This window comes from Rhodococcus sp. OK302 (assembly GCF_002245895.1).
Taxonomy (GTDB): domain Bacteria; phylum Actinomycetota; class Actinomycetes; order Mycobacteriales; family Mycobacteriaceae; genus Rhodococcus_F.
In genome coordinates this window covers 448,921-506,591 of sequence record NZ_NPJZ01000002.1, presented here as the reverse complement: position 1 = coordinate 506,591, position 57,671 = coordinate 448,921, and the positions used below count along the sequence as shown (strand labels likewise).

The window sequence follows — 57,671 nt, the reverse complement described above, 5'->3', positions numbered from 1 at the left end:
GTCCCCTGATCGACGCCGACTTGTCGGCGCTTCTGCTCGCCGCCGACGGGAAGGTGCGTGGGGACTTTGATTTCGTGTTCTACAACCAAGCTGAGTCCCGAGACGATTCCACCCACCACGGCGGCAAACGCCTTGCCGGAACATCCATCGAGGACCGCATCACCGTCGACCTGCACCGCCTCGATCAGGAGATCGAGCGCATTGCGATCGTTCTCAGTCTCGATGCCCCAGCCCCGGCAACTCTCGCCGACCTCAGAGCAGCAGACATCACCGTCCACGACCCAGCCGGCAACACGCTTGCCATGTTCACCATCGACGACTGGAGCAGCGAAACCGCCGCTGTCACCGTCGAAATCTATCGCCGCGACCACCACTGGAAGATCCGCGCCGTCGGTCAGGGTTACCACGACGGACTCTCCGGTTTGGCCCGCGATTTCGGTGTCACCGTCGATGACGACACCGATGCCCAGACCTCCGAAACCGTTGCCGCACCATTAGTTCACGGTCCACCGCCCATCGACTGGTCCAACCCACCGGTCCCCGCCGGATACGAACTGTAGGAGCCGATCATGGGTTTCAGATTCCGCAAAAGCATCCAGATCGTCCCCGGGGTCCGTGTCAACGTCAGCCGCAGTGGCATCGGATACTCCGCAGGCGTCAAGGGCGCCCGAATCACCAAGCACGCCAACGGCCGTGTCAGCCGCACCCTGTCCGTGCCAGGTACCGGGCTCTCACATCAATCGACGATCGGCGGCAACCGATCCCGATCGACAAGCACCCCGACCGCACCCCGCCGACAGGCAGCCAACACCCCGGCAGCGCCCATCCCCCAGCTTCCGCCCCCACCGCCGCTACCGGTGATGCCACCTCCCTCTGCACCCGCAGGGGAACGCGAACTGTTCCAGATCCTGCACTCGCGGACACCAACCGACTTCGTCGGCGCCGCCCAACGCCACGGGCACACCGCCCCCAACGTGCGGATCCTCGCCGCGGCACTGGAAGGATTGCTGCACTTCGAATTCGCCGACACCAACCCCGCTGCCGCCCAACGAGCGCGTTCCCTCCTCGGATGGGTCGTCGCCCAACACGTGAACCTGTCCGCAGATCCCTTCGTCCAGCGATACCTCACCGAACGCAGGTGGCCGGTGGAAATCGTCCACGGCGTCACCGCCGACCTGCGCATCAGCGACGACGTCCACATCCTCGCCACCGCCGAACTCCACCAAAGTGCCGGCGACCTCCCCGCCGCAATCTGGACAGTCGAACACGCAAACCCCACAGCCCACGCAGCACTCTCGTTGGCAGACCTCTACAGCTCCGCCGACCGACACCAAGACGTCATCGACCTGACCAACGGCGTCACCAACGAAGACGACGCCACCGCATTACTGTTCGCACTGCGCGGGCGAGCCTTCGCGCAACTCGGATACAACGAAGCCGCACGCGAAAGCTTCAAAGAAGCACTGCGGATCCGATCCCGCGCTTCCGAAGTACGACATCGCGCATTGCTCGAACGGGCGCAGGTCGATCTCTCCCAGAACCGGAAAGCCGCCGCGCGCAAAAACATCGAGAAAGTTTTGGCCGAAGACCCCACTTACCCAGGCCTGCAGGAAGCGCTCGCGACTCTGCTCTGACCACACCACCACGCCGTCGTCTACCAGCGATACTTCCTCGGACACAAGCGCCACAGTCAACAGACTGTCCCACCACGACCAATCCGCGCCCGCAGAAACACCGCAGCGAGGACCAGTTGCCCAACAGCACGCCCACACAAACGCATCACGAAGCCCCTTCGAGATTGGGGCTTCGAGATGCGCAGCACGTCAACATCCCGCAGGCGTCAACAGCTGACCGTCGCGGCTTGGCAGTTGGAGGCTGCCGCCGTCGAGCGCCGGGGGGCGACCACCGTTACGGCCCTGCCGTCGCGCCGCTTCCAACCCTGAAAATGTCTTCTCCCACAGCAGATTTCGTTCAAATTCTGCGAGGGCGTCAAAGATGGTGAAGATCAGTCGGCCGCCGGGTGTTGTGGTGTTGATTTCTTCGGTGAGTGACGTGAACCCGATGCCGTCCGCTTCGAGGCGGGCAACGGTTTCCAGTAGGTGCGGCAGTGATCGTCCGAGTCGGTCCAAGCGCCACACCGCCAGGGTGTCACCCGGGCGCAGGTGTTCGATGACGGCGGCGAGTTGTGGCCGGTCGTCTTTCGAGCCGGATACGACGTCGGTCCAGATCTTGTAGCAGCCGGCGGACGTCAGTGCGTCCGTCTGCAGTGTTGGGTCCTGATCGGCGGTCGAGACCCTCGCGTACCCCAGAAGTGTGCTCACAAGGGCACAGTGTTGCAGAACTGAACGACAGGAAGTATTGAGCGACAATAAGTTTTCGGACAGGTTTTGCGACACTCAACGATTCGGTAACGAAAGGTCGCTCGCCTGTGACTCTCGGAATTATTTGGCATGTTTTTCAATGAATTATTTGGCACGGAGTACTCGATAATCACGGTCGGCCGTAGACGTGACGGATCGACAGCCGGGGCGAACTCAGAGTGCCGGGAGTCTTTCAGCGTCCCGCCCGGTGCGGGCCAACTCGATATTCGCATACAGCGCCGAACGATTCAAACCTGTATTCCTACACAGTGTTTCGATCTTGAACTTCCCGTCTCGTACGTTCACAACAGGTACGCACGCTCTTCCGGCGTGAGCTTGTGCTGACGACCCTTTATCTTGCCGGCCGCCGCGGCCGCCGCCACGGCGTCCCTGGTCCGACTTCTGATCAGATCCGACTCGAATTCGGCCGTCAACCCGAGAACGCCGATGAATATTTTGCCCATCGGATCGGTCGGGTCGTAAATCTTCCCGTCGATCGACAACGCAACGCCCTTGTCGGCCAGTCGCCCCACCGTCTCGTGGAGGTCCTTCGCGGACCGGGAGAGTCGGTCGAGTTTCGTCACACAGAACACGTCAGCTTCGCGGGCAGCGTTGATCGCATTGTCGAGTCCGGGCCGCCGAGTCTGTCGGCCACTGTCGGGCGGTATCGGCGTTTTCGCGGGCTGCGGCGATTACGGCGTCGATCATCACGGGCGGTCCGAGGTGCGTCGGAGTTCGAAAGTGCAGCGCACTTCTGAACCCAAAATGTCAGAAGTCGACTGCACTTGACCCTAAAACCCCTGCACACCTACAACCGTCTTCTGAAACTGACACAGAAGCCCGTCTCACCTCCACACGGTATCGGTGCGTAGCGTCGATCGCGTCGCCTGGTCAGATACTGCGGAAAACGTACATCTCGGCGTTGCCGTGATCGGCGGCGCCGATCAGCAGTCCCTGATCAAACTGTGCCCACCGGCTCCAGGCAAACCGTGCCACCCACAGCCGAAGGTCGCAAATGTGGGCCACGTCTCTGAGTTTCTTTCACAATTCCAGGGTTCAGTCGGCCAGGGCATTAATTGCATTAATTGCATTAAATTCACCCCCGAATTCACCCTTTTTATATATTGGACACGGATTTGCATATTCGCGACAAATGTGAATTTGGACAATCTGTTCCATGCCTGCCGGCTGCGCTTCGGCAAATAAATGGCAACTAGCTGCGTGAACGCTTATGCATTCCCGGAAAACAGAGTTGCGTCAAACGCCCATAAACCGTCGTCCAGGCCCACAAATGGCGTGCGGCGAGCGGTTGGTTTCAAGGGTGTGACGAGCTAGTCACCTGGTCCGTCCGAGAACCCCAAAGAAGGTTCTTAAGGCCAGTTCAAAGTGATTTTTCTCGGCGTGGAGCCAATCGCCCGGAGCAATCTCAAGGAAAACCTGAACACGAATGGATCATGTTAGTTTCTCAACTGCACACCGTCTGGTTTGCTCAGTTCTGCCCTTGTCTCGACTGCATATTCGCGCACTCTGTTGCGAGCCGTCCCGGGCAGATTCTTCACGTCTTGACAGAGAAAGTAATTACATGGCAATCGGTACGGCCGCGTCGTACGCGGCACGAAGACTTCTCGCTGGAGTTCTTGCTCTCACGCTATTGCTGTCCGGGCTGGTGCTCCTGCCAGGATTCCACGGGATTGCACAGGCAGACCCCGCGTCGGATTGCGAGGCCGGCGGATGGAGCAACATCCACTGGAAGCCAGGCGCCTCGAACATCAAGGACGGTGTATTCACCTCCGACGCCGGCGGTACCACCGATATCGAGTGGGATTGGTCGATCAAGAACGGCATGGGGCAAGGCGAGACGTTCGACCTGGTCCTACCGACCGAACTGAAAGTATCCAACCGCACACTGCCGATGAAGGCCTTTGCGCCGGACAATGTCACCGTTGTCGCCACCGGCGCCTGGAGCGCCGACGGCAAGACGTTGACCATGACTCTGACCCAGTATGCCGACGAGCATGCCAACATTGCCGGCAGTGCCTGGGTGCAGGTGGGCTGGGATCGGTCGCTCGTCAACGACATTGTCGACGTGCCGCAGGACTTCCCGGGCATGACCTTCGGCGGTTGCGGCACGGGCACTCTCGACGGCCATGTCAACGCCGGCAGTGGGGTCGACCCGAATCCGGGTCCCGGATCGAACTACTTCGATTCTTCGAAGTGGGGTTCCTGGAAAGATGAGACCCAGGGCAGTTCCTCGTTGAAGGAGCAGATCAACTGGAACTTTCAGGTCGGCACCCAGCGCGAAGCCGACTACGCCGGCACCGAGTTCGTCATTACTGACACGCCGCAGCCCGGCTGGACCCCTATCTGCGACTCGTTCAGGCTCTGGAGCCGTACTTTGGTACTGGTCGCCGGCAAGTACGAGGTCAAGGACACCCCGCTCGGCGATCGCGCCGCCATCGAGTGCAGCGCCTCGCAGATCAAGATCACGGTGCGCGGCGCAACCCCAGGCGCTCCTGCTCTCGTCAAGGGTGAGGGCCTGATCGTCGGTTTCAAAGCTGACCTGACGGAGGACTTCGCGGATTTCCTGCCGATCCAGAACACCGTGGGTGGTTGGGACGGCGACAAGACCTGGTCGGCCTCGCTGCGCCAGAACAGCGGCGCCGTGGGCGTCGGAACCCTCTCCGCGACTGTGGGCAACTACGTCTGGTTCGACGAGAACAAAGACGGTCGCCAAGACGGCAACGAGCCGCCGATCGCCGGCGTCAAGCTGGCGGTGTTCAACGAGGACGGAACCCCCGTCACCGTGAACTTCCGCGATCACCCGTACAACAACACGACCACCACGAACGCGAACGGCCTCTACTACTTCACCGCCCTGACGCCCGGGCATAAATACACAGTGAAGATCGTCCAGGATGATCCGGGCACGATCACCGCGCTCAAGGGCCTGACACCGACCCAGGAAAACGTCGGCGACCGCGCGGGTGACTCGTCCACCTGGACTTCCACCTCGGTGAATCTGCCGAAGCAGGGCGACAAGGACCTGACGCTGGACTTCGGATTCGTCAAGTCACTGGGCGCCGTCTCTGTCGGCGACTACGTGTGGCTCGACACCAACCGCGACGGCATCCAAGACTCGGATGAAACCGGCATCGGCGGCGTCGTGCTGCGCGTCCTCGACGAGAACGGCAAGCCCGTAACCGTCGACTACAAGGGTGACCCCTACACGAACACCACCACGACGGACGCCGAAGGCAAGTACAGCTTCGAGGGCCTGGCCTCCGGACACAAGTACACCGTCGAAATCGTCAAGGACGATCCGTCCACCGTCGCGTCGCTCAAGGGCCTCGAGCCGACCCTGACTGGCAAGGGCGATCCGGCAACGGACTCCTCGTCGTGGACCGCCGAATCGGCCCTGCTGCCGAACTCCGGCGACAAGGACCTGACGCTGGACTTCGGATTCGTGAAGTCGAAGGGCGCCGTCTCTGTCGGCGACTACGTGTGGTTCGACGCGAACAAGGACGGACTTCAGAATGTCGAAGAGTCCGGTATCGAAGGCGTAGTGCTGGAGGTCCTCAACGAGGACGGCACACCCGTCACCAAGAACTACCTCGGTGAGGACTACGTCAACACCACCACAACGGACAAGAACGGCAGGTATTCCTTCCAGGGTCTGACGCCCGGGCAGAAGTACACCGTCGAAATCGCCCAGGATGATCCGTCAACCAAGGAAGCACTCAAGGATTACGTGCCGACCAAGGCGAACGCGGGTGCCCGCGACAAGGACTCGGATTCATGGTCCTCGACGTCGGAGAACCTGCCTGAGATCGGCGATCAGGACATGACGCTGGACTTCGGCTTCGTCTCTCGCGCGGGTGGCAGCGTCGGGTCCATCGGCGACCTCGGCTCCATCGGTCTCGGATCCATCGGTCTCGGACTGGGCAGCCTTGGGCTGGGAAGCCTCGGATCGGGCAGCCTGGACAATCCCGGCGGATCGCTCGGCTCGAGTGTTCCGGGGACCCCGGGTACTTCGGTCGCACCGACCACCACAGTCGCACCGACCACGACGGTCGCACCGACCACATCGGATCGGCCCACCGCGCCGAGCGTAACGGCGACGCCGGGAAGGCCTGGTCCGACGGGTGAGCGTCCGCACGCGATCGACGGTGGCGGTGCCGGTATCGGCTTCAACTCCGCGACCGGGTTCGGCCTCGCAGTGCTGCTCCTCGCTGTCGGTGGCGTCGGCGCTCTCGTGGCAGTTCGCCGCACGCGCTGAGAGTCTGACTGAACTGAAGTAGAAACACCCGGCCTCGGTGCTCAGCACTGAGGCCGGGTTTTCGCTGTAACCGTCGACGGATCTCGAGACAAGGAAGGGCCAACATGACCGAATCCGATGGGCCACGATCAGCAGGTCGCCATCGTCGAACTCGCCCGCGCATTCGCTCCGTCGTCGGCCTGTGTCTTGCACTGGCATTGTTGGTGACCGGAGCAGTGATGCTTGCTGTAGACGCTCGACGTCCGACTCCGGTCGACCCGCACCCGCCGGGAGTAGCTCACGGCGAGAGCACCGGGCAGGCGCCGGAAGCCATCGACCGGGACGCGTTAATAGAGCCGAACACCCTGGTATTGAACCGGATTGGTGTGAGAGCGCCGATCGTGGACGCGACGGTGCCCGGCGGCGTGTTGACCCCGCCGGACGACGTGTCGATGGTGGGTATCTGGGTGGACGGCGCGCCGCTGGTGGCCGATGAGGGCACAACGCTGTTGGCAGGACACGTAAATCTGGTGGGTCAGGGCAACGGAGCCCTGTTCAACCTGGCGTTGATGCAACCTGGGGACATTGTCCGTACCGCAGACAGTGAGGGGCGTCCCATGTCGTGGCGGGTGACCAGTGTGGTGGACCGCCCGAAGGTCGACGGTATCGAGGAGAGTGTCCTGGACGGGCCCACCGGGCCGCGGCGGCTGGCGGTGGTCACGTGCGGAGGCGATCTGTCCTACGCGAACGGGGTAGGCAATTACGAGGACAACGTGTATCTATATGCGGATCAGGTCAACTGACCTGAGGGCCGTCGGCGGATACGGATCAATCTTGTTAACTGCACTATTCGCAGTACGGGCCCAGCGCTCACGAGTGTCGGCGCGTACGAGCCGCAGGGAGGAGATCCGCCGTATTCCGGACATCGACCCGCCATGGACACAATCCACGACGCAGAAATCCAGGCCGGTTGTGCCGCTGCCGCAGCGACTGAAGATATCGATCGATTGATAGACGCGACAGCTTCGATAGGAGCACCCGATAAATCGGCGAATTCGATGGCACTGTCGTCGGATCGGGAATGACTCGGTGATGATGTTTTCGCTGTGAGTGCAATCGTCTTCTGAAAAATGCAGGCCTCTTCTGAAACTCACAGAGTTCGTCGATCACCGCGGCCGCAAAGCCGGCTGCGCCTTCACCGATTGCGGTCGGGTCGTCGACACCAGCACCGCGACCGACCCCTTCGATACGGCGTAGCCCTCACCCGCGTCCCCTCCGAACCGTCCCCCTGCCCAGCCCGACGGCTCGGTGGCCGGAGCGGTATTCGACACCGGTGCGGCCAGGTTCACCAGTTCCACAGCCACGGTTACTTCGATGAGGTGTTCTTTCCGCTCATGCCAACAAGATTCGCCATGAATTAGCCGGTGCCGGTCTGGGGCCGGTAGGTGATGTGTTAGTTTGAGAACTGGACGGTCGGTAATATCCGGATCGTGTGTTCGCGGAACGTATTTCAGGGTGGGAGAATCCTTTATGTCTGCTATGTGGCAGAAGTCTGTCGTGTCCATGGTCGCTGCAGGCGCGGTAGTGCTGGGGACCTGCGGGGTCGCATCGGCGGAGCCGACGAAGCTGGAGTCGAAGTCGGATTCCAAGACCACCGACGACGGTTGGGTGTTGGCGGTCTCGGCGACGGAGTTGTCGGCGAACCCGGTACCGAACCTGGCCGCGTCGCGGTTCACCCGCGAGGGCTTCCTGTCGTCGAAGACGACCGGCACGATCACCGGCGCGGGGACGGCTCCGGTGCGGACCGGCTACATCGAACAGGGTCTGCAGGTCGGTTGCGCGGTCGACGTATCGTCCGGTGTGACAGCAGGTTTGGCGATGACGATCGGTCCGAGTGTCGGCATCTCGCTGACGGGCCCGAACGCGGGGTTGAACGCGAACATCGGTCCGTCGATCTCGGCGCAGGTCAAGCTCGGCACGATCACCACGATCCCGCTCGGCAAGAAGGACCTCGAGGGCGCGAGGGCGTCGGTGAGTACCTCGAACCTACACGTGAAGGTCGATGGTTGCTTCGGTGCGGTGTCGATCCGTTCGTACTCGATGCTCGCGGCCTCGACCGCCACCTCCGATGACAGCGTGTACGTGTACTCCGAGCCGACCTGGCTCTGACCACAGACTTTTTCGGGGACGCCACCACAGGGGAGATCTGTCGATGACGCACGCCACGACACGCACGCACGACACCAGCAGAGAACGCGACGACGATCCAGGCGACGGCGACGCCCTCCTGGCGCCAGCACCGAGCACGACAGCCCAGGGCGAAGGCGCCCGCCTCGCGCGTGCGGCACTGTCGCTGGCGGCCGGGCTCGCGGTGCTGATACTGGTGTTCGCGAACCTCGACCGGGTCGCCGGCTGGGCGGCCGAGCACGGCACCATGTGGGTGTATCTGGGGTTGTTCCTGGTGATGTCGATCGCGGGACGGCTGTTCTGGTGGGGCACCGACACCCTCACCGCGCACGCGGTCACCGCGGAGGCGGACCGGTGAGCCGGGGTGCTGCCGCGGTCGCGGTCGGCCTGGTCGTGCTGATGTCGGGATGCTCGAGCGGCGATGGGACCGCGGATGCGGTACAGCCCGAGGATCTGCAGCCACTGATGTTGGCCGAATCCGATTTTCCGGCCGGCTCGCAGTACTACCCGGTTCCCGATCCGGCAGCGTACGGGCGGCAGCTCGCCGACGCGATCTCGAACACCACCTTCGAGCCTGCCGACTGCGCACAGCCCCGCGAGGAACAGGCACGGATCGAAACCGTGGCACCCCAGGCGGCCGCGAACGCTCAGACCACGACCGGCGACATCTACGTCACCGCCGTGTCCACCGGGGAGAGTCAAACACCCGCGCTCGTCGAGCGAATGTTCTTCGGTCCGTGTTCCACGGCCGTGACCACGCGGACGGTCGACGGGACACCCGTGGACTCGACGGCGATGGACACCACCCGCCTGGATCCGCCGTCCGACCTGGCGGCGGACGAGGTGATCGTGTATCGGCAGCGGGCCGAGGTCCGCTCACTGATTCCCGGTGACACGTCTTCTCCCGCTACGACATTGAGGATCGTGGGTCACGCCTGGGTCGGGCCCTATCGGGTGATGCTCGAGCAGACCCCATCGGATACGAACACCTCGCCGCGGGCAGAGCGGGACGAGTTCGACGCGCTCCTGCGGGCGGCGGTCGCGAAACTCGATTGATCCCGCCCCCGGGGCGGCACACCTACACGGTCCACTGCCCCGGGGATCGGTGCCGTTCGAGAGCGGCCGAGCGATCGGCACCGACGGTGCCGATCGCTCGGCGCCGGCAGGGATCGAGCATGCCCGCCGGCGCCTGCGGGGACCGCCTGAGAGCACCAACAACCGCCTGAGAGCACCAACGAACCATCACGGGGGAAGAAAGACGATGACGCAGACCACGACACGCACACACGACACCACCGGAGAACACGACGACGACACCCTCCTGGCCCCAGCACCGAGCACGACAGCCCAGGGCGAAGGCGCCCGCCTCGCGCGTGCGGCACTGTCACTGGCGGCCGGGCTCGCAGTGCTGATACTGGTGTTCGCGAACCTCGACCGGGTCGCCGGCTGGGCGGCCGAGCACGGCACCATGTGGGTGTATCTGGGATTGTTCCTGGTGATGTCGATCGCGGGCCGCCTGTTCTGGTGGGGCACCGACACCCTCGTCGCGAACGTGGTCTCGACAAGCCGGAAGACGAACCGGTGAGCCGGCGGGTACGTGTCGCCGGAATCCTCGCCGCGGGTGCACTCACCACCGCCGCCGCCGGCGCGTTCAGCGGCGCGCTCGCACTCGCTGCCCCGCCGGCCCACGCCACCCCCGCAGAGGACTGCGAAGCCGTACGGGCACGTGATCATCAGATCTACCTGAACATGATCGCTGCCCTACCGCCGGGTTCTCCGATCCCACCCGAATACATCAACCCGTGTCTGACCGCACCGTCCACCACGACCGCGCCGCCGGCGCTACCCGGGCAGGCAGGCCAGAGAGGACAGGCCGGGCCCGGTCTGCAGGTCGGGGCGAACGCACCGACACTGATGCCCCGCTACAACGGCACCGACATCGTGCCGGTCCCCGGCGCGGCCGTGCCCGCAGCACCAGGCGCACCAGCAGGTGCCGAGAACACACCGGGACGAGATGTCCCCGGCAGCAGTGCCGGGCCGGACACGGCGGCGCCACAGCCGTCACTACCTGGAACATCCACTCCAACAGCGACTTCCGATCGCGGTCCCGGACCTGTTCCCGCCGCCAATGACGTTCCGGTGCACCCGGAATCGGCACCGGTCGCCGTCTCCCCCACCGACCCGGGCGAGGGCCGAAACCGGTTGCTCGAACTCGCTCTCCTCGGCGCGGCAGCCTTCGCCGCCGCCGGTGCCGGTGCCGGAGTCCGGGGCCGCCGTACACCGTTCGGTGCGCGGGCACCGGAATCCGTTCTCTCCCAAGCCGTCGGCACTCTTGCGGCACCGTTGATGCAGTACGCGCCCGGTGGCCAGTCCCAGCTCAGAGTCGCCGATCCGTTCAATGAGGGAAGTCGGTTCTTCTACCTCATCCACGACCGGACCTCCTCGCACGAGGCGGAAATCCCCGTCACAGTCCCGCCCGGCGGGCACATGGCGGTGAATCCGGACAGCTCGGTTACCGTCTTCGATGCCGACGGCAGTCCCGTCTCTACGGTCGAGGCTCCGTGGGCGTACGACGCCAACGGCAAACCGATCCCGACCCACTACGAGGTTCGGGACGGGAAGCTCGTTCAGGTCGTCGACACCACCGGACTCAATCCTCTGTACCCGATCCTGGCTGATCCACTGACCCCGGAAGAACGCGCGACGCTGGAGGAACAAGCGGGTTTCATCGGTCCCATGACCCCGGCAGGTGAACAGGCCCGGAAGAATGCGCAGGCCATTCTGGCTGCCAATCCCGTCCAGGCAGCGGCCGATCCGGCGGACTCGGACTTAGCGCAGTTGATGCTCGCCGATCCCGACTCGCAGGTCTCCGAACCCCCGATCACCGACACCGGAACAGGAAACCCACTCGGCGACACCATCCTCGCCAATCAGACACAACAACCCGTCACCTCCACCAATGGCGGAACCGACTACACCACCGAACCTGCCGATCCGGCAGACTCGGACCTGGCGCAGTTGATGCTCGCCGATCCCGACTCGCAGGTCTCCGAACCCCCGATCGCCGAAACCGGAACCGGAAGCCCTCTGGGCGACGTCATCCTCGCGGAGCAGACGCAGCAACCGGTTACTTCCGGCTACGGCGGTCAATCGATCACCGCATATCCGAAACCCGAGTATTCGGACAACATCGAATCAGAACCCGCATTCACCCTCGACCAGGCGGAGACCGAATCACGTCCGGCCCAATCCACCAACTACAACTTCACCCGAGAACTGGTAATCAGTCCACAACAGCAAGCTGCGAATCAACTGGCCCGAGCGCACGGTGACGTCCCCGAAGACTTCACCGGTAATGTCCCGCTGACCGCGCAGGAACAACTCGCCGATCTTGAATGGCACATCAACAGGTTGCGTGATGCCGGCTTCTCCGATGCCGACATTGTCCGGGTTCTCGACGGCACCGAGTACTCGCCGGATATCCCCGGTTCCGTACTTGCCGGCGGATTGTCGACAGCCGAACTCGCCGCCAAAATGTCCTCGCGCGCAGTCGAGCCCGGGCGACACGCGATCCGCGCCGCCGAAGCACTCGAAGCGTCTCGGCTTCTCGGGCGGTTCGGGCGCAGCCTGCCTGTCGTCGGCGCTGCGGTGAGTGTCGCTGACGGCGCACTAACCCTTGCGGACGGAGGTCCGATCCCTGAAACTGTCGGGGCATCCGGTGGAGGAATCGCCGGAGGGATCGCAGGTGCCTGGGCCGGTGCAGAAATCGGCGCCGCAGGAGGTCCAGTCGGCATACTCATCGGAGCTGGTATTGGTGGGGCCCTCGGCGTTGTGGGGGGTGGTGCAGTAGGTCATCTGATTGGCCGCGGAGTCCGCGCACTATGGACAGGGACCAGATGATCAGGACTACAACCTCCACCGAAACACTGCCCGCGCAGTGGGCACCCGCGACGACCCGTAACTCAAGGGTTGTGCGCTGGGCGATGGCTGCGTTCGCCGGGTTGGGTTCTGTCGCAATGCTAGCCACCGGCGCACCTCATCCTGCACTGTATGTACTCATCCTCGTGATGGCCGCGGTGTCGTGGGCGATGATTCATCACCGATCGATCGCTCGCTGCCTTCCGATCGATCGAATCCCAGTCCGTATCCGAACGGGAGAGACCGTGATTCGGAGTTCGATGACATCACAGTCGATCATGCTTGTCGCCGCACTGATGTTCATCGCTACCGGAGTGTTCTTCGTGTGGGGGTATGTCAACGGCGTCGTTTTTACCAGCGGAACCCGAGAGATCCCGGCCGTCGTCCTTCTGCTGCTCGGTGGTGCCAGCGTTGCCACCTTCGCCGGAGCGATCCTGGTCCACACAGTCATGATCGCTATGAACCCCGAAAACCGTGCCGTATCGGTACGAGTCAATACCGACGGCATCACCCTGGATCGAGGGTTCCACCGACACATGAGATGGGACCAGGTCATCTCGATCGAACCGATCGAGGAACAGAAGACCTCCCTGATACCGAGTTACAGCATCCGCATCGCCTACCGCGAAGACCCGACTGGGAGCGGGCGCCGATCGGTGCGAGTTCGCCGCTACACCTGGCACGGTATCTGGATCTCGACCGACCCCGTCGCGACACTGCACGCACTACACACCTACTGGTCCCGCCCCGACCTACGCAGTGAACTCGGCACCCAGGCCAGCATCACTCGCTTCACCGAACCGACCCCACTCTCGGACGGAAACCGACCGTGATCTGGGTTCACTGTCCAGACTGCTGATCACCCGCAAACACTCGATCTGCGCACCTGCCGTGTTCGTCGGAGCCACTGCACTCGGCATCTCGGCGGTGCCGGCGATATTGCCTGATTCCGCTTCACCGGCTGTCTGGTCGACTGTTCCCGCGATCATCGCAGCAACGTGGGGGAGGAAAGTTGTCACCGGATTGTCCCGACTCGCCCATTCTCGGGGTACTTCCACTACGACAGGAGCGATCGTGAGGACAGGAGCGATCGTGCCTACGCCACCACCGTGCCGTGACGCTACATCTCGATTGACTGTGAAGGTCATGTCGCGGAAGGGACCACCGGAAGCCGAGTCGGTCACCGCGGCACTCAGCGCGCGCTGCAGCTACTTCGAAACATCGATCCGATCTCCGACATCGACTTATGAGCAACGAGCAACGAGCAACGACCTCGAAAGGGAGATTCTGGTGACCGACAAGAAACCCCGGATACCGACAATCGACGAAATGCGTGCACAGTTCGATGCGGATTCGATCATGAAAGCCGCAACACCACGCCGGGGACGCGGCGCGGCATGGGAACGAGTCCTCGAGTCCGTTGCGGCACGGCTCGGATCCGAATGGACCGTGATCGGACAAGGCCTGCACGCACAGCTCCTTCACGTCCCGATCGGATGGTGGTTCGACACCGTCGCTTTCGACCCGATTCCCAATCGCGAACAGTTGTACTTCAGCCACCAACCCCTGATGAAGCCCCTCTCGCCTGAAGTGATCACGATGCGCCAAGACCTGTACGAGCGCCTTCACCGCAATACGTCTCACGCCGGCCAGCGACTCGACATCTTCGACACCGATTCCGCGGTGGAATTGGTGTTCTGGTGGGCGTTGGGACCATCCTTGACGGCCTTCACGGATCGCTCGATCGAGCGAGTCTCAGCCGGTAAAGAGCTCGTCTACGCGGCACGGCAGGAACAGCCGCACTCCGATTGGACGGTCCTGGCAGGATTACGTGTCATCGCCAATACCGGGTCTCCACTCGACGTTATCGACAACGCGTTGGATTCCCTCGCCGGGCGGCGTATCAATGACGATCGACTGATTCCGTTCTGGCACGAATTCCGATCGGTCGCCGAATCCGACGACCGGGCGAAGAGCTTGCGGTGGCTCGATCACCACCGACGAGCAACGGTGCGAGAGCACTTCCCGTTGCCGGATTCCGCATTTACCGACGCTCTCGCCGGACTCGACGACCAGTAGCGGGACAACTCGATACCTCGCACAAGGTGCTGACGGCCTTACGCCGCCTGCACTTTTAATTCATCAACTACATGTCAGGCAGAAAAGGAATTCAATGGACCACTGGATCGTCATCCCTGAACAGCCAGGCATCGTCGGCGAACGTACCGTCGTCGACACATCGACGCACCCTCCGACCGTCGACCGTGCGCACTTCGTGTTCACCCGGCCTCCCGTCGACGGATTGATCGGTGCCGGCCCGCTACTACTGGTGGACCGCGAAGCCGCAGAAGCTCTCGAAGACAACGTATTCGGTGAAGTATCCCTACATTCGGCAGACCTCGACACCGACCCGGCGTCCGGACTGGTCCAGGTTCCGGACTACGTGTGGTGTCAGGTGCACGGTGAGGCCGGAATGCTCGACATCGGCCTCACCGACGACGGCCGACTCGTGACCTCGGGGCAAGCACTCCTGGTGCTCCACACCTTCGGTGGCGGCATCGAGAACGCCACCATCACCGAATGGAACGCATAGATTCGCCAGTCGCGACCCGCAACAAATTGCCCTAGATTTTCGACACGAGTACTCCACAAGACGTGACTGCGCACTGGCCGTGCCGCCCACGCCGATCAACCGGTACCCCTCCTGACAGACCTCACAGTGGCAAATAATTCCGCGGAGAAAGTGCTAAAAAGTTCCCAAAGGCACAAGGTAAGTGGCGTCGTCCCTGTGGCTGAAAGCGGCGAGGTGGAAACCGTCCGAATTGTAAGAGTGATCGTTGAGCGCGTCCCTCGCTGGACGAAGTGACCCACCGCAACAACGGAGACAAGGGAACGATCTCATGGCAATTCCCACCTACATGGTCACCCACAGCAGCGGAAACATGTCCTTCGGTTCCGATGGCGTTGCGGAAGGCATGGCTAAACGACTGCCCCGCAACCTCGACGGAATCAAACGGTCGTACATCATTCTCGAGAAACTGCCGCGCCCCGCGTGGCCGGACAATCTCACCACCGCCGAACGGGCCTCAATGGGACGCACCTACTGCCAATGCGCCGGCTCAGCCGAAGGACTCGCCGTCGAAGTCAGCATCGACGACGAATCAGGACGCACCAGCTACGCGATCGGCCACGGCGGACCACGCGACGGCGAACCCGACCACGGCATCCCGTACAACAACGGAACCAGCGTCATCCCCGTCTACGCCGACGAAGTACTCACCCCCGACGAAGCCACCGAAATCCTGCTGTCCTACATCAAAACCGGAGCCATCCCGCCGCGATTCATCACCCGCGCCCTCACGCTGCCACCCCCAACTCAGGAAAACACCGCCCCTTTCTGACGCTCTGGACAGCAGGGCAGATCGTCAACTCGGCGGCGTCGCTCGCAGCATACGGAAGGTTGGAACAGTAGTGGATCTGGAAAAAATTTCGAGATACGTCGCTTCGCCAGAGCTTGTCGAAGTTGAGGATCTAACTCCAATGGAACAGGTGGCGCTACCGGACTACTGGTTGAATGCACTAACTGGCGATACCGCGTTTCGAGTTTCGGAAACATTGAGTCAGTGGAATAATTTTGGCCGACCGATCTTGGGTGATACATACCGAAACATTAAAGAAACTCTGACCGATGTACGGTTACTGAAATCGCAGAACAGATTCTTCCTCTTGTATGATGTAAAAATGGTAGATGGGACTGATCTCCACTACCTTGGCGGGGCGCCCGTCTCCGAAGGTGACGAACTTCCAGCCTACTGGAATAAATTCCCTCCCAGCCTCAAGAATTTCTACGCCAATTTGCACAATGGTTGGTACTACGTTGCAGGTAAGACTGTCGGCCCGCTTCCTCTCGAGGACATGTTTCGCATCGACTCCTTTGAATGGTCAATTTTGGATGGACTGTCGCCTGATGAATATCCTGATCCATCTCGCTGCGTAGCAACATTCAGATCTGGGGGCGGCGGCTACCTCTGCTTGCACTTTGGCGAAGAAGCCACAAAAGGTGTTGTGTGGTCATCGACGGAACCGCCCGAATTGGTTGATTACTCCACCTACCTTGATATCTGGACGAATGTCGGACTCGGGGCCTAGTCCGAATTTTCAATAGTGCACCGAATATAGCAACAGCCCTGCTGGCAGATTCCCAGCCATCGCAGCCGATCTTGCGAGTGGAAAACTCTTCTCACACAGGAACTCTGACTTGAACGGTGTCGTCGACGGACTAGCCACCGCGGTAGCCAGGGACTCGCACTGACCGCCCGAGCACGCACGCAACGCGACACAGCTGCGTCCCGCTAGTCGGCGATCCCGAAAATGAAGGCAGCAATTGGGGAATGGTGCGACCGTCCGAAATCGCCATTACCTGGCCCTTCCAATACATCTTTCGTCGGATTTGTGAATCAAGGAGAACGATGCTCAATCTAAAGATTTATGATTCAGTCATAATTACGACCGATAGATATAGCGAGCAAGGCGCGCCCGAGGGGAGTGTTGGATACATAATAGATATATTCGCCGAGGATGCATATAATGTGGAGTTTTCAGATCCAGCCACGGGAGTAACGGTTGCGTGGATTATTGCACACCCGGACGAACTGGAGGGAGTGTCCCAGTGAAGTAGTTTCGGTCATGCGGCATGAAATAATTACCAATGCCGTCGATTATGAATACTCGGGTCCAAATAAAGATCGAAATAATAATGCTGCAACGGTGAATGCATTCTGAAGAACGTCATGAAACCGCACTTCCGGTACAGCCTCGATCAACCGTTGCCGCCGAATTGGGCGATGCTCACCGGTGAGATCGCGGAGGCGTTCGCGGCGGACGGCGGCGATACCCAATTCGTAGTCACCCGCATCGACCCCGTGACAGGGCTTCCGATCCTGTGGAAGGGCACCGATTACACGAACATCGACAACTTTTCCCTGCTGACCATCGAGGAGATGATCGATGACGTGCACATCATCAAGGAGATCTATCCGCCGTCCGCCCCATGACCGTTATCGCCGCCCACGACGGAGCGTCGGCAGCGGACAGTATGTTCAGACCACACCCATCCAGGAGCAGCCATGACCAGGAACCCTCTCCGCGAGGCGGAAGCGAACAACCCCCACGGCACAGGAGCATTGACTGATGCCGAGGTCGCCGAGTTCAGCGCAACCGTCGACTACCTGCGCGCAGTCATTCCTGCCGCGTTCGGGATGGAATGGAACGATCCGGTGTTTTCCGGTGACGGATACGTCGTGACCGAACTTCCGCGAAGAAGTAGTGGTTACTTCCGCGGCTATCGGGGTGTGTGTAAAACCGCGAACGGGTACGTCGCGATGACGGCGTGCGAACGCAACATCGAAAGCGGGTCGGTGACGTACGGTCGGTTCGAGGACGCAGTGAAAGGCTATGCGGCAGGGGTGATCGATTCGTTTCGGAATTATCTCAGTGCCAAATACCTTGGTTATGTGGCGTGGATGTGGAACGGCACGACCGGACCCGATGTCGTGACCGAATCCCTAAACCCACCGTACGACACGAATTTTCGTTTCTACCTCGAAGATAATCCGAACGCGTGGCTCGAAGGAGACAAGGTCGCGGCAACGCTTTCGCATGGATTGGGGATGTCGATTCCCGGATTCATTGCCGTCATCATCGCCCACCCCGCAGTGACATCGAAGGACGCAACTGCGTGGCCGAACCCGGCACAACCCTGATCTGCGCACCACTGTGCGAATGTGGTTGCTGGCGAGGGTCGCCACCGCGGAGTGAGCGCGGTTAACGAATTCGATACGCGCACTGAATCCTTCATGACCCGCGCATGACCCTCGTTCATCGGTATCGGTCACGACATCTCAGATATCTTCAGAGAACACGCGTCCAGGGAACGACTGAGGGATCCTCTTGCCGCGGCGAAGACGAATAGCCTTCTGGGCGAGGCGATGTTGATCGACTCCACGATCGACCAATTCATCGGAATCGTCGAACACCTCCGGCCGGTCCAGCCTGCTGCGTTGGAAACGCAGTGGACTCCCGCTACGACGCTTGAACCACTATGCCGTGTGGAAGGGCATCTACCCAGCTCGGTCGAACTGTGCGAGTTTCCACTCGACTGACCTGTACGGGGCTGGCACCGCGGCACTCAGCGCGCGCTCGCTGCAGCTGCTTCGAAACATCGATCCGATCGTCGACATCGACCTATGAGCAACGAGCAACGACCTCGAAATGGAGATTCTGGTGACCGACAAGAAACCCCGGATACCGACAATCGACGAAATGCGTGCACAGTTCGATGCGGATTCGATCATGAAAGCCGCAACACCACGCCGGGGACGCGGCGCGGCATGGGAACGAGTCCTCGAGTCCGTCGTGGCACGGCTCGGATCCGAATAGACCGTGATCGGACAAGGCCTGCACGCACCTCCCGTCGACGGATTGATCGGTGCCGGCCCGCTACTACTGGTGGACCGCGAAGCCGCAGAAGCTCTCGAAGACAACGTATTCGGTGAAGTATCCCTACATTCGGCAGACCTCGACACCGACCCGGCGTCCGGACTGATGCACGTTCCGGACTACGTGTGGTGTCAGGTACACGGTGAGGCCGGAATGCTCGACATCGGCCTCACCGACGACGGCCGACTCGTGACCTCGGGGCAAGCACTCCTGGTGCTCCACACCTTCGGTGGCGGCATCGAGAACGCCACCATCACCGAATGGAACGCATAGATTCCCCGGTCACGACCTGTAACAAATTGCCCTAGATTTTCGGCACGAGTACTCCACCAGACGTGACTGCGCAATTGCCGTGACGGCCACGCCCGATCGACCGTCTACCGGTACCTCGCCTGACAGCCCTCACACAGTGCCAAATAATTCCGTGAAAAACGTGCCAAATAATTCCGAGGGTCACAGGGCTACGCGAGGGTCTCGACTACCCGACCAGACCAATGATCCGCAGAGCGACGCTCTCAGTGCTGCCGGCTGTTTCAAGGTCTGGACCGAAACCGCGTCCGGTGGCAACCACCACCCGCCCGCAACTGAGCGACCTTCTCTCCCATCTTCGCGACGGAGACACCCTTGTCGTCTGGCGCCTGGACCGGTTGGATCGCTCACTCCCCCATCTACTGCAGACCGTGGAAAAGCTCGCCGACCGCGGTGTCGGCTTCAAATCGTTGACCGAAGCGATCGACACCACCACCTCCGGCGGCAAACTCATCTTTTCCATCTTCGGCGCTCTCGCAGAATTCGAACGAAATCTGAGCTGTCGAGCGTTCCGTAGCCAATAATTCCGTGGAAACCCTGCCAAATAATTCCGAGAGTCACACCCCAAAAGTATGCGCACCAGCACACAGTGTTGCAGAACTCGACGACACGACGAATTGCGCGACAAAAGGTTTTCGGACGAGTTTTGCGACACTCAACGATTCCGTAACGAAAGGTATTGTGCCCCTGCCCATATGGGTTCGAGAGTGTCCGAGAATGGAACGAATGAGAGACGAACCGAAGAAGTGCATAACTATGCAACGAGTGGCGACTGGCGGTAGCGAAACAGTCGGATGGAGGATCATCCACCGGGCCACTCAGTAAGCTTCGTACCGGTCCTCTGTCGAGCCGAATCAGATCAGGCCGAACTTATAGAGCAGGATGGCGAGCGGGAGGTATGGCCCCCAAAAAGCCCAGTCCATCTCATTCACCTCCTTAGCCTCAATCTTTCATGAGAGGCCGCTGCTGGTCTGATCGGTTCACCGATCAGACCAGCAGCACCCGAATGCGCATCCGGGCATGACCGGTCGACCCGTGTGCAGTCGGGATGCTGCCGGATTCCATTTCGCCGAAGTCGTGCTCTTTCCGCTCATGCCAACAAGATTCACCGTGATTTAGGTCGGTGCCGGCAACGCCTCCAGCCTGGCCAACGCTGCCGTGATCAGTCCGGACCACGGTGCCCGCTCCGATAGGCGCAGGCGTGTTTTCCGAGCATGGCGGGCGATGCGCCCGGCGATCGAAAACACGCGCAGGCGCAGTCGTTTCGGTTCCCACCGGCGTGCGTCACTGCTGGCCAATGCCAGCATTTGCATCCAAGTGGTCAGCTCGGAAGCGAGGGCGACGACCGCCAACCAGATCTCATTCTGCGAAAATCCGTGCAACGGCAGGTTCGTCAAACCCGTGTCCCTGGCGGATCGGATGCGGTCTTCGCAACGGGCCCGCGGCGATGTCGTAGCTCCAAGGTTTGCAGGCTCCCGACAGAAGTGTTGGTCACGAACGCGGTCAGCCGCAGACCATCGCGGTCGGTCAACCGCAGTTGAGCGCCGGGATGAGGTCGCTCTTTGCGGACGACTAGCCGCACCCCTGCAGGCCAGCCTGACAACTGGACGAGTCCGGTCAGTTCCGCAACCCATGCTCCGACTCGGATGCCGCCGCTCGAATCGAGTGCCGGCATCCACAAGTCTTCGGGAATGTCGTCCACCGCCTCTGCCATCGCGTCGGTCAAGGTGAACCCGACCGAATACGACAACTTTCGGGCGGTCAAATATTGGAGGAAGGCGTGGGTTCCGCCGGCACCGTCGGTACGGATCAGCACTTTCTTCCCGACCGCACCGCTGGCTCGAAACGGCAACTGTGCCAATGCTTGTCGGGTCACCAGAATGTGGTCGACGGCGGTATTGGATCCGGTGTTTCCGGGCCGCAGCAGGAAACTCAAGAGTTCTCCGGTGCCGTGTTCGCCGTGGTCTACGAACGCCAGCATTGGATGGAAACCGTAGCCCCGCTTGAAGTTCGGTGCAGTGCGTTCCTTCTCTGAATGGGAGGTGACGAGGGTGGCGTCGAGGTCGACATCAGTGGTCCCTGCGCATCGATGTGGTGGTCGGGTGCATGAATTCCGGCGTGCGACCACGCCGCTTTTCGGGCTGCGGCGCGGGCGGAGTTGATCGCGGACAATGCGGCCGGTCCGTCTGCTGCGAGACGTGTGATCAGCCGGGATACCGTCGCATCGGATGCGACCGGACCGAAGACGGCGGGTTGTTCACGCAGGGTCGCGATGTCGGCGAGGCAGTCACCACCGACGGCGGGGGAGAGTGCGAGATCGAGAATGATTTTGCCCGGGTCGTGGTGGGCGGTGGGTTTGCGCCACGGCGACAAAGCTTCGGACAAAGCTGCGGTCAGGCCGGTTTTTTCGGCGGTGCGGATCAGGGTTACGGCTCCGCCGTGCGACACGAGTGCGCTGCCGGTGATGTCGACGGAGAGTTTCGGGTACGAGGAAGTAGACTTACTCACCAGATCAAAGTTCCACTCTCCCCAATCCACAGCAGCCCATCCGTGGACGCCTGCTCGTAAGTCGAGCGGTATTATGTCGCAGCGCCTAAATGAAAGAAAGTTTCCAGTGAAAATCATTCAGAACAAACCCTCCTTTTCGGTATTGGAGATCATCTTCAGTCTCATCGGCCCGGCCCTCATCGTCATCACGATCCTGTTCCCCATCGAGCAGATGAGCATAGGAACATTCCAGCTCGAGCTTCCGGACGGGGTTGCGAATGGACTTCTCACTGCGATCGGAATACTCGTGACACTGCTGAGCATCAGCACCCTGCTCAAAAAGAAGGCTGCTCAAAGCCACGGTGCGAAGATTGTTATCAGCGATGACTCCGTCACCTTCACTCGTGTTCGCGGCTACAAAGGTGTACTGGCAACTCTTCCTTTCGATCAGATGACCAAAATTTCCATCACCACTGGCGACGAAAACACTATAAAAATAACAGCACCCGCTGCCAAACCCTCCAAGGTAACATTCGACGCGGATGACATGAAGAACCATGAAGAGTTCGCTGTGCTTGTTGACGCACTGAAGCAAAAGGCAGACAACGCATCATTCAAAGCAGTAACCGTCTAATGGGCTCCGGTCGTCTGTCGACATTCTTTGAGGCCCTCTCCGGTAAGAAGTGAGGCCCTCTCCGGTAAGAAGTACAGAAGAAATTCTGCGACGGCGACGTTGAGTCTTCTTGAGCAGCAGGCCCTCGGTGCCGGACTCGTCAACTCCGAACAGATCATGGCTTATTCGGACAGCTTAGCAACAGGCCTCTCCAGCGACCGCATTGCTCACGGCCTGACTTCGGCGTGGTCTATTCATTCCCCGGTCCAGGCGACCGAAACGCTGAACTGGCTCATGGAATCCGGAGATCGGTCCATTTTTGACATCGTCTATCGCGAGTATGCAAGTAAAGACGCAAATCTTCGTGCGGCTGGGATCGACGATGCCCTTGCCCACAGCGATCTCTTCTCTGATGAGGAGGCCCGCGCGACGGCGAACGCAAAGGCCCAGAGGATGCTGGCGAATATCGATGAGACATTTCGGCTGCTCAAAGATCCTGTCAATGGCCCTTACCTTCCCGAGCACTACACGAGGGGGATTCTGGCCTGGGACCTGGGCCGACTCATCACGCTGGCCCGGCTGTGCAGCGATTTCGGTTACATTGATTCGGCCGAGCGAGATCGCATCTTTGCGTTTGTGGGCTCACAGGTAATAAGCAACTATCCGTCCTGGTCGATATTTGCTCGAAGCTACATACTCGGGCGCGCAGCTTGGGGCGGAAAAGCCGTAACCCTCGATGGCATTATCGGCATTGCGTCCGATGCACTGAAGGAGAAAAGGAGTCCGTGGGTGTTGTCCCCCTGTAACTGTCCCGGTACAGCTGAGTGTGGCTGGCGTTGACTGGTCTCACTAAACGAGCTCAGTTTCTGAGACTTAGTCCGCCCGGCATGCTCCGTCTGGAACCTAGCCTCAATCTTTCATGAGAGGCCGCTGCTGGTCTGATCGGTTCACCGATCAGACCAGCAGCACCCGAATGCGCATCCGGGCATGACCGGTCGACCCGTGTGCAGTCGGGATGCTGCCGGATTCCATTTCTCCGAAGTCGTGCTCTTTCCGCTCATGCCAACAAGATTCACCGTGATTTAGGTCGGTGCCGGCAACGCCTCCAGCCTGGCCAACGCTGCCGTGATCAGTCCGGACCACGGTGCCCGCTCCGATAGGCGCAGGCGTGTTTTCCGAGCATGGCGGGCGATGCGCCCGGCGATCGAAAACACGCGCAGGCGCAGTCGTTTCGGTTCCCACCGGCGTGCGTCACTGCTGGTCAATGCCAGCATTTGCATCCAAGTGGTCAGCTCGGAAGCGAGGGCGACGACCGCCAACCAGATCTCATTCTGCGAAAATCCGTGCAACGGCAGGTTCGTCAAACCCGTGTCCCTGGCGGATCGGATGCGGTCTTCGCAACGGGCCCGCGGCGATGTCGTAGCTCCAAGGTTTGCAGGCTCCCGACAGAAGTGTTGGTCACGAACGCGGTCAGCCGCAGACCATCGCGGTCGGTCAACCGCAGTTGAGCGCCGGGATGAGGTCGCTCTTCGTGCGTTCTCGCCGACAAGGGGTACCCGTCCAGGGCGAACCGGTGCCAGACACGCCCTAGCCGCGAACTCACCTGCGTCTGGTGTAGGTGCACAGCTGGGCCGCTGTGTGCGGTCCGGCTACACCCCCTGGATGAGTGGGAAGGACCCGCCCTCCGGCGAGTGACAGCCGGAGAGCGGGTCAGGCGCGGCGGAATCTGCCCACAGATTCGCCGCAGCAAGCCTTAGGTGCCCAGCAGACTGACTGTGTAAACCCGTTGCACGACAGAAGCCCCCAACCTTTCGAGGCTGAGACATTTGCCGCTTCCAGGAAAAGGTAGGCCAGCCGGTACGTTCTATGCTCGCAGATTGCCCCGGGTGGCCTAACATTCTGGCGACGAACGCACGCGGCGAGTTCGCGCAACCACTGTCGAAAACCTACACCGGAACTCTGGCACCGCTTTCGCGGTGAACTCCTCCGAGCGCCAACCGGGCGGTGATTGTCATCAGCCCGAGTACCGCGAACAGCACTCCGGCCCAAACCAATTGACGCGTTCCCAGGTGTCCGAGAAACCATCCGCCGACCATCGTCCCCACCGTGATCCCCAGATTGGAGAACGAGATGAACAAGCTGTTGCCGAATTCAGGTGCATCTACGGCATCCCTTCCCATCCAACTCTGCGAGACGACCAGCCCGCCCGAATGCACCACTCCCCAGATCAACACACCGACAATCATCGGGACGGAGTGCGGACCCACGAGATAAATCAGCACGTACACCACGACGTACAGAACCGGAAAGGCTACAACCGTTCGTACAACGCTCTTCCCGAGCATCGCTCCGAACACGAAGTTCCCGAAGATCATCACAACACCGAAAGCCAAGAGCATCGCGCTGATCCACGATCCACTCATCCCCGTCACGTCACCGAGATACTCGGCGAAATAGCCGTACACCGAGAACATGGCAGAAAAGACGAACATAACCGAGATAACCGTCAACCACACTCGCGGCCGTCGTAGGATCCCGACCTGCGCACCGTACGACATCTGTTGCGTCACCGGCGACGAGGGCAGGAGTGCCATGATTCCCACGAACGCGAGAACGTTGATTCCGGCACCGAAGACAAACGCCGTCGACACCGAGAAGTTCTCGGCCAGATACGACGTCAACGGCACACCGAAGGCGAATCCGACTGTGACACCGGCAAACACCTTCGTCGTCGCAGCGGCGGCCTTCTCCGGCGGCACCGAACGAACCGCACTCGCAAGTGCGACCGCGAAGAAGACCGGATGCGCGACGGCGGGAATGATCCGGAAAGCGAACATCACCTCGAAACTCGATGTCGTCGCGTAAACCAGATTGGATACCGCGAACACCGCAATCGCCACCAGCAGAACGGTTTTCCTGTTGATTCCCGACGCGACGAGCGTCATGAACGGACCCGTCACTGCCACGACAAGTGCGAATACACCGACCAACCATCCCGCACTGGATGTGCTGATGCCGAACTTCTCGGAGATCTGGGGCAGAACCCCGATGATCCCCATCTCGGTCGTGATGATTCCGAAGACGCCCAATGCCAGGACCGGAATCAACAATTTCGACTTCACGACAATTTCCTCCCACCGTGCCACACCGGGCACTTCAAAGATAAATATCTAGATATGTAGATATGTTTGCTCCAAAACTTGTCAACATAAAGACCGCCGACGGAAACGAACTGTCACAGTTCGTCGCGAACAAATTTCCGAAACTCGCCGATCACGGCTTCGTTTCGCCGGTAGTACGTCCACTTCCCGACACGGTCGGACTCGAGCAGGCCCACGTCCTTCATGGCCTGCAGATACCCAGAGATCACCGACTGCGCAAGGCCGGATCGAGCCTGGATATCACCGACGCAGACGCCGATATGGAACCCGAGATCCTGCTGGGTGTACGAATCCTCGTCGAAGTACTTTGCTGGATACTTCAGCCACTCCATGATCTGCAGTCGGGTGGGGTTGGACAGCGCCTTGAAGATCGCCAAAGCATCCATTGACCCACCTCCTACCACCGACCGGAACGTATCTACTTTCATGGATATGAATGACGAAGTCAAGCCTGACAGGTGCAATAAGGGATGTGCGTCACGCGACAGGCCATGAAATGGGCGACGACACTTGCACTTCGGCAAACCTGCGAGAAAAGGTCGTGGTCCTCGCCGGCGCCGGGGAAGACCGGCCGCGGTCGTTCCACCTACGAGGACGCTCCTCACGTCAAATTCAGAACTCGGCTGCACTTGTCAGAAGTCGAGCGCACTGAATGTCGAAGACGATGGTTCCCGTCAGCTGACACCGATGGGCCTGTCCGCATGCTCGCCGCAACAAGTTGGTCTGCAGCAGTGATGCGTGTGCGCGGCCGGGCAGCGCCGTCCCAACCGGATGCAGAATCGCTCGGCTCTTACGTGGGTGTGTGCAGGAAGCTACAGCACCGTCGTGACAACAACGTGATGACAAATGGAGTGACGATCCCGGTGTTGAACCACATGCAGCGCCAACGAAGCCCGCAGCTTCCGATGCACATAGACGAGCGTCGCGGCGGACAGACCGATGAGGAACTGCAACACAACGACGGGCGGTGCAATATGCGCCACACCGAAGACTATCGCTGACCCGACAACGACGGCGTGCTTGCTCTGGGCCACCCGCCGGGGCGACAGGAACCGTTGCCCGTGGCCATGCGATTCGAACCGCCGCGTCACCCGCCCCCACTACCTGGTCGGCTGATGACTGACTTCGACGCGGTTGTTCACATACCGCAAACGGCGATGCTCCTCCACCGAGGGGATCAGTTCACCGTGCGCGACCTGGTAGCTGCCGAGTGTGTCTGTCACGATCACGCGCGGCACAAACTCCAGCCCCTTGAGCAGTTTCCGGAAAAACCGTTTGTCCGCCTCGGCGTTTCGGCGGGACCACACCAGCACGTCCAGGACCGTGCCGTCCTGGTCGACTGCACGCCACAGGTAGTGCTGAACCCCGTTGATCTTCGGCGGAGAGTTCGTCGAGGAACCACTAGTCGCTGGGGCGGGCGCGGCGGCGACGCAGCCGGTTCGCGTAGGCCTGCCCGAACTTGGCGCACCACGTAAGAGACCACCACCCCATGTTGGGGCATCAACTCCTCCACATCGCGGAAGCTCAGCGTGAACCGGAACTACAGCCACACACAATGGTCGATGATCTCGCTCGAGTAGCGGTGACGGGACTGTCCAGTAATCGGTGTTTCGGCCCGACAAGCTGAGTGAATGCTCAGCGAGGAGGTGCCAAGATGACGACACTGGAAGATGTGACGAAGAAGAGGACCGAGCCCTCCGCAGAAGCTGCGGCGGCCACGGAACTGGTGCGACTCGCTAAAGAACAGGGCCTGTCGCTGACCGGACCGGACGGGCTGCTCAAACAGTTCACCAAAACCGTCCTCGAAACCGCACTGAACGAAGAGATGACCGAGCACCTCGGCCACGACAAGAACCAAGCCCCACCGGACCGGGAATCGACGAACATCCGCAACGGAACCCGGCCGAAAACGGTGTTGACCGAGGCCACCGGCCACGTCCCGATCGAAGTCCCGAGAGACCGGGAAGGGACGTTCGAGCCGCAGATCGTCAAGAAACGCCAACGACGACTCAACGGGGTCGACGAGATCGTGTTGTCGTTGTACGCCAAAGGATTAACGACCGGTGAGATCTCCGCTCACTTCGCTGAAATCTACGGCGCATCCGTCTCGAAAGAAACCATCTCGCGGATCACCGACAAGGTGCTCGAGGAGATGCAGGAGTGGTCTGCCCGGCCACTCGACGAGGTGTACGCGGCGATTTTCATCGACGCGATCGTCGTCAAAGTTCGAGACGGGCAGGTCGCGAACCGGCCTATCTACGCCGCGATCGGTGTCAGTCTCGACGGCAGCCGGGACGTGCTCGGATTGTGGGCCGGAACGGGCGGCGAGGGCGCAAAATTCTGGATGTCCGTGCTGACCGATATCCGCAATCGGGGCACCCGGGACGTGTTCTTCCTGGTCTGCGACGGATTGAAAGGCCTACCGGAGGTGGTCGAGCACGTGTGGCCGGCCACCACAGTCCAAACCTGCATCGTGCATTTGATCCGCAACACGTTCCGGCTGTCATCTCGCAAGGACTGGGATGCGCTCAAACACGATCTCAAGCCGATCTACACCGCCCCGACCGAGGCGGCAGCGCGGGCCGCATTCGACGATCTCGCCGAACATTGGGGCAACACGTATCCGGCGATCATCCGACTATGGACCAATGCCTGGCAGGAGTTCATCCCGTTCCTCGACTACGACATCGAGATACGCCGAGTCCTGTGCTCCACCAACGCGATTGAATCCCTCAATGCCCGTTATCGGAGGGCGGTGAAAGCTCGTGGCCATTTCCCTACCGAGGCTGCCGCGCTGAAATGCCTCTACCTGGTGACGCGTTCACTCGACCCGACAGGCAAGGGCCAGGCACGATGGACAATGAGGTGGAAGCCTGCTCTGAATGCGTTTGCGATCACGTTCGCTGATCGTTGGCCGGGATCGGAAACTTACTGATGGAAACCGGCCGAAACACCGTTAGCGCCAGTGTTTGATTGGAGGGGTCCGGCGGGTTCGCTCCACCTGTTACTTGCCGTTGGTGGCCATTATCTGTAGTGCGGCCTACCGGATGCCAAGGACCGGTCGGCGTGGCTTGAGAGGAGCGTGGAATCGCCCCTGACTGGGATGTGCCCACCGACCGATCCCTGATCCCCTCAAGGACAAGGAGACCGGTTCAATGATCACTCTGGGAGTCGATGCGCACAAGCGCACCCACACCATCGTCGCGGTCGATCCCAACGGTCGCCAGCTGGCATCGAAGACGATCACTACGACCACAAAAGAGCATCTGGGACTGCTGACCTGGGCAGAGCAGTTAGCCAAGGGCAACGGTCTGCTCTGGGCAATCGAAGACTGCCGGCATCTGTCGCGCAGGCTGGAACGCGACCTGCTCGCCGCGGGCCAGTCGATCGTGCGGGTGCCACCAAAGTTGATGGCCCACGTCCGTGACTCGGCTCGCACCTACGGCAAGTCCGATCCCATCGATGCGCTGGCCGTCGCACGGGCCGCTCAGCGGGAACCCGACCTTCCCACGGCCCGATTGGATGGCCCTGACCGCGACGTGCGGTTACTCGGCGATCACCGTGAATCCCTTGTTGCAGAACGTACTCGGGCGATCAATAGATTGCGCTGGTATCTACATGAACTAGACCCGTCCTGGGAGCCGAAGGCCCGATCGCTGGATCGACTTGCCATCCTGGACAAGGTTTCGGCACACCTGGACCCGTTTACGGGAACTGTTGTGCGACTTGCCCGCGATCTGCTCGATCGGTGCCGCGCACTGACCAAGCAGATCAACGAGCTCACCGCAGAAATCGCTACGTTGGTAGCCGATATGGCGCCGTCTTTGATCGCGATCCCTGGTTGCGGAGCTATAACTGCGGCCAAGATTCTTGGTGAGACCGCCGGGGTCGATCGGTTTCGATCCAAGGACGCCTACGCCCGTCATAACGGCACCGCGCCGATGCCGGTCTGGTCCTCCAACAGGGCGCGCCACCGGCTCAGCCGTACCGGGAATCGCCAACTCAACGCGGCCCTGCACCGGATCGCGCTGACCCAGGCGCACTGGCACGAACCAGCAAAACAGATGATGGAACGCCGCAAGGCCGGCGGTGACAGCGGCATGGAGGCATTGCGTGTGCTCAAACGGCGGCTCTCGGACGTCGTCTACGCGGCCCTACGAACCGACCTCACTGCGGGCGTCGAAACTGCTGCCGCTTGACAGAGGAGCTAGAGATAGACCCGCGGTGACGCTCGTACGACGGCGCGGCGGTGGAGCAGTTCTTCGGCGAGGATGCGGTTGTAGCGTTCGACTTTCCCGTTGCATTTGAAGGGTGTACGGCTTGATCCGATAGTGCCGCGCTTCTCGCAGTGAAGACGTGAAATCTGCTGCTCTATAACATGATCCGTTGTCGGTGATCACGCGATCGATACGGATGATGCCGTGTGCGGCGAAGAAGACGCGGGCGTTGTGCATGAAATCGATGGCTGTTGCCGCGGTTTCGTTATCGCGTGCCTCGGTGTACGCCAAACGGGTGTTGCCGTCGATCGCGGAGTGCAGGTAGGTGTAACCGATGCGGGCCTGCTTGTTCTTCGTTTTCCGGCGCTGAGATCGTTTGGCCTTGTCGGAGCCACGGCCGTGTGCACGCCAACCGCCGCCGTCCGGGATTCTTCCGACCTTCTTGATGTCGACGTGCACCATCTGACCAGGTCGTTTCGCGACGATAACCTGTGGTTTTTGGTTGGTTTCGCTGTTCGGGTCGAAGAACCGGCGCCGGCGCAATCCCAGGTTTCGCAGGATTTTCGTGACCGTTCGGCGAGCAATGATGATGCCGTCGGTGCGCAGTTCGAAGGTGATTCGCGAGGCCGACCATTTCCGGGTCCGTCGCATGGATTCGATTTCGGCCACGACTTCCTCGGCTGTGGCGGTTGGTTGGTGGATCGGTGTGCTGGATCGGTCCTGTAATCCCAGGTCACCGTGCTTGCGATACCGGTTTACCCATGTGGAGGCGCATTGGCGGGAGATGCCCATTTCGGCGGCGACGTGGTCGATCGGACGACTCTGGCACCGCTCTACGAGTCGTCGTCTTCCCTCGACGGTCAGTGGAGCATTACGGTGTGTCACAGGGCTGGTCCTTCTTGGTCGAGAACGGCTATTTCGCAATTCCCATTCTCGCGCCGAGGACCAGCCCGTCTACTTCAGTCCCGCGTCAGCAACGTCCATACCCACAACACCTAGCTGCTGCCGAATCTCACGCTGTTCGAGAATCGACCGAAATCACCCTGGGTCTCGTTATAGACATTGATATCCGTGTCTCCGGCGATCCCGGGAATACGTCCGGTATTCGTGTACTGCCAGAAAGTCCAATTGGACCAACCACCAGGCAGCGGGCCGGGCGCATTTTGCCCGTTGTAATCGGCAATCCACAACGGGTAGTGCTTGAACTCCGTCGTATTCCCCATCTGCGTGCGCCAGAAATAGGGGTACGTGTAAATGATCGGCTGGCGCCCGGTCAACGACTGAACCGAATTCAGATACCGGTGAGTCCAGTCGATCACCTGATCTGCAGGCAGACCTTTCGCGTCCTCGAGATCCAGAACGGGCGGCAAATCACCGTCGACGTTGACTCCCGCGAAGAACGCCGCCTGCGCCTCAGGGGACTGCCGCACATCCGCATAGTGATACGCCCCGCGGGAAACGCCAGCGACGCGCATACGCAGGAAATCCTCCACGAAATACGGATTGACGTAGTTCAACGATTCCGTCGCCTTGACCATCGCGAACTGGTGCCCCGATGCCCGGACCTGGAACCAGTCGATCCCCACCCCGTTCACATGCTGCCAGGACGACACATCCGGACCCCGTGGCGCGTCCGCCGCAGCGAGACCCGGCGCAGTCAACGCGATGGCCGCAACCATCACGATCGGTGCGAGCTTGCTCATTGTCCTGACGATCCGTCGCTCGGCCATTAACCGAGGGTAGAGGCGCCGAGTCTGTTCTGTCGGCTAATCGGAGAATGTTCATCTGTCCGAAAGCAACCATAAGAATTGCTTCGGAAACGACTGGGTGGCAGATCGCCTACCAACGGCAACCTGCCCCACATTGTCCAACCGAAAATGAAACTACCGCAGCTACACATTCTTTGAGGTGGTACTAGTCGAACTTTCCGGGGATCGGATGAAGGCTGACTTCGACCAGCCGGACGGTCACGACACGTTCTTCGAACTGGCGGAGCTTGTCGAGGTCGGTGGTCCGTACGGTTCGACCACGCTGACCAGATTGTTCCGCAAAACAGTCGTTCTCAGGATCAACTACCCGGCCCTGAAGGGCCAGGTTTGCTGCTCACTTACCCAGCTGGATGCTAGAGCGATGGCTGCTATAGGCCACTGTAAGATCAACGCGCGGAACATCACCACCGAGCAGCAGTCCCGCCCCACAATCGAAGGAACATTGAATGCGAAGCTCGCTTACCCGCGGCCTGATCGCCCCAATGGTTGCCCTATTCGCCTTCGTACCGGCACTGGAGACTGCAGCCTACGCTGGCATCCCCACTTCCACGGAGACCTCCGCAACACCCTCCCAGCCCGACAGCACAGTTTCCGATACCTATGCAGCGCCCGGTGCGGACGAGGTCATCGCAACCGCAGTGACCGGGTACCAACTGTTCTATCCATCCGATGTCGCTACCGACGGCGAACATCACCCACTGATTACATTCGGAAACGGTAGCTACGCAACATTCGAACAGTACGAAGCACTACTTCGCCACCTTGCATCGTGGGGGTTCGTCGTCGTCGTTGCCGACAGCAGTGTCACCGGCGACGGACAGGAAATTCTCGCCGCCGCACGCTACGTCGTCGATGAAAATATCAACCCGGACAGCATCTTTCACAATGCGATCAATGTCGAAAGCATCGCGTCAGTAGGCCATTCTCAAGGCGCCGGTGGCGCGATCAACGCCGCGACGCACTCTGAAGGCTTGATCAGTTCGACCGCAGTACTCGATCTACCCGATCCGTGGTGGGCCTCTAGACCGATCGACGTAGTCGACGTCACCCGACTTGGCGTCCCGGTATTTTTCATGGCAGGGGCAGACGACCCGGTCTCCACATCACTCGCCCAATCCAACTACTACAACGCCTCACCGACGCAGGCAGCTCTGGGGCGTCTTCGTGGAGTCGGGCATAACTGGGCATCCGACGGAGAAGGCTTCCGCGGCTATCTAACAGCCTGGCTTAAGTTCACACTCTCCGAAGATCCTTTTGCGGCAACAGCATTCACAGGAGAATCACCTGCACTCCTCTCCGATTCGGACTGGGACCAACAGTCCGTCAAGGGTTGAGGACCAATCATCACGATAACCACGGTTCGACCCTTCACAGGCGCAAGAGGCCCTGCATCTCTCAACAGCGCGAGCCACCTCGATCGCGAGAACCGCGCCACCTGTCGCAGGACGTCACAAATCGCCCCGCCACGCTGAACGTCGGAGAGAGAGCATCTAAGTTCGGAATCAACCTTGAACGACACCGCTGCCGACCGCGCTCGACGAGCAGCACAACGCAGATACGGAAAGGCCTGGGTATGGATGTCGAAGTTGTCGCGAATACTCGACCGCGAGTTCCTACAGCGGTGGACAGCTACTGTCGCCGCCGTCTTGTTTCCGCTGCACATTGACTCCATACGTCGCAAGGCAATCGAGCACCCCTCGGCGTGGAATTGGATAGTCGTCGCAGTCCTCGCGGGAGGCATCGCCGACATTGTTTCCTCTTCGATCACTATGTGGCGCAAACGATTAGGCCACGAAAAGGCAGGGGCTGATAGCTGACCGAGGTATGGTCAGCTACATCACCAACCGGACATTGCCACATCGCCACACCCTCTGCCGAGAGATCCAGTTGCGCGCTCCTGCAGGCTATTCTGGCCATATCGCATTCGCCGTGAAAACGACCTCTCGCACCCGTCATGCGCATGCGACGACAACCTGACCATATGGGCGTCCGCCTACCCAGGAATCGAGGCGTACCTCGCACTCTTTTCCCTCACCGTCATTACCTCGCAACCGGGATCAACCGTCGCCACCATTTCTGCCGCCTGATCCCACACCTCAACTACCGACACCAGCCAGAGCCCAAATTCCATCGCCGGCAGCTGACACGAAAAGCAATCAAAAATATTGCAGCCCAGAATAACTGGCCAGCTTCGCACCAAAGATGTATCGGCCAGGTACTCGACCGCACACGTTGCGGAACGCAAGGTAACGCGCCAGCCCCAAATGCGGCACTCGGCACACCACGGGACGGCTCCGCGATAAGGATCGAACATCATGGGCGCACCTCGTTGAATTCGAATCTCACCTCAGCGATCTCGAGGATCGCGATCGTCGCGCCGCGGCTACAGACCACGAGCGTGGAATCGAAGTCGATTTCGGAGGAAAAGTTCACGGACGATCGTCCGGCCACACGAGATTCGCTGACGGTGTCCACGAGCCCACGTCGTCGGGGTCGAGGTCGGGGATACTCGATGCTCGGCTTTCGGGGACCCGTAGCCGGGGACAGCAGGGCACGCCGCCCCCGGATGCGACTTCACCGCGTTCGACACCGCAGATCTGCCAGCGGTATTGCCAGATGGGCTCCGGCACCCCGCGATTCCAGTCGGATGAGCGGACTGCGGCCTCCACGATGATGCGATCGTCGCCTGCTGTGGGCGTTCCATCTCACCGCCCAGCTGAGTCTTCGAAGTTTCGTCGCGTCGCATACCTACTACGCACGCAAACGATCTGAAGGGAAGCGGCACAAAAAGACTGTTCTCGCGCTCGCACGGCGACGGTTGAACGTGCTGTGTGCGATGCTCCGCGACAACGCAAACCTATCGGTCTGGGCCGACTATCGCGCCGACTCCGCGTGAAAAACCAATCCACGCGAAGTCGGCGCAAAGTCCGCGTCAATCGGATCGGATTTGCTGTAGCCTTAATCCTGTCGGCCAACTCTGGCCGGAAACACCTACTCCGGCAGCGTGTTCCGTGCCCAAGTGTGAAATTAGCGCTGAGCGCCGACGCTGAGGCCTCCGTCGATGGGGATGTTCGCGCCAGTCATAAAGGATGAGACCGGCGAGAGCAACCATGCGACAAGTTCAGCAACTTCTGAAGGTTGACCAAGACGTCCGATTGGTGTGATCGCACGGCGGCTCTCTTTACCTTCTTCTGTTGCATGGTCAAGCAACATGGGTGATTCCACGAATCCTGGGCACACAGAGTTCACTCGAATCCCATTCCTAGCGCCTTCCAAAGCTGCCGCCTTGGTCAACCCAACTGCGCCATGCTTGGCGGCCACGTATGGGGCACCGTTGGTAATACCGATCAGACCTGCCGCGGAAGCGTTGTTCACAATCGACACCCCGGGCCGGTTCATGGATTTCAGCTCGTGCTTGAGGCACAGAAACATCCCAATGAGGTTGACGTCTACCATCGACCGGAAGTCTGCAATATCAATGTCCGTGATCGCGGTCCCGAAGGAGTAGGACCCTGCCGCGGCAATCCCAGCATTGTTGAAGGCCCCGTCCAAGCTACCGAACGCCGATTCAGCCTCAGTCAACATCCGCTCGACGTCCGACTCGTTGGTGATATCCACAGCAAGCGGGACGGCATTGCCGCCTACCGAACGAATCTCGTCGGCGACTGCCGATACTTGCGTGAAATTGCAGTCAGCCAGCGCTAATCTCGCTCCTTGGGACCCCAAGAGCGTCGCCACTTCGCGGCCGATGCCTGACCCTGCTCCCGTGATCACGTACCGACGACCTAGGTGTATTCCGATTCCATTCATCGATTCCAACGTTGAATTCACTCCCTGTACCTAAGTGCTTGTTGAACTTCCGTGCGCTCACAACACCGGACGATTCATCTTCCGACTCCACAGTCGGAGGTTAGCAAAATATCTGGGGCAAGAACATTGGAGTGGATGAATATTCGTTTCTCCCAACGGAACACGACCCAGTAAGGTCGAAAATCCTTGCCATTTAAGGTATCTGGGACACTCTAAAGCTCCGATGAGCATCAGCGACCGCGGCGATGAGCTGCGCACCAATCTCTTCCAAATCAGTTGTCTGCATACGAAAGATGGGCATGCAAACCGAAAGCGCAGCAATCGGTTTGCCGCGTACGTCGAGCACGGCGGCGCCGACCCCGCCGACCTCTGCGCGGAAAGATCCACGATTCACGGCATAGCCACGAGTGCGCACACGCTGAAGTTCTGTTCGCACATCAGTGGAAACAATCAGTGAACGCTCCGTGTACCGCTGTAAGGGTGCGGCAAGAATCCAGTCGAGCGCATCATCAGGAAGAGCTGCGAGTTGCGCCAAACCGGGTGAGACGCAGTGCGCCGGCGACCGACTGCCAAGAGTTCTCACCGAATGAACAGGCTTCGGCGACACGAGTTGTTCAACGTAGGTGACGTAGCGCCCCTGCAGAACAGTCAAATGGATCGTTTCCTGGGTCGCATCGTGGAGTTCGTCCATCATCGGACGGAGCCGGTGTCGAACGTCCTGACCAAGCTGTATAGCTGGCGCGAGACTGATCAACCCGGGGCCGAGACGGTAGCGAAGTTCCTCGTCCTTCTCTACCCACCCGCGCTCGACCAGAGTCTTGGCCAATCGAAAGGCGGTTGCCTTGCCCATTCCGAGACGATCCGCCAACTGCGTAACAGTCAGCCCGTTGTTCTCTGCCAAAAGCTCCAAGAGTGACAGCGCCCGGTTGACGGAACCCAGGGTGTCGGATGCGCGCGATGCGGTCATCGTTTCACCATAACGGAACATAGCGCGGAATAATTGTTCCGCTATAAGGAACGCATGTTGTTCATTGCGAAACGATCCGATTATGGTTCAGCTCACGTCACAGTCGTGACGCACATCGCGTCACAGTCGTGATGTGCACTTGGTCAGGAGGCTGAATTGGAACATCACCAAGCGAATGCCCGCCGTAAGCAGGTACGCGCTGCCGGCATCGCATCGATCACCGGATGGGCAATGGATCTCTACGATCTAACGATCATCCTCTATCTGGCACCGACCATCGGGCCGCTGCTGTTTCCCTCTCACAACGAAACTCTTCAGCTGACCTTCGTCTACGCATCGTTCGCAGTGACGCTTCTCTTCCGCCCGCTTGGCTCCGCACTGTTCGGCGCATACGCCGATCGCAATGGCCGCAAGCACGCGATGATGTTTGCAATTCTCGGAGTAGGACTGTCAACGGCGTTCATGGGAGCCGTACCCACCTATGCAGCAATAGGATTCGCTGCCCCGATCATCTTCCTTGTACTGCGGATGATCCAAGGAGTCTTCGTCGGTGGTGTTGTCGCATCAACCCATACCCTCGGAACCGAGTCAGTTAGTCCTAAGCACCGCGGACTGATGTCCGGGTTGGTCGCCGGAGGTGGAGCCGGAGCAGGCGCAGTGGTCGCGTCCATCGTTTACTTCACCGTCTCGGCCATCGTCCCCGATGAGGACTTCAGTGTTTACGGGTGGCGCGTGATGTTCTTCACCGGCATTCTCACAGCAGCATTCAGTTTTTACATCTACCGGCGCACCGAGGAATCACCCCTGTGGCAGGGGAAGCAGACCGACCCAATCGCACGCAAGTCACCCGTTCGAGAAATCTTCGGCCCCCGCTACCGCGCGACAACTCTGCTCAACATCGCGCTCGCGGCCGGTGGAGCAACCGCCTACTACCTCACCGTCGGTTTCTTCCCTACGTTCTTCGGCAAGCAACTGGGAATCGACAAATCTACCGCCGCCATCATCCTCGTCATCGCCAATCTTGGTGTCATCGCAGGTGGAGTGCTGGGCGGACACCTCAGCGACAGAATCGGACGACGCTCGGTTTTCCTGTGGTTCGGCATCCCGAATGTCATCGCATTGCCCGTGCTGTACCTGTGGATGGCTTCCTTGGATTCCTACTCCGTAGTACTGATCACCGTCATTGCGACGGTGATGGCCATGTCTGTTATGGCCGCGTCGGCCCCCACCCTGATCTTCCTCAATGAGCGTTTCCCCACCGAAATCCGAGCCACCGGCACCGGCTTGAGTTGGAATATCGGCTTCGCCATAGGTGGTGTCACCCCGGCAATCGTGACAGCCACCAGCCCCGAAGTCAGCGATATTCCACTGCGCCTTGCTATCGCCATAACAATTGCGGCCGTCATCTTCCTGTTGGCAGCACTACGGGCCGGCGAAACCCGGCATCTTGGCCTCGGCGAATCGGACCCCGCAGAGGTCTCAACGCGACTCGACAGCCATGCAAAAGATGCTGTCTGACCTGCAAGCTACGGGCAACCACCCGCCTATCTCCAACCTTAAGGAAAAATCTCGATGCCGCTCATCAACGTCAATCACGCATCTTCCCTCACTACGGAACAAATCGAAGCACTCATGGTCGGCCTTACCGACGTATACACCTCGGTAACGCATTCCAATCCCGGCGCCGTTCACGTCCTGGTGCAGCAGGTGCCCAGTGATCGCTGGAGCGTCGGAGGAGAAAGCCTGTCCAGGCGAAACTCTCAACCTGCATGAGTTTCAAATCAATCAGCCTCCAGAGAAAGGACGACATGGCGGTCCACCGCATCAACACCGATTCCACCAAGCGCCCCACGGTCGTTCTTCTGCACAGTCTTGGAACCGACCACACACTGTGGCGCCACCAGGTACCGGCACTGACACCGGAGTACAACGTGCTCACCCCCGACAGTCGCGGCCATGGGCGCAACCCGTGGCCGGGCTCCACCACGGTCGAGGACTGGACTGCCGATCTTCGGAGAGTCGTAGAAGATCACGGTCCGGTACACCTGGTCGGATTGTCCATGGGCGGCCTACAGGCAATTGCGTTCTCAGCAAACCATCCCGAATTGGTGCGCAGCGTCGTGATCGCCAACGCCTTTGCACGACTACCTGTCGATGTTGCTGACGCCCGGATCCAGGACTCGACCGCCTCGATCACCCGCGACGGAATGACCGATTTCGCCAAGCGGTACCTGGACCAGACGCTCACACGCCAACTAGACGGATCCGACTACGCGGCACTGTTCGACTCGATCTCCAGTGTGCATCCTGACGCGTACCTCGATTCCGCAAAAGCAACATTCCGCGCCGACGTCATACCGCACCTCGAGTCAATTACCTGCCCTGCGCTCGTACTTGTCGGCGAACACGATGCGAAGATACCGGCCGAACGGACAGCGGAAATCTTCGAAGGCCTCACTGACGCATCCCTCGAAGTCATCCCCGATGCCGGTCACCTGTCATGCATCGAAAACCCATCCCACTTCAACGACCAAGTGGTGTCGTTCCTGAATCGTGTCGTATAACGCCGTTAGAGAGAGCCCATGAGAACAACAATCATTACCGGCGGAGCCAGCGGAATCGGCCGCGCTATCACCGATGCGTTGCGCGCGGACGGACACCAGACCATCGTCGTCGACCTCGCCGCACCAACAGCCGAAGATATCGCAGACCTCTACATCCGCGCAGATCTGAGCACGCCCGAAGGCATCTCCACCATCGTCGAAGCCCTGCACGGCCGCGAGATCCACAACCTTGTGCACTGCGCCGCCATGGGGCAATGGTCTTCCTTCCGCGATACGGCCCGCGACGTCTGGGAACGAATCCTGCGCACGAATCTCGAAGGCGCGATCGCGATCACGCAAGCCGTCGTGCCGCTGATGCCGCAGGACTCACGGATTGTGCTGTTCGCCTCCGGCACCGTGTTCAAAGGCCCCAAGAACATGTTCGCCTACGTCGCTTCCAAGGCCGGCGTCATCGGTTTCGCCCGCTGCCTCGCCGACGAACTCGGAGATGACAACATCACCGTGAACGTCGTCAGCCCCGGCATCACCGCCACGCCGATGATCACCGACATATCCCATACCGAGGACGCCAATATCGCCGGCCGCTCCATCAAACGACGCGCCTACCCCGAAGACATCGTCGGCCCGGTGAAGTTCCTACTTTCCCCCGATGCCGCGTTCGTCACCGGACAGACCCTCTGCGTCGACGGCGGCTCCGTCAAACACTGACCGACGTCACAAACGCCACGCACCTCCCCCCGCACTGAAACGGATACCCCTCACCGTGTACGAAAAGAAATCAGTCATCGCCGACGGCTTCCACACCACCTACCTCGAAGCAGGCAACCCCCAGCACGACACCATCGTCCTCGTCCACGACGGAGGATTCGGCACCACAGCAGAACTGTGCTGGGGAGATGTGATCCCGCTGCTGAGCACACAATTCCATGTTCTAGCGCCTGAGCTCCTCGGATGGGGTGGAACCGATAAAGCGGTGTTTTTCGATCGACCGCCCTACTCGCCCCGCGTCAAGCATGTGGCCGCCTTCTGCCAAGAACTCGGCGTCGACCGTGCCCACTTCGTCGGAGCATCGTTCGGAGGATCGATGGTCTTGCGCGCAGTATCGGACCCCACCAAACCGTGGCCGGCGATCCGTGCGGTCAGCATTTCCGGAACGGGCGGGCCATATCGACTCCCGGAAGGTATCGCTGCGCTGGCGGACTACACACCCAGCCTCGAAGACGCCGCGCGAATGACCGGGTACATGGTCCGAAGTCTCGATGGATTGGACGACCATATCCAGCAGCGGTACGAGAACAGTCTCATCCCCGGGCATTGGGAAGCGATGAACGCCACTCGATTGAGCAACCCTGTAGCGCCACGCAAGCAGACAGTGGACCCTTTCCTCGACAATTTGGCACAGATCGACGTTCCTCTCCTCCTGATAGAAGGCCGCCACGACGAACTCCTGGAATCCGGATGGTCGAAGAAGCTCGCAGACCTCACGCCACACGCGCAGGCAACCGAGGTCGACTACGCTCACGAGCCCAACATCGACGCGCCGGAGGAAACTGCTCGCCTCGTCATCGAGTTCCTCACCGGAGACTTCTCATGACATCGACCGGCATTACCATCGGTGAATCCGCCACGGGTGAGTGCGACCCATACAACAAGTACGACACCTACCTGCCGATCGTCGAAGACGACGATTTCCTCGAACAGGCGGTCAACGACGCCGAACTCCCCGCACTGCTTGCTGCCCTCGCCCTCGCGAACGCGGACCTGTCGCTGCTCACGGATCAGGTCAAACCTCCCCTGCCGCCGATGGGCTCCGTCATTGCGCCCCAAGGCGGAATGACTCAAGGGGCACAACAGCTTGCACGGGAAGTGGCTGTCAAGGCGCTCAAGCGCCTGCGCGACCGCGGCTCGGCACCCGCCGCCGAACCATCCGAAGAGTTCCTCGCAGACGTCATGAAATTCCTCACCAAGGACGCCGGCGACGAGTACCTTCCGCTGCTACGACACGAACTCGGCGTACCGAAGGACTACGGATCGCCCACATGGAAAAAAGCCGACATCGCCCCTGATGTCGAGTTCAGCGTGGCGATCATCGGAGCCGGCATCTCGGGAATGGCGGCTGCCCACCGGATTCAGCAGGCCGGCGTCGACTACGTCGTCTTCGAGAAGAACACAGAAGTCGGAGGCACGTGGTGGGAAAACGTCTACCCCGGATGCCGCCTCGATACCCCCAATTTCGCATACAGCTTCTCGTTCGCACAGAAGGCCGACTGGCCGCAGCAGTTCTCCACGCGGAACGAGATCGAGAACTATCTGCGTGATGTGGCAACATCATTCGACCTTCGACCCAATATTCAGTTCGGAACCGAAATCGTCTCAGCGCAGTTCGACGATGACAGCGGCACCTGGACTCTGACCACACAGACCACAGAGGGGCACAGTCGAACTCTCCGTGTCAACGCTGTGATCACCGCAGTCGGTCAGCTGAATCGGCCGAACATTCCAGAGATTCCCGGACTCGAATCGTTCGAGGGACGATACTTCCACTCAGCACAATGGGACACCAGCCTGGATCTGACCGGACTGAAAGTGGCCGTGGTCGGGACCGGGGCCAGCGCATACCAGATCGTCCCCTCGATCGCCGACAGCGTGCAGCATCTGAGCGTCTTCCAGCGAAGCGCGCCGTGGATGCTCCCGACCCCCCGCTATCTCGACGACATCCCTCCGGGTATGAGTTGGCTGTTGCGCCACGTGCCGCACTACGGACGCTGGTATCGCTTCTGGCAGTTCTGGATTGCAGCAGAAGGCCGGCTGCCCTTCGTCGAGGCGGATCCCGATTGGACGGACAGCGAGAGCACCTCGGCGAACAATGCCGAGCTGCGGCGCCAACTCCTCTCCCATCTCGAAGGCCAACTTTCGGACCGGCCAGACCTGCTCACGAAGATGACGCCGACCTACCCGCCGGGCGCCAAGCGAATGCTTCGTGACAACGGCGTTTGGTCCGCCACCCTCAAGCAGCCTCACGTCGACTTGGTTACCGAGGGAATCGATGCGATTACTGCGGAAGGAATCCGCACCTCTGATGGAATTCTGCATGACGTAGACGTCATCGTCTTCGCAACCGGCTTCCACGCTTCGGATTACCTCGCACCGATAGAGGTGACCGGCCGCAGTGGCCGAGATCTCCACGAACACTGGGGCGGCGATGCACGGGCATACATGGGCATTACCGTGCCATCCTTCCCCAACCTCTTCATGTTGATGGGCCCTAACACGGGAGTCGTCGTCAACGGAAGCTCCCTCTACATGGCCGAGTGCGCGGCCGAATACACGGTCGCGTGCATCGGAGAGCTCTTGCGCACACGCAAGAAGACGATCGAGCCGCACCACGATGCGACGCAAGCGTTTTGCGAACGCGTCGACGCCGGCAACCTTCTACGCACGTGGGGCGTAGCGAAGACCCACACTTGGTATCGAAACAGCTTCGGGCGAGCAACCCAGGTATGGCCCTTTTCGCTACTGGAGTTCTATCAGTTGACCCGCGAACCGGATCTGACCGCATTCGACCTCGAGGGTGACTTGGCATGAGCGGAGGCATCGCTATGCGTACAACACTAGGTGGTGGTGCGGAAACTATGTCGCCAAACGGTTTCGGCCAGGCGGCCGCATTGCGCGTCGAGGCTCGCGAGCAGGTTGCAGAGAACATTATTTCGCTCACGTTGGCGGACCCCTCGGGGAACCGGCTTCCGCCCTGGACCCCCGGTTCGCACATCGATCTGATCCTTCCGAACGGGATGGCACGCCAGTACTCGCTGTGCGGAAACCGTTGGGATACATACCATTACCGCATCGCAGTCCTCAGAGAACCCAACGGCCGCGGCGGGTCCGAATGGATACACGCCAACGTCGATGAAGGGGACATCCTCGGCTACGGCGGACCGCGAAATCACTTCCCCATGGTTCCTGCCGAGCAGTACGTCTTCATCGCAGGCGGAATCGGCATAACACCGCTCATCTCGATGATCGAACAAGCGGTGCGCACTGGCCGTTCGTGGCGACTGCTTTTCGGAGGGCGTAGCCGCCAATCGATGGCATTCCTAGAGGAGCTGGAACGCTACACCGAGCACGTGCATATTGCTCCACAAGACGAGGTCGGGTTGCTCGATCTCGACGACTGGATCCCCGGTCTGGATCCCGGGACCAAGGTGTACTGCTGTGGTCCTACCGGACTGCTGGACGTGGTCGAATCAGCATGCCGGAAGTGTCCGCCCTATACGCTGCACACAGAGCGCTTCGAAGCGCCCGCACACGAGTCCTCGCAGGATCGTTCCTTCATCCTCAAACTCCAGCGCTCAGGAATCGAACTTGAAGTCGAGCCCGGAACGAGCACTCTCGATGCGCTGAGCGGCGCTGGAATCGGAATCATCTCGTCCTGCCGACAAGGGACCTGCGGGACGTGCGAAGTTCCGGTGGTAGATGGCATCCCTGACCACCGAGACAGCGTGCTCGACGAAGTTGACCGGCAGGCTGGTGATTGCATGATCGCCTGCGTCTCACGCGCTCACACACCGCAACTCACGCTCGACCTATGAACACAGATCGGAGCACAATGACGACCTCGACAACTCCCCCACAGTCCTTCTCGCGCAGCGACATTGATCCGTACTCCCTAGACAACCTCCTCGACCGATCACGAGTTCAACGCGAGGTAAGAGAAACTGCCCCTATCGTCTATCTGAACGAATACGGTGTGTACGCAACCGGACGTTACGACACGATCCGAGAGGTATTCGCGGACTGGCCGCACTACCAGGTAGGAGCGGGCGTTGGCCTCGCCAACTTTCACACGGAAAAGCCCTGGAGGCCTCCGGCAACTCCGACTGAGACCGACCCGCCCGAGCATGACGCCCCTCGAAGAGTCCTCACCGAGGTGCTCGGTATGCGCGCACTTCGCCGACTGCGCGAACAGTGGACCGAAGAGGCGGAGGAGGTCGTCGATCGCCTTCTTGCAGCAGGTGAGGATATCGACGCGATGGCCGACTTGGCATCCGCCTTTCCGCTGAAGGTATTTCCCGACGCAGTTGGACTACCCGCCGAGAATCGGAACAACCTGCTGGCCTACGGAGACCTTGTCTTCAACGCATTCGGCCCCCAAAACGAACACTTCCACAGCGGCGCAGCACGACTCACGGAACTCTCTCAGTGGGTGACAACGCTGTGCCAGAGAGAATCACTGAGTCCCGACGGTTTCGGAGCCAAAATATGGGAAGCCTCGGACCGCGGAGAACTCACAGCGGACCAAGCACCCTTGGTGGTCCGCTCACTTTTGTCCGCCGGCATCGACACGACTGTCCATGGAATTGCGGCCATCCTGCACGCTTTCGCCACCAATCCAGACGAGTGGCAACGACTCCGTAGCGAACCACAGCTGGCGCGCCGCGCCTTCGACGAAGCTGTCCGTTGGGCGTCCCCGCTACAGTTCGTTTTCCACACGACGTCAAAGCGTGTCGAACTCGAAGGGGTAGAACTCGACCAGCACAGCAAGGTTATGTTGCTCATCGGTGCAGGAAACCGTGATCCTCGACGGTGGGATGACGGAGACGAGTTCACTCTCACGCGCGATCCATCCGGTCACCTCGGATTCGGGATGGGCCTTCACCAATGCGTCGGCCAACACGTGGCGCGACTCGAAGCGGAAGCACTCCTGACCGTTCTAATCGACAAAGTCAGTCACATCGAGCTGGCGGGCACACCGCAGCGAGGAGTAAACAACACCCTACAAACATGGAAGACCCTCCCCATTCGATTGACGACCTAACCTCAATCTTGTACGAGAGGTTAGGTGCCGGCCTGATAGGTTCACCGATCAGGCCGGCACCGCCTGAAGGGTGCTCCGGGCGTGACAGGTCGACCCGTCTGCAGTCGAGATGCTGCCGGAACCAGCAAGCGAGATACCCGCCCATCCGCTTCACCTTGAGATTTCTGAAATCGGTGAGATGACGAACCACCCATCCGGCGCCGGTGGCCGCAGTGGAAGCCACCCACGTACGCAAGCATGACCTGCCTTGAGATTGCCCAGGGGTCTGAAGCCTTGCGGACGCGGAACTGCGGATCAGTTGCCCACCGTGCCTTCCCGCTCCCAGACAAGATGACGTGTACGTCGGTATCGCCGGGATGGCGTTGAAGGATCTCGCGAAGTGCCTCGGCATTGGATCGCGTCCGAAATCAGCTGCCACACCATCGAGCCCGCAACCTGGAAATCACAGCCGCTCAGTTTCTAGACAACCAACCAAGCCGCGAACGAGGCCTGAAACTACAAACCCTCACCCAATTTTCAAAACTCCGAGTCGGATCAACCATCAATCAGAAAATTCCTTCCGTTCAAGTATTGGGAAACTCTGTGGCGAGTGCATCGATGATCTGGGGTGTGCCGAGATCGGTTCGCCAGGTCACATACCACTCCGTCGCACATGGCGGCGAGATCGGTCGCCACGTTCGCCCCGGGGGTTGATAGCCCATGGACTCCACGCAAATCAGGACGGTGTCGCAGTCGTCGACTAGGTCTGCGCCCGTGGCTGCGCCGAACGTGGTGGTGCGACTCCACTTCGGTGCTTCTCCGGTCATTTCCAGAATGCTTTCGACGAAGCTGTTCCAGCGACTGAGGGCGCTGTCGATAGACACGATCGGGTACTGGACGAGCTCTGCGCGGTCTACGGCGTCGAATGCGGCCAGTGGGTGATCGTCGGAAATCACCACGATCACCGGTTCACGGGTGAGCAACCGAGTTTGCAATCCCGGTCCATGAATGGCCTCTCCAATTGCCAGGGTGAGGGATCCGCTCACGAGTCGGTCGCGAACCTGACTGTGCGGCAATGTTGTTTGATTGATGGCATGGTCCGGACACGATCGTCGGAGCGCCGAGAGCACTCGGCGCGGGACCGTGAGTGAGGGTTCGGAAACATGCACATACACAGCAGGATTGGCGGCGCCGGTTCGACGGGTCGCGTCAATGGCGTCAGCGATATCGACGAGTATGTGGCGTGCACGGGCAGCCAACAGGGTTCCCGCGGCCGTAGGAGCGACCGTGCGGCTGGTGCGATCGAACAGTTTCACGCCGATGCGGCGTTCGATTCGCAGGATCGCTTGGCTGAAAGCGGGCTGCGCGATGTGCACTCGCTCCGCCGCCCGGGTGAAGTTGCGTTCCGCCTCCAACGCAGCAACGTATTCGAGATCGCGCACGCTCATATCTAGCATGCTCACATGCTAGATCCAGTCGGATTAAGCGTTGGTAATCTCGTCCCGATCAGCCAAGAATTGTGGTGCCCAAAGGTTTACCGACGACACGCGCCACCGAGCGCTCGCGTCGAATGCCTACCTACCTTTCGTGAACGGGAGCTGAACAAATTGACGTATGACGTAGTTGATGCGCATGTGCATCTGTGGTCTGTCACCGACAACGCGTGGTATCCGGCATTGCAGAGTATGGCCGGCCAGCTAGAACTACCCGAGCTGTACAGCGACTTCCTACCTACCAACTATCTCGAGGCGGCCGGAGATTTCAAGGTCGACGCTTTCGTGCACGTGTCCGCCACCACGGCAACCCGCACCTACCTCGATGAGCAAGCTTGGGTCGAAGAACTCGCCGATCGCGCAGCACTGAACCTGGTGACGATCGGCACCATCGACCCCACACTGTCGGAGTCCGAGATCATTGCCGACCTCGAACGTCAGGCCCAGAGTGACCGATTCCGCGGAGTGCGCGTCCTCTACGACTTCCACCCCGACAGCACCGCGGCGAATGCTGTGCTGCAATGGCTCAACGACCGCAACCATGTATTCGACTTGGTCACACAGCCTCCGAACATGGCTGCGTGGCTACGCACTCTCGAGAGATACCCAGACGTAACGGTGGTCTTGGAGCACTGCGGTTGGCCCTCATCGACCACAGGCGCTGATCGCGACCACTGGGCAGAGGCAATGCGCGCCTGCGCGGAGCGCACCAACGCATTGTGCAAGATCTCCGGGCTGGGGATGGTGACCGGCGACCTGTCGTCGGCAGCACTGCGACCATGGGTCGAAGGTGCGATCGAGGTATTCGGTTGGGACCGAGTCACTTTCGGATCGAACACGCCGATCGAAACAATGGCCGGTTCCTACAGTCAGTTCATCGAATCGCTGCGCGCGATTGTCGGCGAATCATCGGACCGGGAGCTTCGTTCGTTCTACTCCGACAATGCTCGCCGCTACTACAAAATTTGAGAAGGGAGGGCACATGACCCAATTCGAAGGGAAAGTTGCGCTCATCACCGGCGCGGCGAGGGGACAGGGACGCGCCCATGCCCAGGCCCTCGCAGAAGGCGGCGCGACGATCATCGCGATCGACTGCTGCACGGACGTGGACACGATTCCGTACCCACTCGCCCGCACGGAAGACCTGAAGGAAACGGAACGTCTCGTCGAAGCAGCCGGATCTCATTGCATCACAATGGAAATAGATACCCGCGACAGCGGCGGCATACGAGCTGCCGTCAGCCGAAGCATCTCAGAATTCGGACGGCTCGACATCTGCATCGCGAACGCGGGCGTGGTGAGTTTCGGGAAGATCGCGGACCTGACCGACGTTCAATGGGCCACCATGATCGACATCAACCTCACCGGGGTGTTCAATACTCTTCGGGCTGCTGCGCCCCCGATGATCGAGCAAGGTTTCGGCCGCATCATCACGGTCGCATCGATGGGCGGTAGAGCGGGCACGCCGAATCTCGGGCACTACTCCGCCGCTAAGTGGGGAGTGATCGGACTGACGAAATCCCTGGCCCTCGAGACCGCAGGGAGTGGAGTTACCGCGAACACCGTATGCCCGGGAACCGTCTCCACGAACATGGTCCACAACCAGGCGATGTACTCGCTGTTCGCACCGGACATCGACAACCCGACCAAGGAACAGGTGGCCGGTCGATACGCCGGCCTCAATCCCATGCGAGTGCCCTGGAGCGAGGTATCCGACGTTACGGCCGCCGTCTTGTACCTCGCCTCCGATCAGGCACGGCATGTATCCGGAACGACCCTCGAAATCAGCGCTGGTGTATCCGCACGCCTCCCGTGAGATCACATTGACAGTCAGCGCATTCCACCCCACCGGGTGAGTCGCGATGTTGCGCCCGCTGCGTGGGGTGAGCTGGCCATCTCAACCCACCCCGCGCAGCACACCCGCCAAATACAGCCGCACACACTGATCAGCAAGTCGCTCCAACGGATACACCGTCGACGGCTCGAAGCACCGCACGGTGAGCCAAAGCCCGTCGCGAATCAATCGGAAGGCGACCCGGACATCCAACTGCCCGTCGAAGTCCCCTGCCTTACAGCCTCTTTCGAGAGTCGAAAGCCAATACTGTTGCAGCGAAAAGGTACGGGACTGGAAGTTCTCGTCAACGTCGCACGCGCGGAGGATCCGCGAGTCTTGCGCATAGATCGTCGAGGCCTGTGGATGACGATGCGTCACCGCAAGGAAGTGCGAATGAGGTGTTCGAGTTCCGCTCCAGCATCTAGGACAGCGTCGTCGAGCACGCGATACTCCGCGATCAGTTCGTCGAGGTAGCGAACCACAATCGCAGCCGCAATCGCCTCTTTGGTCGGAAAATAGTGGTAGAGGCTCCCGGGCTCTTCGAGCCATCACTACCTGGACAAAGGTGTGAGGAGACGCACCCTAGGATGGTGAAACCCGTCCTGACCGCATCCGAAAGGCGTTGCACGTGAGCGCGAACGAAATTTTCAATCCCTTCGCCTTTGAGGGCCTGACCTATGACGACGTACTGCTGTTGCCCGGCTCGACCGACGTCATCCCCTCTGAAGCGGATACGAGCACGCGCCTGAGCCGCCGCATCAACATCAACGTCCCGATCCTCTCCGCCGCGATGGACACCGTCACGGAGGCGCCGATGGCGATCGCCCTGGCCCGACTGGGCGGCATCGGCATCATTCACCGCAACATCTCGATCGAGAACCAGGCCCGCCAGGTGGACCAGGTCAAGCGTTCGGAATCGGGCATGATCTCCGACCCGGTGACGATCGCCCCGGACGCGACGCTGCAGGACCTGGACGATCTGTGCGCGCACTACCACGTCTCCGGTCTGCCGGTCGTGGACGAGGACCGAAAGCTGTTGGGCATCATCACCAACCGCGACACCCGTTTCGTCCCGCGCACCGAGTGGCCCACCACCAAAATCGACGAGAAGATGACCTCCATGCCGTTGATCACGGCTCCGGTGGGCACGTCCCGCGACGCCGTTCTGGAGCTGCTGGCTAAGCACCGCATCGAGAAGCTGCCGCTGGTGGACGCGAACAACGTCCTGCAGGGCCTCATCACCGTCAAGGATTTCGACAAGGCCGAGGATTACCCGCTTGCCACCAAGGACGACGAGGGCCGTTTGCGCGTCGGCGCCGCCGTGGGCTTCTTCGGCGAGGGCTACGACCGTGCCATGACGCTCGTGGAAGCCGGTGTAGACGTTCTGGTCGTGGACACCGCCAACGGCCATAGCCAGGGCGTGCTGGACATGATCGCGCGCCTGAAGAAGGATCCGGCCGCCGCGCACGTGGACGTCATCGGCGGACAGGCCGCCACCCGCGAGGGCGCCCAGGCGCTCATCGACGCCGGCGCCGACGCGATCAAGGTCGGCGTGGGCCCGGGCTCCATCTGCACCACCCGCATCGTCGCCGGCGTGGGTGTCCCACAGGTCACCGCGATCTACGAGTGCGCGAAGGCCGCAATCCCCGCAGGCGTCCCGGTCATCGCCGACGGAGGCCTGCAGTACTCGGGCGACATCGGCAAGGCTCTCGTCGCCGGTGCCGACTCCGTCATGCTCGGCTCGCTGCTGGCCGGAACGCAGCAGTCTCCGGGTGACCTGATTTTCGTCAACGGCCGCCAGTTCAAGACCTACCGCGGCATGGGCTCGCTGGGCGCCATGCAGACGCGTGGGAAGAACACGTCCTACTCCAAGGACCGTTACTTCCAGGCGGATGTCCCGTCCGACGAGAAGTTGATCCCCGAGGGCATCGAGGGTCAGGTTCCTTACCGCGGACCGCTCTCCTCCGTCGTTCACCAGCTGGTGGGCGGCCTGCGCCAGACCATGTTCTATGTGGGTGGCCACACGGTGCCGGAGCTGAAGGCCCGCGGCAAGTTCGTCCGCATCACCGCGGCCGGTCTGAAGGAATCGCACCCGCATGACATCGCGATGACTGTCGAGGCACCGAATTACCACCGGTGACACGCGGCGCCCGATCTGGTCCGACGGTTGCAGGATGAATGCCCCGATGCCGCGCTCGCGCAGGTGGGAGCGAATGGTGCGAGAAGAGTAGGCCTCGTCTGCGCGGACCCGGTCCGGCTTCGTGCGAGGTCGACCGGGTCCGTGGCGGGTGATCCGCAGGTGGTTCATCAGATCGAGTCGCAAGTGCCCAGACCATCACCCGGATGGGCCAACTGCAACATGTCGTCACGACAACAGGACCCGAATGGGTTATGCCTAGCAATAACCACGCACGGTGTTCGGCGACCGCCAACACGCGTGCAAGCGCACGCGGGCAAGACAATCCACCAAACAACAACCACACCCCGGACCATCGGGTTGCAACGCGCAGCCGCGCAGTTAGTGGCCCATGCACCAGCTCTGAAAACCACCGGCCACATCGGAATGATCTGCAACATCCTCGAACAAACCGGAATCGAAACCACTCGATGGACAGGCCGAGACATCGCCCGTGAACTGACCAAGGACACCCAAACCCGCGGCTGGGTATGGCCTGCGCAACTAACTCGCCCCGGCGCCTTTCTGCGATGGAGACTCGCCCAGATCGACTGGGCGACAACCACCCCTGCAGAACGCGCCAACGAACACGATCACTCTCGCCGTGCCGAACAAACCGCCCGACGAGCACTCGATTTCCACTACCGGTGGCAACCCAGTGGCGATGGAATGAGGGTGCGCGCCAGCACCGGACTACGGCGCGCCACCCAAACCAAAACAGACTGTTCGCATTACTGTTCAGGCATGCACAAACGGATTGCAGGACTGATGGCGTGTGTCGGTGTTGTCATGGCTGTGACCGGCCCGGCTCAGGCCAACGCCCAACCGCTGGGCGACGTGGCAGCAGTATCGGCTGCGTTGCAGTCCGCAGCGATGCCGATCAGTACCCGAACTGCAGCGTCAGTCGCGACGACGCTCTCGCGGATCGCCGGCGGGGCTCCTCGATACAACTATTTTCCGAGGTCCGTGCACCTGGTAGAAGGACAGGCCCAGCCTTTCCTGTACGACACGGCGGCGGCCGATTGTCTGCCGAGCGGATTTGGCAGCGACAACTACTCGGTCGGCATTGCCCAAGCGATTGCGGGTCCCGCGGTCGACGAGAGTCTGCCGGTGCCGATCATCGCTCCGGGCCAGGTGAATGTGTTTTTCAGCGCCATGAACACGGCGATGTCCTCGCCCCGCCAAGCTGACCTGCTCGAGGTTGCGTGGGTCAATCTGAGCACCATGGCATCCGGACGTGCGCCGCTCCATCAGCAGCGCCCGGCTGATTACGTCGTGACTCTGTCCAACACGCTCGACACGGGCCGAGGCACCGTCGTGTTCGTGGTTTTCGGTAGCGTGCTCGACAATACGAGCAATGGGTTGCCGCCGTGTGACTTTGCGCCGGTGGTCGGCGTCGTCCAGACGTGACTGCGTCCAGGTTTCTGTGGGGCGCAGCGATTTTCAGTCTCGATTGAGTCGGGAACGTACTTCCGACATCTTGGCGTGTAGTTCGTCCTCACTGAGGGCACTGTCACGTTGCCTGAAAAACGTTGCCGCGAAACCTGTTTTGGGTATGCTGTTCCGGTATACCGCCGGTCCGTTCACTGTCAGGCAGCGGCGTCGGTCGCGGTGACTTCCTGCCAGACCGCGAAACGGTCGGCCATCTCGGTACGCCACTCGACCGCGGTCAGCAGGTGTCGGCGTGGCCGGAAATGCGGCGAAATACCCGAGAAAGCGGAGAGAAGCGTTGCGCGTGCCCGGCTGAGGTGAAGCGTTTCATCGCCCGCTCCCGCTGTCGGGCGGGTTGATGGGAATTCTCGGCCCGGTTGCTGAAAATACTTCGACTGCCGATGCTCCACCGATGACAGCATCTCGCGATGGGCCACCCCGTAGCTACCCAGCTTGAGTTCCTAACAACAGTCAAGCGACATCGAGCCTCGTAGACTCGAAATCGGTGGGCCGGGATGTTGGAGCGCTCGGCGACTCCTGTTGCTCCCGACCCGCCCTCACCTTCAGCCGCTTCGACTGACGTTGGTGAGCAGCCTTCTCGCGAATCTTCGGGTCAACCAGGTGGTGTTCACGGACGATGCTGAGGCCCTCCGCGGGTGTGATGATGCGGCCGTCGGTATCGCGCAACACGTAATACTCTCCGGCGCGCCAGCAGGCGGCGATCCGGGTCAGCAGCGTGGTCGCGATGTGGCAGATCGCGGAGTCGTGGTGACGTTCGGAGTTCCTGAGCCGGACATACTTCACCGCGAGCTGCGGGTCCGTCTTGCGGGCGTGGTCGGCGGCATTGAACAAGGCCTCCCGCAGAAGTGGGTCCCCGGCCTTGGTCAGCCCGTATTGGTGGTTGTGCAGTCCGGACTGGCTGACCTTGGGGACCAGCCCGGAGTAGGCACGGATCGCAGCGAGACTGGGAAACCGGTGCGGGTCACCGATCCGGCCGGCGACGACAGCGGAATTGACCGGCCCCATCCCCGGCGCGGAAGCGATAATCCCTGTCGGGTCGGCTTCCTCGTAGAGATCGGCGATCCGCTCGTCGAGATCCTCGACCTGCTCGGTGAGCACTCGGGCCTGCAGTGCCTCGACCGCGATGTCGGCGGCGAGTTCGGCGAAGTCGATGCCGTCAGGACCCCACAGTTCGAGTGATTCGCGCGCCGCTGCCAGCAGCGTTCGGGCGTGTTCGTCGCGCCAGGCTCCGCGGGAATACCGGATCAGGAATCGGGTCAGACGAGCGGGGCCCAGACGCAGGATGCTGGTGGGGTCGGCGTAGCGGATCAGTACGGCGAGTGCACATTTGCCGTACTTGCTGCCCAAGGCGTCGTACCAGCTGGGGCCGAGCAGTTCGAGTTGCGCATCCAGTCGTTGGTAGATCGCGGTGCGCCGCTTGACGATCGACGATCGCATCTTGACCGCTCTGCGCAGCGGGTTGGCGGGTCCGTCGCTGGTGTGCTCGCGCAGTCCTTCTCCGATGGAGCAGCGGTAGCCGGGCGAGCAGTTTGGAGTCGAGGTGGTCGTTCTTGGTGTGTTTGGAGTAGTAGGCCCGCAGGTCAGCGGACTGTGTGGTGGGCACCATGACGATGGTGGCACCGCGGCGGCGGAACCACGAGGCGACCGGTGCCCACGCGTTGCGGGTCGGCTCCAACACGACGGTCACGGCGTCTTCTTGGTTGAGTCCGATTGCAGTCCAAAGCTTTTCGAGGTCTGTTGGTCGGGTGAAGAACTTTTTGCCGGTCCACATGTAGGTGCCATCTGGGCGTGCGAGCGAGGCTTGATGCGCTGCCCGGCAGGCGAGGTAGATTCCGAGGGTGAGGTTCATGTGCTGTGCCTTTCTGTTCGGGAGAACGTCGACGACAAGCCCGGAACGGGGGACGGCATTGCCCAGACATTCGGTAAGCAGGAGTCCGTCTTCACGAGGCAGCTCCAAGTTCCCGAACAGGGACACCGATCCGACCCGGGCGGGTCCGCGGGCGAACACTCAAACTTCGGGAATCGCCTTGCGCTCCAGTCGGTGTTTCGTTCGTCTCGTGGGCCCTCACCCAATCTAAATGTCGGTGACAATCACCCGCGGCACATACTCCAGCCTTGTGAGCAGCCGGCGGAAGAATCGCTTGGCTGCCAAAGCGTTTCGGTGTGACTGAACCAGCACATCGAGCACGTTACCGTCCTGGTCGACCGCCCGCCACAGGTAATGCTGGGTACCGTTGATGCGGATGAAGACCTCGTCGAGATGCCATGTGTCACCGGGCCGAGACTGCCGCCCGCGCAGCCCGTTGTCGTAGGCCTGCCCGAACTTGGCGCACCACCGCCGGATCGTCTCGTAGCTCACCACGACACCGCGTTCAAGCATCATCTCCTCGACTTCACGGAAGCCCGCCTGCAGACCCCGAGTGTTTCGCACGCCCCGAACCCCACTGCGAAAACTGCGCTGGCGCCAGGTGACGAACCCGCAAGTCCTACAAGTGCATTCACCATTCCTGCCAGTGTTGCTGCAACCAACCCGTTTACTTCTTGGCTATGGGAACAGTCAAGAGTGTCCCGTGGACCGTAAAGGGGATACTTACGGAATTCTTCAGCCACGTCGAGCGTTCCGACTGAGTCGGCCGCGATGAGACCATGGCCGAAAAGCCAGTGCATGTCACGGCGCAACAAGAGCTTGCCCTCGTTGTCATGACCGCTGGGCACCGAAGCGGTAGGACCAGGAACGGAGCCCCAGCCCGAACTGGTTCGAGAGAGGGCGCCAAACGCCCACACACACCGCCGACGCCTATTCTCTTCGGACACTGGACTCGCTACCTGCCGCGCAATGACCTCACTGTCGAGATCGATGTCAGAAAGTCCCAGGAATATCGAGAATCTGTGTGCCGGTTTCCTTTTCGAGTACAACCCACAAGTCGTCCCGGTCCACGAGCAGATCGATGTCGGTCACCAAGTAGTCGCTAGGCCGTGTAGCCGAATGCGTACGATCGCCGCCAACGGCGAACAACGCGAGGCACGCGTGGGTGTGCGACATTTCGTGCCGCGCCCAGTATCTGATGCCATCGAATCCGGCAGCGCGGAACGCCTCTGCCCACCGTTGGGTCAGGTCGTAGTCGACGGTGGTGTTGATCTCGGACGTCATTCCGAACTCGATGGCCATGTTCGAGGTAACGTCGGCAATCTGTATGTCACGGCCAACCGCCACCGCGGACAATGCGCGGCCGTCGATTTCAGTCCGAGGGATGTACCGGATTCCGACCCAGCATTCGAGCAGCGTTATCAGTTCCGATTCCGCTGTATAGCAGGTCCCATACGGGCCAGCGAGGTCGAACCGCCCCTGCAAACTGCTCCCGAACCACCATGCACCCAAGCCGTCCTTGTGCGTCCGATACAGCACCGTCCCAGCCGACACCGTCAGCACAGGAAACCGTCCCCGGAGTTGATCCGGGGACGGTGGTTCACTCAAATGCTGGACAGCCCGAGTGGCGCTCACGCAGACAGCCTTTCTGCCGCTCGCCGCGCCAGCGTCACCACCAACGGATAGTCGCCGTCTATCAGCGCCGCACGCGGCGTTCGCCGGTCCAACTCGCTCTGCTCCGTCGACATCCACGATGCAATGGTCCACGGCTGCGCATCGGCCGACGCCCACGCTTTGAGGACCTCCTTGACGCCTGCGATCGGAACATGTGGAGCTGAATCGGTCAAACCGCCGGACCAGTACCCGGACGTTCCATCGGCAGCGGAGAGGCGCAGTACGCGAGAATCCTTGACCGCCTGGCTGAGGTTCTGCTTCGACCAGCTCGTTGCGTCGAGCATCTGCTTGTGGGTGAGAATCGCACCGATATGGTTCTCCCACACCCGGCGAGCACGCAGGCTGGACAGGACGTTCTTCACGCCCGCAGCGACGTACTTGGCGTCGTCGGCGTCGAGCTGCTCCGCCGCCATTCCCAGGGCGTCCAGCTGGTCGTCCACGACCTTTTTCAATGGTGTGCTCATGCAGACCATCATCCTCGGTCAACCAGGTCAAGTCAATGAGTCAAGTCAATGAGTCAACGCGTTAGCCAATCGCAGGCCGGCCACATCTAGCATTCGAGGCCCTAGCCGATCACCGGCCAGGGCCCCAGCCAGGCTTACGCACGTGATGAATGTGGTTGCAGGCCAGAAATGTACGCATAGCCAGAGATTTTCCGGCGCACCAGTCCCCGCCCTTCCCGGCGCAGCTTGCCGGTCCGCTGCATGCTCGCCGACGGCGAGAAGCCGCGTCACAAGAGATCCACCTGTAGAAAGAGGCGAACTGCCAAGTAAGTCCGTAGCCTGCTGAGCTAGCCTGTCCTCGAGCCGATCCCGAGTTCAATCGCTCATTTTGTCGGTTGCATCGCACAACCTCGGATCGAAGCAACCTTACGATTCATAACGTGACGGACTACCTGACGAAAAAGTAACCCTTTCGGCCCCGTCATATTTACCCCGTGCTCGCGATAGAAGGCGTCCGGGTCGTCGTATACGCCGAGGTCACGGTTCACCCCGGTCTTCTGGATAGCGGTATCGGTGCCGCACCACGCAACTGGCGGGTTGTCGATGTTCTCGGTGCCGGCGCCGTAGCCGAGGAACGCACCGCCGGTTGCGACCGTACTCCGCAAACCTTCGAGATAACCCACGTCGAGAATCACTCCCTCCAGTCCGACCCAGCGATCCTCGAACTCGACCTCCGCCCAACTGTGAAGGATGTTCTCCGGTGCGAGGCGGTAAGCGAATCCATTGACCACGCCTTTCTGCAAGCGTTTGTGAATGGTGGCGCCGTGGAACCGACAAGGTATATCGGCGGCCCGAAATAGGGCCATCAACAGCGATGTCTTGGTATTGCACTGACCGTAGCCGTCAGCAAGCACCGTGGAGGCAGGTACCTCGTCCGAGACGTTGTAGCCAAAAGCGATCTCGTCGCGGACAAAGTCGTAAACCGCACCGATGCGGTCACCATAGGGAAGCTCACGCCACCCGCGGGCTAAAACTAGAGTCTGGATCGAGCTGTGGTTGTAGTCGAGTATCGACGTGGGGCGCAGGTGGTTGACCATGTGTCCAGGCTAAGTTCCGTATGTCCGGGTGGCTTGAACTTTACGGCTGATCTCTCCGTCGTGCTCTTGCTCGGTCAGTGTCTCGTTGAAGTGTCTTCAGGCCATGCGTCGCGCAGCTTCATCTCGAACATGACCGAGGGGTTGAGACCGAAATTCGTCTTGAACGCCCGGCTCAGGTGAGCAGAATCGCTGAACCCCGCCGCGACTGCCGCCTGCGTGAGGTTTGAACCTCCTGCCACGTGCTCGGCTGCCCGTCTCAGCCGGATCCATAATCCATATCGACGAAAAGGTATGCCGACTTCACCGGTGAACAGGTGGGTCAACCGCGAGGGGGAAATGTGAGCTTCGGCTGCTGCTTGTCCGAGGCTAGGTTTCGAACTCGCGGTGCGCTCTAGATATCGCAGCGCAGAGCGCACGGGTACCGACAGCTGAGCAACCCTTTCTACTACCGCCGGATCAACCGCCCGAATCAGGCTATCGATCACGACCACGGCATCAGAAGTATCGGCCGACTTGGCCAAGACCGGCATCAGCGCCCGTTCCAACTCCAGCCCCGTCATTCGTCCGGCGATGGTGTTGAGACCTCTGCCCCTCGGGCCGAAGGGCTCGACGAGCATCAGTAACAGCCGCTGCGGACCGCAACGCAATCTGTGTTCCACCCCACTCGGTATCAGCGCCGCGGAGGTGCGCTTCTCCTTCCCTTCGAGTTCGAGTACGAATGGTTCG

Annotated in this window: 54 protein-coding genes and 9 pseudogenes (2 of these 63 only partly in view); 38 read left to right on the top strand and 25 right to left on the bottom strand. The window is 60.7% G+C overall.

Annotated elements, in window-relative coordinates:
* Both BDB13_RS30225 and BDB13_RS30220 read left to right on the top strand, forming a co-directional pair.
* Positions 1-560: the 3' portion of a TerD family protein gene (locus BDB13_RS30225; RefSeq protein WP_094275676.1), read on the top strand. 73 nt of this gene lie to the left of the window's left edge; 560 of the gene's 633 nt are visible here — the last part of the coding sequence; the start codon falls outside the window, past its left edge; the stop codon is at positions 558-560.
* A 9-nt stretch (positions 561-569) separates the two neighbouring features.
* On the top strand, positions 570-1,634 hold the full coding sequence (locus BDB13_RS30220; protein WP_094275675.1) for a DUF4236 domain-containing protein: 1,065 nt from the start codon (positions 570-572) through the stop codon (positions 1,632-1,634).
* A 189-nt stretch (positions 1,635-1,823) separates the two neighbouring features.
* On the opposite strand, the gene BDB13_RS30215 is transcribed toward BDB13_RS30220, so the two are convergent.
* The 3 genes from BDB13_RS30215 to BDB13_RS33380 form a co-directional block, all read right to left on the bottom strand.
* Positions 1,824-2,321: a recombinase family protein gene (locus tag BDB13_RS30215; protein ID WP_094275674.1), complete on the bottom strand. Its 498-nt coding sequence runs from the start codon at positions 2,319-2,321 to the stop codon at positions 1,824-1,826.
* Positions 2,322-2,662: 341 nt separating this feature from the next.
* Positions 2,663-2,977 carry a recombinase family protein gene (locus BDB13_RS30210; RefSeq protein ID WP_254923173.1) on the bottom strand — a complete coding sequence of 105 codons (315 nt, stop codon included), beginning with the start codon at positions 2,975-2,977 and terminating at the stop codon, positions 2,663-2,665.
* Positions 2,978-3,251: 274 nt separating this feature from the next.
* Positions 3,252-3,386 carry a hypothetical protein gene (locus BDB13_RS33380; protein WP_254923127.1) on the bottom strand — a complete coding sequence of 45 codons (135 nt, stop codon included), beginning with the start codon at positions 3,384-3,386 and terminating at the stop codon, positions 3,252-3,254.
* 556 nt (positions 3,387-3,942) lie between these two features.
* Here BDB13_RS33380 and BDB13_RS30205 point away from each other — a divergent pair.
* Positions 3,943-6,636: an SdrD B-like domain-containing protein gene (locus BDB13_RS30205; RefSeq protein WP_176459813.1), complete on the top strand. Its 2,694-nt coding sequence runs from the start codon at positions 3,943-3,945 to the stop codon at positions 6,634-6,636.
* A 104-nt stretch (positions 6,637-6,740) separates the two neighbouring features.
* Positions 6,741-7,418: a class F sortase gene (locus tag BDB13_RS30200; protein ID WP_094275672.1), complete on the top strand. Its 678-nt coding sequence runs from the start codon at positions 6,741-6,743 to the stop codon at positions 7,416-7,418.
* Positions 7,419-7,781: 363 nt separating this feature from the next.
* Here the strand turns inward: BDB13_RS30200 and BDB13_RS33715 are convergent, their stop codons facing one another.
* Positions 7,782-8,180 carry a DUF2020 domain-containing protein gene (locus tag BDB13_RS33715; RefSeq protein WP_094275935.1) on the bottom strand — a complete coding sequence of 133 codons (399 nt, stop codon included), beginning with the start codon at positions 8,178-8,180 and terminating at the stop codon, positions 7,782-7,784.
* Here BDB13_RS33715 and BDB13_RS30190 point away from each other — a divergent pair.
* From BDB13_RS30190 to BDB13_RS30120, 16 genes and pseudogenes are all read left to right on the top strand, one after another.
* Positions 8,146-8,784, top strand: coding sequence for an MspA family porin (locus tag BDB13_RS30190; protein ID WP_094275671.1), 639 nt, complete (start codon positions 8,146-8,148; stop codon positions 8,782-8,784). The genes BDB13_RS33715 and BDB13_RS30190 overlap by 35 nt on opposite strands.
* A gap of 43 nt (positions 8,785-8,827) precedes the next feature.
* Positions 8,828-9,160 (top strand): hypothetical protein, encoded by a 333-nt coding sequence (locus tag BDB13_RS30185; RefSeq protein ID WP_094275670.1) that lies wholly within the window; start codon positions 8,828-8,830, stop codon positions 9,158-9,160.
* Positions 9,157-9,858, top strand: coding sequence for a hypothetical protein (locus tag BDB13_RS30180; protein ID WP_094275669.1), 702 nt, complete (start codon positions 9,157-9,159; stop codon positions 9,856-9,858). Before BDB13_RS30185 ends, BDB13_RS30180 begins: the two co-directional genes overlap by 4 nt.
* Before the next feature lie 205 nt (positions 9,859-10,063).
* Positions 10,064-10,387 (top strand): hypothetical protein, encoded by a 324-nt coding sequence (locus BDB13_RS30175; protein ID WP_141210773.1) that lies wholly within the window; start codon positions 10,064-10,066, stop codon positions 10,385-10,387.
* Positions 10,384-12,702: a hypothetical protein gene (locus BDB13_RS30170; RefSeq protein ID WP_094275667.1), complete on the top strand. Its 2,319-nt coding sequence runs from the start codon at positions 10,384-10,386 to the stop codon at positions 12,700-12,702. Before BDB13_RS30175 ends, BDB13_RS30170 begins: the two co-directional genes overlap by 4 nt.
* A 278-nt stretch (positions 12,703-12,980) precedes the next feature.
* A complete protein-coding gene (locus tag BDB13_RS30165) occupies positions 12,981-13,553 on the top strand; it encodes a hypothetical protein (protein ID WP_141210772.1) in 573 nt (190 codons plus the stop codon).
* Positions 13,554-14,010: 457 nt separating this feature from the next.
* Complete coding sequence (locus BDB13_RS30160) at positions 14,011-14,799, top strand: hypothetical protein (protein ID WP_141210771.1); 789 nt, start codon at positions 14,011-14,013, stop codon at positions 14,797-14,799.
* Between the two features lie 94 nt (positions 14,800-14,893).
* Positions 14,894-15,313 (top strand): hypothetical protein, encoded by a 420-nt coding sequence (locus BDB13_RS30155; protein ID WP_094275664.1) that lies wholly within the window; start codon positions 14,894-14,896, stop codon positions 15,311-15,313.
* 307 nt (positions 15,314-15,620) lie between these two features.
* The gene (locus BDB13_RS30150; protein WP_094275663.1) at positions 15,621-16,121 is read left to right on the top strand and encodes a hypothetical protein; all 501 of its coding nucleotides are present in this window, start codon (positions 15,621-15,623) and stop codon (positions 16,119-16,121) included.
* Between the two features lie 70 nt (positions 16,122-16,191).
* Positions 16,192-16,869, top strand: coding sequence for an SMI1/KNR4 family protein (locus BDB13_RS30145; protein ID WP_094275662.1), 678 nt, complete (start codon positions 16,192-16,194; stop codon positions 16,867-16,869).
* A 320-nt stretch (positions 16,870-17,189) separates the two neighbouring features.
* Complete coding sequence (locus BDB13_RS30140) at positions 17,190-17,393, top strand: DUF4926 domain-containing protein (RefSeq protein ID WP_176459812.1); 204 nt, start codon at positions 17,190-17,192, stop codon at positions 17,391-17,393.
* 117 nt (positions 17,394-17,510) lie between these two features.
* On the top strand, positions 17,511-17,774 hold the full coding sequence (locus BDB13_RS30135; protein WP_094275660.1) for a hypothetical protein: 264 nt from the start codon (positions 17,511-17,513) through the stop codon (positions 17,772-17,774).
* A 72-nt stretch (positions 17,775-17,846) separates the two neighbouring features.
* Complete coding sequence (locus tag BDB13_RS30130) at positions 17,847-18,482, top strand: hypothetical protein (RefSeq protein ID WP_094275659.1); 636 nt, start codon at positions 17,847-17,849, stop codon at positions 18,480-18,482.
* 520 nt (positions 18,483-19,002) lie between these two features.
* Positions 19,003-19,158, top strand: a complete 156-nt coding sequence (locus BDB13_RS32510; RefSeq protein WP_169638648.1) for a hypothetical protein — start codon at positions 19,003-19,005, stop codon at positions 19,156-19,158.
* A gap of 3 nt (positions 19,159-19,161) precedes the next feature.
* Positions 19,162-19,491: a hypothetical protein gene (locus BDB13_RS30125; RefSeq protein ID WP_094275658.1), complete on the top strand. Its 330-nt coding sequence runs from the start codon at positions 19,162-19,164 to the stop codon at positions 19,489-19,491.
* 186 nt (positions 19,492-19,677) lie between these two features.
* Positions 19,678-20,024, top strand: a pseudogene (locus BDB13_RS30120) (recombinase family protein); the annotation flags it as partial.
* A 618-nt stretch (positions 20,025-20,642) separates the two neighbouring features.
* Here BDB13_RS30120 and BDB13_RS30115 read toward each other — a convergent pair.
* Positions 20,643-22,035, bottom strand: a pseudogene (locus tag BDB13_RS30115) (IS1380 family transposase).
* Positions 22,036-22,141: 106 nt separating this feature from the next.
* Here BDB13_RS30115 and BDB13_RS30110 point away from each other — a divergent pair.
* Complete coding sequence (locus tag BDB13_RS30110) at positions 22,142-22,648, top strand: hypothetical protein (protein ID WP_094275657.1); 507 nt, start codon at positions 22,142-22,144, stop codon at positions 22,646-22,648.
* Positions 22,649-22,747: 99 nt separating this feature from the next.
* The gene (locus BDB13_RS30105) at positions 22,748-23,467 is read left to right on the top strand and encodes a DUF1266 domain-containing protein (RefSeq protein ID WP_094275656.1); all 720 of its coding nucleotides are present in this window, start codon (positions 22,748-22,750) and stop codon (positions 23,465-23,467) included.
* Positions 23,468-23,709: 242 nt separating this feature from the next.
* Here BDB13_RS30105 and BDB13_RS30100 read toward each other — a convergent pair.
* From BDB13_RS30100 to BDB13_RS30080, 5 genes and pseudogenes are all read right to left on the bottom strand, one after another.
* Positions 23,710-24,191: pseudogene (locus tag BDB13_RS30100) on the bottom strand (transposase); the annotation flags it as partial.
* Positions 24,192-24,573: 382 nt separating this feature from the next.
* The gene (locus BDB13_RS30095; protein WP_094275051.1) at positions 24,574-25,749 is read right to left on the bottom strand and encodes an MFS transporter; all 1,176 of its coding nucleotides are present in this window, start codon (positions 25,747-25,749) and stop codon (positions 24,574-24,576) included.
* 113 nt (positions 25,750-25,862) lie between these two features.
* Entirely contained in the window at positions 25,863-26,174 is a 312-nt protein-coding gene (locus BDB13_RS30090) for an ArsR/SmtB family transcription factor (RefSeq protein ID WP_094275655.1), read from the bottom strand.
* A gap of 426 nt (positions 26,175-26,600) precedes the next feature.
* Positions 26,601-26,822: a CPBP family glutamic-type intramembrane protease gene (locus BDB13_RS30085; protein WP_176459811.1), complete on the bottom strand. Its 222-nt coding sequence runs from the start codon at positions 26,820-26,822 to the stop codon at positions 26,601-26,603.
* A gap of 69 nt (positions 26,823-26,891) precedes the next feature.
* A pseudogene (locus BDB13_RS30080) lies at positions 26,892-27,391 on the bottom strand (IS6 family transposase); the annotation flags it as partial.
* 51 nt (positions 27,392-27,442) lie between these two features.
* Between BDB13_RS30080 and BDB13_RS30075 the strand changes: the two are divergent.
* Together BDB13_RS30075 and BDB13_RS30070 are read left to right on the top strand one after the other, a co-directional pair.
* The gene (locus BDB13_RS30075; protein WP_094275653.1) at positions 27,443-28,723 is read left to right on the top strand and encodes an IS256 family transposase; all 1,281 of its coding nucleotides are present in this window, start codon (positions 27,443-27,445) and stop codon (positions 28,721-28,723) included.
* Between the two features lie 220 nt (positions 28,724-28,943).
* Entirely contained in the window at positions 28,944-29,987 is a 1,044-nt protein-coding gene (locus BDB13_RS30070) for an IS110 family transposase (protein WP_094275652.1), read from the top strand.
* 44 nt (positions 29,988-30,031) lie between these two features.
* Here BDB13_RS30070 and BDB13_RS30065 read toward each other — a convergent pair.
* Together BDB13_RS30065 and BDB13_RS30060 are read right to left on the bottom strand one after the other, a co-directional pair.
* A pseudogene (locus BDB13_RS30065) lies at positions 30,032-30,890 on the bottom strand (helix-turn-helix domain-containing protein); the annotation flags it as partial.
* Positions 30,891-31,000: 110 nt separating this feature from the next.
* Entirely contained in the window at positions 31,001-31,735 is a 735-nt protein-coding gene (locus tag BDB13_RS30060) for a glycoside hydrolase family 25 protein (protein WP_094275651.1), read from the bottom strand.
* A gap of 485 nt (positions 31,736-32,220) precedes the next feature.
* Here BDB13_RS30060 and BDB13_RS30055 point away from each other — a divergent pair, with 485 nt between their 5' ends.
* Positions 32,221-33,108 (top strand): poly(ethylene terephthalate) hydrolase family protein, encoded by an 888-nt coding sequence (locus BDB13_RS30055; RefSeq protein WP_094275650.1) that lies wholly within the window; start codon positions 32,221-32,223, stop codon positions 33,106-33,108.
* 659 nt (positions 33,109-33,767) lie between these two features.
* On the opposite strand, the gene BDB13_RS30045 is transcribed toward BDB13_RS30055, so the two are convergent.
* Together BDB13_RS30045 and BDB13_RS32505 are read right to left on the bottom strand one after the other, a co-directional pair.
* Entirely contained in the window at positions 33,768-34,091 is a 324-nt protein-coding gene (locus BDB13_RS30045) for a hypothetical protein (protein ID WP_094275648.1), read from the bottom strand.
* Entirely contained in the window at positions 34,088-34,249 is a 162-nt protein-coding gene (locus tag BDB13_RS32505) for a hypothetical protein (protein WP_176459809.1), read from the bottom strand. The genes BDB13_RS30045 and BDB13_RS32505 overlap by 4 nt, the downstream gene beginning before the upstream one ends.
* An 80-nt stretch (positions 34,250-34,329) precedes the next feature.
* Here BDB13_RS32505 and BDB13_RS33375 point away from each other — a divergent pair.
* Positions 34,330-34,670, top strand: a pseudogene (locus BDB13_RS33375) (hypothetical protein); the annotation flags it as partial.
* A 131-nt stretch (positions 34,671-34,801) separates the two neighbouring features.
* Here BDB13_RS33375 and BDB13_RS30040 read toward each other — a convergent pair.
* Positions 34,802-35,548 carry an SDR family NAD(P)-dependent oxidoreductase gene (locus tag BDB13_RS30040; protein ID WP_176459808.1) on the bottom strand — a complete coding sequence of 249 codons (747 nt, stop codon included), beginning with the start codon at positions 35,546-35,548 and terminating at the stop codon, positions 34,802-34,804.
* A 229-nt stretch (positions 35,549-35,777) separates the two neighbouring features.
* Positions 35,778-36,551 carry an IclR family transcriptional regulator gene (locus tag BDB13_RS30035; RefSeq protein ID WP_176459807.1) on the bottom strand — a complete coding sequence of 258 codons (774 nt, stop codon included), beginning with the start codon at positions 36,549-36,551 and terminating at the stop codon, positions 35,778-35,780.
* A 156-nt stretch (positions 36,552-36,707) separates the two neighbouring features.
* Here BDB13_RS30035 and BDB13_RS30030 point away from each other — a divergent pair, with 156 nt between their 5' ends.
* From BDB13_RS30030 to BDB13_RS29995, 8 genes are read left to right on the top strand one after another with little or no spacing between them, the layout of a single operon-like run.
* Complete coding sequence (locus BDB13_RS30030) at positions 36,708-38,069, top strand: MFS transporter (protein ID WP_217902183.1); 1,362 nt, start codon at positions 36,708-36,710, stop codon at positions 38,067-38,069.
* A 54-nt stretch (positions 38,070-38,123) separates the two neighbouring features.
* A complete protein-coding gene (locus tag BDB13_RS30025) occupies positions 38,124-38,324 on the top strand; it encodes a tautomerase family protein (RefSeq protein WP_094275644.1) in 201 nt (66 codons plus the stop codon).
* Entirely contained in the window at positions 38,321-39,115 is a 795-nt protein-coding gene (locus BDB13_RS30020) for an alpha/beta fold hydrolase (protein ID WP_094275643.1), read from the top strand. The genes BDB13_RS30025 and BDB13_RS30020 overlap by 4 nt, the downstream gene beginning before the upstream one ends.
* A gap of 18 nt (positions 39,116-39,133) precedes the next feature.
* Entirely contained in the window at positions 39,134-39,823 is a 690-nt protein-coding gene (locus BDB13_RS30015; RefSeq protein WP_094275642.1) for an SDR family NAD(P)-dependent oxidoreductase, read from the top strand.
* A 55-nt stretch (positions 39,824-39,878) separates the two neighbouring features.
* Positions 39,879-40,709: an alpha/beta fold hydrolase gene (locus BDB13_RS30010; protein ID WP_169636543.1), complete on the top strand. Its 831-nt coding sequence runs from the start codon at positions 39,879-39,881 to the stop codon at positions 40,707-40,709.
* The gene (locus tag BDB13_RS30005; protein ID WP_094275640.1) at positions 40,706-42,700 is read left to right on the top strand and encodes a flavin-containing monooxygenase; all 1,995 of its coding nucleotides are present in this window, start codon (positions 40,706-40,708) and stop codon (positions 42,698-42,700) included. The genes BDB13_RS30010 and BDB13_RS30005 overlap by 4 nt, the downstream gene beginning before the upstream one ends.
* Before the next feature lie 14 nt (positions 42,701-42,714).
* A complete protein-coding gene (locus BDB13_RS30000; protein WP_254923126.1) occupies positions 42,715-43,704 on the top strand; it encodes a PDR/VanB family oxidoreductase in 990 nt (329 codons plus the stop codon).
* A gap of 17 nt (positions 43,705-43,721) precedes the next feature.
* Positions 43,722-44,930, top strand: a complete 1,209-nt coding sequence (locus BDB13_RS29995) for a cytochrome P450 (protein WP_094275934.1) — start codon at positions 43,722-43,724, stop codon at positions 44,928-44,930.
* A 563-nt stretch (positions 44,931-45,493) separates the two neighbouring features.
* Here BDB13_RS29995 and BDB13_RS29990 read toward each other — a convergent pair.
* A complete protein-coding gene (locus BDB13_RS29990) occupies positions 45,494-46,357 on the bottom strand; it encodes a LysR family transcriptional regulator (RefSeq protein WP_176459806.1) in 864 nt (287 codons plus the stop codon).
* 159 nt (positions 46,358-46,516) lie between these two features.
* On the opposite strand from BDB13_RS29990, the gene BDB13_RS29985 reads away from it, so the two are divergent.
* The 4 genes from BDB13_RS29985 to BDB13_RS29960 all read left to right on the top strand — a co-directional run bounded on the left by BDB13_RS29985 (position 46,517) and on the right by BDB13_RS29960 (position 51,822).
* A complete protein-coding gene (locus BDB13_RS29985; protein ID WP_176459805.1) occupies positions 46,517-47,371 on the top strand; it encodes an amidohydrolase family protein in 855 nt (284 codons plus the stop codon).
* 13 nt (positions 47,372-47,384) lie between these two features.
* Positions 47,385-48,218, top strand: a complete 834-nt coding sequence (locus BDB13_RS29980; protein WP_094275636.1) for a mycofactocin-coupled SDR family oxidoreductase — start codon at positions 47,385-47,387, stop codon at positions 48,216-48,218.
* 646 nt (positions 48,219-48,864) lie between these two features.
* Positions 48,865-50,376, top strand: a complete 1,512-nt coding sequence (guaB, locus tag BDB13_RS29970) for an IMP dehydrogenase (RefSeq protein ID WP_176459804.1) — start codon at positions 48,865-48,867, stop codon at positions 50,374-50,376.
* 780 nt (positions 50,377-51,156) lie between these two features.
* Positions 51,157-51,822 (top strand): Rv1157c family protein, encoded by a 666-nt coding sequence (locus BDB13_RS29960; protein ID WP_094275932.1) that lies wholly within the window; start codon positions 51,157-51,159, stop codon positions 51,820-51,822.
* A gap of 179 nt (positions 51,823-52,001) precedes the next feature.
* Here BDB13_RS29960 and BDB13_RS33880 read toward each other — a convergent pair.
* From BDB13_RS33880 to BDB13_RS29925, 8 genes and pseudogenes are all read right to left on the bottom strand, one after another.
* Positions 52,002-52,298 (bottom strand): annotated as a pseudogene (locus tag BDB13_RS33880) (DDE-type integrase/transposase/recombinase); the annotation flags it as partial.
* Positions 52,299-52,314: 16 nt separating this feature from the next.
* Positions 52,315-53,301, bottom strand: a complete 987-nt coding sequence (locus tag BDB13_RS29950; protein ID WP_254923125.1) for a transposase — start codon at positions 53,299-53,301, stop codon at positions 52,315-52,317.
* Positions 53,302-53,410: 109 nt separating this feature from the next.
* Positions 53,411-53,635 (bottom strand): annotated as a pseudogene (locus tag BDB13_RS33875) (IS110 family transposase); the annotation flags it as partial.
* A gap of 309 nt (positions 53,636-53,944) precedes the next feature.
* Positions 53,945-54,265 (bottom strand): annotated as a pseudogene (locus tag BDB13_RS29945) (IS6 family transposase); the annotation flags it as partial.
* Positions 54,266-54,724: 459 nt separating this feature from the next.
* Positions 54,725-55,366: an RES family NAD+ phosphorylase gene (locus BDB13_RS29940; RefSeq protein ID WP_094275634.1), complete on the bottom strand. Its 642-nt coding sequence runs from the start codon at positions 55,364-55,366 to the stop codon at positions 54,725-54,727.
* The gene (locus tag BDB13_RS29935) at positions 55,363-55,869 is read right to left on the bottom strand and encodes a hypothetical protein (protein ID WP_094275931.1); all 507 of its coding nucleotides are present in this window, start codon (positions 55,867-55,869) and stop codon (positions 55,363-55,365) included. Before BDB13_RS29935 ends, BDB13_RS29940 begins: the two co-directional genes overlap by 4 nt.
* A 362-nt stretch (positions 55,870-56,231) precedes the next feature.
* Entirely contained in the window at positions 56,232-56,945 is a 714-nt protein-coding gene (locus BDB13_RS29930) for a transglutaminase-like domain-containing protein (RefSeq protein WP_094275633.1), read from the bottom strand.
* Positions 56,946-57,019: 74 nt separating this feature from the next.
* Positions 57,020-57,671 carry the 3' portion of an AraC family transcriptional regulator gene (locus BDB13_RS29925; protein WP_254923124.1) on the bottom strand. The gene runs 89 nt beyond the window's last position, so 652 of the gene's 741 nt are visible here — the last part of the coding sequence; its start codon lies off the right edge, out of view; it ends in the stop codon at positions 57,020-57,022.

What these genes read in the sequence shown, in the direction of transcription:
- BDB13_RS30220 (WP_094275675.1), top strand. Translation starts at nt 570, where the DNA reads ATGGGTTTCAGATTCCGCAAAAGCATCCAGATCGTCCCCGGGGTCCGT.
- BDB13_RS30205 (WP_176459813.1), top strand. Translation starts at nt 3,943, where the DNA reads ATGGCAATCGGTACGGCCGCGTCGTACGCGGCACGAAGACTTCTCGCT.
- BDB13_RS30200 (WP_094275672.1), top strand. Translation starts at nt 6,741, where the DNA reads ATGACCGAATCCGATGGGCCACGATCAGCAGGTCGCCATCGTCGAACT.
- BDB13_RS30190 (WP_094275671.1), top strand. Translation starts at nt 8,146, where the DNA reads ATGTCTGCTATGTGGCAGAAGTCTGTCGTGTCCATGGTCGCTGCAGGC.
- BDB13_RS33715 (WP_094275935.1), bottom strand. Translation starts at nt 8,180, where the DNA reads ATGGACACGACAGACTTCTGCCACATAGCAGACATAAAGGATTCTCCC.
- BDB13_RS30185 (WP_094275670.1), top strand. Translation starts at nt 8,828, where the DNA reads ATGACGCACGCCACGACACGCACGCACGACACCAGCAGAGAACGCGAC.
- BDB13_RS30175 (WP_141210773.1), top strand. Translation starts at nt 10,064, where the DNA reads ATGACGCAGACCACGACACGCACACACGACACCACCGGAGAACACGAC.
- BDB13_RS30165 (WP_141210772.1), top strand. Translation starts at nt 12,981, where the DNA reads ATGACATCACAGTCGATCATGCTTGTCGCCGCACTGATGTTCATCGCT.
- BDB13_RS30155 (WP_094275664.1), top strand. Translation starts at nt 14,894, where the DNA reads ATGGACCACTGGATCGTCATCCCTGAACAGCCAGGCATCGTCGGCGAA.
- BDB13_RS30150 (WP_094275663.1), top strand. Translation starts at nt 15,621, where the DNA reads ATGGCAATTCCCACCTACATGGTCACCCACAGCAGCGGAAACATGTCC.
- BDB13_RS30140 (WP_176459812.1), top strand. Translation starts at nt 17,190, where the DNA reads ATGCTCAATCTAAAGATTTATGATTCAGTCATAATTACGACCGATAGA.
- BDB13_RS30135 (WP_094275660.1), top strand. Translation starts at nt 17,511, where the DNA reads ATGAAACCGCACTTCCGGTACAGCCTCGATCAACCGTTGCCGCCGAAT.
- BDB13_RS30130 (WP_094275659.1), top strand. Translation starts at nt 17,847, where the DNA reads ATGACCAGGAACCCTCTCCGCGAGGCGGAAGCGAACAACCCCCACGGC.
- BDB13_RS30090 (WP_094275655.1), bottom strand. Translation starts at nt 26,174, where the DNA reads ATGGATGCTTTGGCGATCTTCAAGGCGCTGTCCAACCCCACCCGACTG.
- BDB13_RS30075 (WP_094275653.1), top strand. Translation starts at nt 27,443, where the DNA reads ATGACGACACTGGAAGATGTGACGAAGAAGAGGACCGAGCCCTCCGCA.
- BDB13_RS30070 (WP_094275652.1), top strand. Translation starts at nt 28,944, where the DNA reads ATGATCACTCTGGGAGTCGATGCGCACAAGCGCACCCACACCATCGTC.
- BDB13_RS30060 (WP_094275651.1), bottom strand. Translation starts at nt 31,735, where the DNA reads ATGGCCGAGCGACGGATCGTCAGGACAATGAGCAAGCTCGCACCGATC.
- BDB13_RS30055 (WP_094275650.1), top strand. Translation starts at nt 32,221, where the DNA reads ATGCGAAGCTCGCTTACCCGCGGCCTGATCGCCCCAATGGTTGCCCTA.
- BDB13_RS30045 (WP_094275648.1), bottom strand. Translation starts at nt 34,091, where the DNA reads ATGATGTTCGATCCTTATCGCGGAGCCGTCCCGTGGTGTGCCGAGTGC.
- BDB13_RS30035 (WP_176459807.1), bottom strand. Translation starts at nt 36,551, where the DNA reads ATGACCGCATCGCGCGCATCCGACACCCTGGGTTCCGTCAACCGGGCG.
- BDB13_RS30025 (WP_094275644.1), top strand. Translation starts at nt 38,124, where the DNA reads ATGCCGCTCATCAACGTCAATCACGCATCTTCCCTCACTACGGAACAA.
- BDB13_RS30020 (WP_094275643.1), top strand. Translation starts at nt 38,321, where the DNA reads ATGAGTTTCAAATCAATCAGCCTCCAGAGAAAGGACGACATGGCGGTC.
- BDB13_RS30015 (WP_094275642.1), top strand. Translation starts at nt 39,134, where the DNA reads ATGAGAACAACAATCATTACCGGCGGAGCCAGCGGAATCGGCCGCGCT.
- BDB13_RS30005 (WP_094275640.1), top strand. Translation starts at nt 40,706, where the DNA reads ATGACATCGACCGGCATTACCATCGGTGAATCCGCCACGGGTGAGTGC.
- BDB13_RS30000 (WP_254923126.1), top strand. Translation starts at nt 42,715, where the DNA reads ATGCGTACAACACTAGGTGGTGGTGCGGAAACTATGTCGCCAAACGGT.
- BDB13_RS29995 (WP_094275934.1), top strand. Translation starts at nt 43,722, where the DNA reads ATGACGACCTCGACAACTCCCCCACAGTCCTTCTCGCGCAGCGACATT.
- BDB13_RS29990 (WP_176459806.1), bottom strand. Translation starts at nt 46,357, where the DNA reads ATGAGCGTGCGCGATCTCGAATACGTTGCTGCGTTGGAGGCGGAACGC.
- BDB13_RS29980 (WP_094275636.1), top strand. Translation starts at nt 47,385, where the DNA reads ATGACCCAATTCGAAGGGAAAGTTGCGCTCATCACCGGCGCGGCGAGG.
- BDB13_RS29960 (WP_094275932.1), top strand. Translation starts at nt 51,157, where the DNA reads ATGCACAAACGGATTGCAGGACTGATGGCGTGTGTCGGTGTTGTCATG.
- BDB13_RS29950 (WP_254923125.1), bottom strand. Translation starts at nt 53,301, where the DNA reads ATGCGATCGTCGATCGTCAAGCGGCGCACCGCGATCTACCAACGACTG.
- BDB13_RS29935 (WP_094275931.1), bottom strand. Translation starts at nt 55,869, where the DNA reads ATGAGCACACCATTGAAAAAGGTCGTGGACGACCAGCTGGACGCCCTG.
- BDB13_RS29930 (WP_094275633.1), bottom strand. Translation starts at nt 56,945, where the DNA reads ATGGTCAACCACCTGCGCCCCACGTCGATACTCGACTACAACCACAGC.